This is a genomic window from Streptomyces sp. NPDC088554 (assembly GCF_044752945.1).
Classification (GTDB): domain Bacteria; phylum Actinomycetota; class Actinomycetes; order Streptomycetales; family Streptomycetaceae; genus Streptomyces.
In genome coordinates this window covers 115,343-171,377 of record NZ_JBIVMF010000010.1, presented here as the reverse complement: position 1 = coordinate 171,377, position 56,035 = coordinate 115,343, and the positions used below count along the sequence as shown (strand labels likewise).

The following is a 56,035-nucleotide window of genomic DNA, read 5'->3' as shown; positions in this document are numbered from 1 at the left end:
TCGACGGCCCTGTACGCGGCGGCTCTGGACCGTCCACTGATCGCCGCGTACGACGGCGGCGACGAACTCATCCCCGGCAGCCCGATGGACCAACTCCTGTGCGTCAGCCCGCCGTTGAACGGTCCCGGCGGTCTCGAAGCCGCGCTGTCCGCACACCGCCCCGGAGCCGCCCGCGCCGTCGCGGCGTCCGTCTTCGCGGAGCAGGGGCAGGGGCTGTGGCGGCTGAGGGAGGAGTTGTACGAGCTGCTGGGCATCGCCCCACCGACCACGCCCGCCGAGGCCCGGCTGCTGCCGGCCCCGCCTCCTCCCGCCCGTACACCTGCCGCCTTCGCGGTACGTGTCCACAGCGACGACACCGGGGTGCGGGTCGACCGCTATCCGGCGCACACCGACATGCCCGCACACTTCCTCGCCGCCGAACACGGCACGGCGGGCGAGCGCCATGTACAGAGCGCCGGGCTCCTCTACCGGTGGGCGGCGCGGACCGCGCCCACCGCGCACCGTGTGTCCTGGACGGCGGGCGGGTGGACCGCCCGCACGCTGGACGACTATCCGGGCTGTGGCACCGCCGCAGCCGTACTGTCCCACTCCCTCTGTGTGGTACGCACCCGGTCCGGCGCCCTTCTGACGGTCCGTATCGCCCCCTGCGAGGAGAGCGACGGCCGGATCGTGCGCGCCGATCCGGCCGCCGTGCTGTGCGCCGTCCACTCCTGGCTGAAGACATGTCCCGCACTGCCGACGGCCGTCACCTGTGCCATCGGCGGCCGGTCCTTCACCGCCCGCCTCGCCCCCACCACCGTGGACGAGGCCGCGCTCGAATTCTAGGCGCCCGCATTTCGGGCATCGGAATGGCGCGGGAGCCCTCCGTTGTCCCGGCGGACGGTCTCCGCCGTCACACGGTACTCGCGCGCCCCGGCCAAGTCCCCGTCTTCCTCAGCCAGATCGGCGAACGCGTCAAGGATCCGTACCCGGTCGTGGTCCGCCTCGCGCGCACGGGCGCTCTCCAGCGCGGCGGCGTACAGCTCACGCGCCTCGGCCCGGCGGCCGAGCCCGCGCAGCACTCCTCCGAGGGCGAATCCCACGCGTGCGGCCAGGCGTTCGCGCCCGTCACCCGCGGCCGAGCCGTGCGCGTGGCTCAGCAGCGCCTCGGCCCGCTCCAGCTCGCCGACCGCGGCCAGCGCCTCCCCGAGCCGGTAGGTCAGAAGCGTGACGCCATAGTTGTTGCCGATCTCCCGGTGGACCGTGAGGGACGCCTCGAACTCCACTGCGGCGGCCGCCCAGTCACCGCGTGCCGCGCCCAGCATGCCCCCGAACTCGACGGTGGACGCGGCGAGTTTGCGCTCGCTCTCCGATCCTCCGAGTCCGTTCAGGGCGTCGCGCGCCTGTCGCAACTCCCGTCCCGCCTCGTCGAATTCGCCCCGCTCCCACAGGGGGCGCGCCACCATGCAGCGCATACGCACCAGGGCGGGGACGTGCCCGGCCCGCTGCGCGGCGGCGATTCCCGTACGGAAACCGTCGACCGCGTCCGCGAACTGCGGGTGGTCGAGAAAGTGCGTCCACAACGGTTCGTTCAGGGCCCAGCTCTCGGTGTCCATACCGTTGGCGTAGGCGATGCGCACACACGCGTACAGCGCGTGCCGCTCGGCCTCCAGCCAGCGGTACGCCCCGGCCTTGTCCCGGAGCGGCACATCGGGGGCGCCCGGCACTGGCGGAACACACTCCGCCAGTGTCAGCCGCCGACCTGCCGCGAGAAGATCGGCCCGTTGCGCCTGTCGCAGGAACCACCGGATGATCCTGCGGCGCCCGTCGGTGCTCTCCGCCTCGCCACCGTCCCGCGACGCACACCGACGGGCGTGGGCGCGCGACAGATCGGGGAGCCGCTTGCGCCCGTCCCCACTGTCCAGCACGTCCCTGACATCGAGCAGGCCGGCCGTCTCCAGCTCCCCCAGGGCCGTGTCAGCCGCGTCCCGACCCCGGCCGAGGAGCGCCGCGGCGGCCTCGGAGGTGAAGGACGGCCCCGGCATCGCGGCCAGCAGCCGGTAGAGCAGGGCCGCGTCGGGGCCGAGTCCCCGGTACGCCACGTCCCACAGCCGCTCGACCACCGGCAGCCCCTTCTCGTGCAGGTCGGAGGCGAGTTCGGCGACCAGCCGCGCCAGGGAACGGCGTCGATGCCTGCGGATCCACTGCCCGGCCACCCGCAGGGCTGCGGGCAGCCCCGAGCACAGGCGGACCACCGCGGCGACCGCGTCGGGTTCCTCGGCCAGCCGGGGATCGTGCTCGCTGACAAGGAGCCGCAGCAGTTCGACGGCCTCCCGGTCGTCGAGCGGGGGCAGCGCCAGATCGACCGCCGCCCCGTCCTCCAGGTCGTACAGCGGCCCTTGGCTGGCGACGATCACCAGGCTGTCGCCGGAGGCCGGCAGCAGCGGGATCACCTCGGATCCATACCGCGCGTTGTCGATGATGACGATCAGCCGCTTGCCGCCCGTCAGCGACCAGTACTGCCGGGTACGGTCCCGGAGGGACTGCTCCTGCCACCGCGGCTCCACCTCGAGCGCGCGCAGCACATCCCCCAGCGCGTCCGCGGTCTCCGCCGCTCCATCACGGCGCAGCTCGTCGAGGTCGACATAGGCGACGGCGTCCGGGTAACGCTCCCGCAGCGCGCGGGCCATCCGGAACGCCAGCTCCGTCTTTCCTCTCCCGCCGAGCCCGCTCAGCGCCAGACAGAGCGGCCGGGAGTGCCCGTCCCATCCGGCGACGGCGCGGAAGGCGGTCAGCTGCTCGCCTTCCCTGCCCACGAAATGCGGTGTCTCCGGCGGAATCTGATAGGCCATGGGTGGTGACTCCGATGCTTCACACCAGTCCGGACGATTCTTTCGGCGGGAGCTTCCGGCCACTCGCCCGGCTGTCGCGCGCCCTGTTCGTGAACAGCCCAAACTCTAAAGGAAAACTCGCTGTTGGGCAGGCGGTCCGCCAACGTGTCGGCGCGCTGGCCGTGTTCGGGGGATGGCGGGTCGCGGCCCCGGCCGTTCCCGATCGCTCCGGAGGGGGCTCCACCGACCTACGCGGGGCTCGGGTGTGGGGCGCGGGTTTCGCGGCCTCCGGCCCTGCCAGCGCTTCCGGCTCCTCCAGTACTTCCGGCTCCTCCAGTACTTCCGGCTCTTCCAGCGCTTCCGGCTCCTCCAGCGCTTCCGGCTCTTGGAGTGCCTCCAGTGCTTCCGGCCCTTCCGGGGGGGCCGAAAGTGATCGTTCTCGTGGCGGGTCTAGCGTGGTGACTCGTGACAGTGACCATACTTTCGTCCGGTTTGCCGCCGCTGACAGCGGTCCGGCTGCTCGACAGCTGGCAGCCCGACCCGTACGCGCTCGCCCTGGTGGCCCTGCTGGGCGGCCTCTATGCCTGGGGGGTCGCCCGGCTGGCGCGGCGCGGTGAGCACTGGCCGGTGGTGCGGACGGCGGCGTTCGCGCTGCTCGGCCTGGGTGCGATCGTGGTCGCGACGATGTCCGGGCTGGCGGTCTACGACCGGGTGCTGTTCTGGCCCGCGGCCGTACAGAACACCGTCCTCGACCTCATCGCCCCGCTCGGTCTCGCGCTCGGCGATCCGCTGACGCTCGCGCTGCGGGCGCTGCCGCCGGACGGCCGCGCGGCACGTCGACTGCGCGCGGCCCTGTCCGCCCGGGTTCTGCGGCTGCTGACGTTCCCGCTGGTCAGTACGGTCCTGGTGCTCGGTTCCGAGCTGGCCGTCTACTTCACACCGTATTTCGAGAGCGCCCTGCTCCATGACGGGCTGCACGAGCTGATGTATCTGCAACTGCTGCTCACGGGAAGCCTGTTCATGCTTCCGATGCTCACCCGTCAGGATCTGCTGCCCTCCTGGTGCGGTCATCCGGTACGGGCGCTGCTGGTGTTCCTGGACGGTCTGGTGGACGCGGTTCCCGGGCTGGTCGTGATGGTGAGCGGCACCCTGGTCGCGGGCGGCTGGTATGCCGCCCGGCAGCCGTCGTGGGGCCCCTCCGCCCATCAGGACCAGATGATCGGCGGCGGGCTGATGCTGACGATCGCGGAGCTGGTCGGGCTGCCGTTCCTCATCGCGGTGTTCGCGGAGTGGGTACGGGCCGAGCGGGTCCGTACGGCGGCGCTGGACGCCACCCTGGACCGGGCGTCCACCGGGGAGCCGGCCGGAGCGCCGACCGGAGCCGCCCCGGACCGCCCCTGGTGGGAGACGGATCAGGGCTCGGTCGGCGACCGCTTCCGGCGTGGCCTGTACTGAGCCACCGACCGCCGGCCAGCCGTGCTCACTGGAACGTCGGGCTCGTCGAGAACCGGCTCAGCGGCATCGGCTGCCCGGCCGTGGGCGGAACAGCAGGCGGAGCAGCAGCCCGGCGGGGCCGGTGCCACCTCCGCACTCGGTGCTATCCCGTCACCGCCGCCGGGTCCATCCACACGACCTCCCACAGATGGTGGTCGGGGTCCTGGAAGGAGCGCCCGTACATGAACTCGTACTCCTGGGGCTCGCCCGAGGGCGAGCCTCCGGCCGCGAGCGCGGCGTCCACGAGGGTGTCGACCTTCTCCCGGCTCTCGGCACTGAGACACAGGATGACCTCGGTGACCGCCGAGGCGTCGGCGACCTCCTTCCGCGTGAAGTCCTTGAAGCGCGGCTCGGTCAGGAGCATCGCGAAGATGGTGTCGCTGATCACGAGACAGGCGCCGTTCTCGTCGGAGAACTGCGGGTTGAAGGAGTATCCGAGGCTCGTGAAGAAGGTCTTCGAGACCTCCAGGTCCTTCACCGGCAGGTTCACGAAAATCATGGTCGGCATATGCGCTCTCTCCTCGCCGTACGGAGCGGTCCGGCCGTCCCGCCGGATCGCGTGCCCTGTGCGCGTTCTCACGCGCCTGTCGAAGAAGAAGACCCGGGGCCGGGCCGGAACTCATCGCTGAGCGACAGAAAAATCCAGACGGTACGACGATACGACCGCACCGGTCCCGCGGCCTGTCCTACGCCACCGTCACCAGCCCGGTACGATCCCGCGCCGCGGTGTACGGGGGCGCCGCTCCTCGTGTACGGCTCGCGGAGCACCCGGCAACCTCGCGGGGGACCCGGCAACCTTTCCGGGGTGGGCGACCACTCCTCCGGCGACAGCGAGCACCGCCGGAGACGGGAGACCGTGTGCACATCACAGGCAGGTTCACAGGTACGGTACTGAGCGCGGTACTGGCGGCGGTGGCGCTCGCAGCGCCCGGTGAGGCGTCGGCCGCCGGACCGACCATCGTCGTCGCCGTCAACGGCGACGACACCGGACCCGGCACCCTGGAACGCCCGCTCAGAACCATCCAGAAGGCAGTGGACGAAGCGCTGCCCGGTGATGTCATCGCCGTACGCGGCGGGACGTACACCCTCACCGACAACATCACCATCACCACCTCGGGCGAGGCCGCCCGCCCGATCGCCCTCGGCGCGTACGGGAGCGAACGGGTCGTCGTCGACGGTGAGCGACTGCCCGCGAGCCACACCCCGGTCGGCGGCAGCATCCCGCGCGCCGAGCGCGGCACCATCCACCAGGAGGCGTCCCACTGGCGGGTGTCCGGGCTGGAACTCGTCAACGGCCCGTACGGCTACTACTGCGACGGCTGCGACAGTAATGTCTTCTCCCGGCTGGTCACCCATGACAACTACGAGTCCGGCTTCCAGCTCCAGGGCAGCTCCAGCGGCAACCAGATCCTCGATCTCGACAGCTACAACAACCGTGATCCGCGCAAGAACGGCGAGAGCGCGGACGGCCTCGCCATCAAGGAGGGCAGCGGGACGGGCAATGTGGTGCGCGGCGCCCGGCTGTGGAACAACGTCGACGACGGCTTCGACGCCTGGAAGTTCACCTCCCCCGTCCTGATCGAGAAGTCCGTCGCGTACGGCAACGGTGTCAACCGCTGGAACTTCCCCGACTTCGCGGGCGACGGCAACGGCTTCAAGCTGGGCGGTGGCAGCCCCGCCCCGGCCGTGGCCCACACACTGCGCGATGTCCTCACGTTCCGGAACGTGGCGGCGGGCATCACCGACAACGGCAATCCGGGCGCCCTCACGGTGACGCGCGGAACGACCTTCCGTAACCAGAAAACCGGCTTCGACGCCGACGCCACGGGCTCCCGCTCCACCCTCGCCTCGAACCTGTCCATCGCGGACGGCCGGGCCGCCGCGCTGGGCGCCGCCACCGTATCGCAGGGCAACTCCTGGGATATTGGGGGCAGTTGGAGCGAGTCTTCCGTGCTGAGCACGGACACGGGAGCCATCACGGCCCCGCGCGCGGCCGACGGCTCGCTCCCGGCCGCCCCGACCCTCCTCGTACCGAAGGACGGTACGGCGATCGGGGCGCGACTGTAGTACGGACGGGCCTGTCGCCGAGCACACCGGCGGCCGGACCCACAAGAGGGACCGCTCGGGCATCGCGGTGTGTTTTGTGGCCAGGGGGAGGGGAAAGGACGCAGCGGCCGGGTGGCCCGCGGAATGCTGGGCGGGTCACCGGCCCGACCGGGGCCGGTCCCGCATCAGGAGTGTCCTGTGAAGAAGTTCTTCCTCCGCGGTGTCACCGCCCTCACCGCGGCCGCCTCGCTCGCCCTGCTCCCGCTGGCCGCCGCACCGGCTCAGGCGGCCGTGTCCGCCGGCCATGCCGGGATGACCTGGACCGTACGGACGACGGGTGGCGGCGGCACCATCCATGTGGGGTCCGACGCGCTGACCAACGCCTACGCGGGTGACACCCCGGCGACCGCGTTACTGCCGCTGCTCTGTCTGAGAGTCACCGGCTCCCCCGTACCGAGCGGTATCACCCCGGAGTTCCTGGCGGGCTGGTCGCGCGGGACGGTGGCGGCGACACCGCCCGTCCAGGGCGCGGCGCTGACCAGCCGCACCGTGGCCGACAATCTGTGCGCGCAGTACTACGGGGCGCAGTGGCGGATGGCCGAACACCATGACGGGCGCTACGGCGCCAACCTCGAATCCGCCGGCGGCTGGTCGTTCTGGGCCCATGGGTACGTACCGGCCGGGACCCGGTTCTGGACCGCGATCAACGATCAGCAGGCCAATCCCTGGAACTGAGCCGTCCGGACCGTCCCCGTACCCGCCCGCCCGGCCGTGCGGGCGGGCGGGCGGGTCTCACACCATGACCGGCAGGCCCTCCAGCCCCCGGATCACGAAGTTCGGCTTGCGGACGGGTTCCCCGGCGGGGGCCAGCCCAGGAGCCAGGTCCAGCAGCGCGGTCAGGGACGCGGTCAGTTCGATACGTGCCAGTGGGGCGCCGATGCAGTAGTGGATGCCCGCACCGAAGGAGATGTGCGGGTTGTCGCGGCGGGCCAGGTCCAGCTCGCCCGGGGCGGCGAAGACCGCCGGGTCGTGGTTGGCCGAGCCGAAGAGCAGGGCGACCTCGGCGCCGCGCGGCAGGGTGGTGCCGCCGATCTCCACCGGGTCGAGGACCCAGCGTTCGAAGAGCTGGAGCGGTGTGTCGTAGCGCATCAGCTCCTCGACGGCCGTGGGCAACAGGCTCCGGTCGGAACGCAGTTCGGCGAGCCGGGCGGGGTGCCGGAACAGCGCGTGCCAACCATTGACCGTGGAGTTGACCGTCGCCTCATGTCCGGCGTTCAGCAGCAGCGCGCAGGTCGCCACCATCTCGGCCTCGGTCAGCTTCTCGCCGTCGTCGTGGGCGGCGATCAGCGCGGAGACCAGGTCCTCCCCGGGCTTCTCCCGTCGTACGGCGATGAGTTCGCGCAGATACGCGGAGAACTCCAGGGAAGCGGTGACCGCGCGGCGGGCCACCTCCTCCCCCGGGTTCAGTTCGTACATCGCGCAGATCGCCGCCGACCACGGGCGCAGCAGCGGCCGGTCCCGCTCGGGAACACCCAGCATCTCGGCGATGACGGCAACCGGCAGCGGCTCGGCCACGGCCGTCAGGAGATCGCCACCGCCCTCCTCCACGAGCCGTCCCACCAGTTCGGCGGCGAGCTGTCGTACGTACGGGACGAGCCGCTCGACCGTGCGCGGGGTGAACGCCTTGGAGACCAGCCGCCGGATGCGAGTGTGGTCCGGTGGCTCCAGCTCCAGCATCCCGTGGTCGTTGAGTTCATGGAAGGGCTCGTGGCCGGCCGGTGGCTCGGCCCTGCCGAACTCCTCGTGGGTGAACCGGTGTCCGTAGGAGCGGCCGAGCCGCCGGTCCCGCAGCAGCGCCGCCACATCGGCGTGGTGCGGTACGAGCCACTGGTCGCTCGGCTCGTAGTAGTGCGTACGGCCACGGGCCCGTAGTTCGGCGTAGGCCGGGTAGGGGTCGGCGAGGAAATCGGGCGAGGCGGGATCGAAGGGAGGCATCCCAGGACGGTATCCGGCGGGGCCCGCCGTCGGACCGGAGGGGCGGCGGAGAACGGAGAACGGAAAGCGGGAAGCGGGAAGCGGAGAGCGGAAGCGGAAAGGGCTGTGGGTCTCTCGTGGCCCGGCTCCGGCGGGCCCGGGTGGAAGGGCCATCCGCACGGGTCATCCGCACAGGGCATCCGTACGGGGCATCCATCAGGTCGTCCGCACGGTCATTCGCCGGGGCGCCCGCCCGGGTCATTCGCCGGGCGTCCGCCCGGGGTGGCAGCCACATCCGTCGCAACCCTTGACGCGCCTTCGACAACGATGCGTTGATGTGGCCAGGCCCTGGACGCGAGCCGCTTCGGGCCGTTGATTGGGAGCGCTCCCATCTCCCGCCGGGCCTCCGCACGCACGAGAAGGGACCCCGAATATGCGGAACAGCAAAGCGTTATGGGCATTTCTGGCGATTCTCACCCTCACTCTGGCCACCCTGGTCGCGCAGCCGGGACGTACCGCGGCCGCCGCGGCCGACCCCGTACGGATCATGCCGCTGGGTGACTCGATCACCGGTTCGCCGGGGTGCTGGCGGTCGGTGCTCTGGAACCAGCTCCAGAACTCCGGCCACACCGCGATCGACTTCGTCGGCACACTGGGCCCCCAGGGCTGCGCACTGCCGCACGACGGTGACAACGAAGGGCACGGCGGCTTCCTCGCCACCAATGTCGCCGCGCAGAACCAGTTGCCGGGCTGGCTCAGCGCCACGCGACCCGACATCGTTGTCATGCACTTCGGGACCAACGATGTGTGGAGCAGCATCAGCCCGGACCGGATCCTCGCCGCGTACGACACGCTCGTGGGCCAGATGCGGGCGAGCAACCCCGACATGAAGATCCTCGTCGCCCAGATCATCCCCATGAACCCGAGCAGCTGCGCCGAGTGCGCCCAGCGTGTGGTGGCGTTCAACAGCCGGATACCCGCGTGGGCGGCCGGCATCAGTACGGCGCGCTCCCCGGTGACAGCCGTCGACCAGTGGACCGGGTTCAACACGGCGTCCGACACCAATGACGGGGTCCACCCCAACAGCTCCGGCGACGACAAGATCGCCGCCCGCTGGTACCCCGCGCTGGCCGCGCTGCTGTCGGCAGACCCGCCCGCACCGACGCCGACCCCCAGCCCGACCCCCACTCCCAGCCCGACGCCGTCCTCACCCGGCACCGCCGGATGCGCCGCCTCGATCCGGACCGTGTCGTCCTGGCAGGGCGGCTACCAGGCGCAGGTCACCGTCGTCAACAACGGCTCGACGCCGCTGAAAGGCTGGTCCGTACGGCTGACCGTGCCGTCCGGCGAGTCGATCACCCAGGTGTGGAACGGCACGCTCACCCCGGGCACCGGCGGCGGGACCGTCACCAACGCGTCGTGGAACGGCGCGCTGGCCGCCGGGGCATCCGCGGACTTCGGCCTGACCGCCTCCCGGTCCGGCACGGCGACGCCCGCGACCCAGGTCGCCTCCTGCACCGCCTCCTGAGCCGCCTCGTCCCCCGCCGACTCCCCTTCCCCACAGGAGACTTGCCATGAGCGCACAACACCGCGCCCCCGTGCCGGGGCCGAGGCCCGCGACCCGCCGGACCACCCTCCTCGGCCTGCTGTTCTCCCTGCTCTCCCTGCTCGCCCTCGGGCTGTCCGCCCCCGCGGCGCACGCGGCCGAAGCCGATGCCGATGCCCGAGCCGTCACCGGGCTGCGCGTCAGCAACGGGCGCCTCTTCGAGGCGAACGGCAACGAGTTCGTCATGCGCGGCGTGAACCACGCCCACACCTGGTTCCCCGGCCAGACCACCTCACTCAGGAACATCAAGGCGCTCGGCGCCAACACCGTACGGGTGGTGCTCGCCAGCGGCGACCGGTGGGCCAAGAACGACACCGCCGATGTGGCGGCCGTCGTCGCACAGTGCAAGCAGAACAAGCTGATCTGCGTGCTGGAGGTGCACGACACCACGGGCTACGGCGAGCAGAGCGGCGCGGTCTCGCTCTCCCGCGCCGCCGACTACTGGCTGAGCGTGCAGAGCGCGCTGACCGGCCAGGAGAACTACGTCATCGTCAACATCGGCAACGAGCCGCACGGCAACACCGGTTTCGCCGCCTGGACCGCCGACACCAAGGCGGCCATCGTGAAGCTGCGGAACGCCGGATTCAACCACACCCTGATGGTCGACGCGCCCAACTGGGGCCAGGACTGGTCCTTCACCATGCGGGACAACGCCGCGTCGGTCTTCGCCTCCGACCCCGACCGCAACACCATGTTCTCGATCCACATGTACGGCGTCTTCGACACGGCGGCCAAGGTCAGCGCCTATCTCAACACCTTCGTCTCCGCCGGACTGCCCATCCTGGTCGGTGAGTTCGGCGATATGCACTCGGACGGCAACCCGGACGAGGACGCCATCATGGCCACCGCGCACTCCCTGCGCCTGGGCTATCTCGGCTGGTCGTGGAGTGGCAACGGTGGCGGTGTGGAGTACCTCGACATGGCCACCGGCTTCGACCCGAACGCGCTGACGAGCTGGGGGCAGCGCATCTTCAACGGGGCGAACGGCATCGCCGGCACCGCCAAGGAGGCGACCGTCTACGGCGGTTCGCCCGGTGGGGACACCACACCCCCCTCGGCCCCCGGCACCCCTGTCGCGTCGGCCATCACCGCCTCCTCGGTCGCCCTGTCCTGGGCCGCCTCCACCGACTCGGTGGGGGTGACCGCGTACGACGTCGTCCGGGTCGGTGGGACCACGGAGACGGCCGCGGCGACCTCCGCCACCACCTCGGCGACCGTCACCGGACTGGCCGCAGCCACCGCGTACACCTTCGCCGTCTACGCGCGGGACGCGGCGGGCAACAGGTCGGCCCGGTCCGCGGCCGTCTCCGTCACCACCGCGTCGGGCGGCGGCGCACCGGCCGCGTGCTCGGTCTCGTACGCCATCGCGAGCCAGTGGAGCGGCGGCTTCCAGGGCGAGATCGTGATCCGCAACACGGGCAGTTCCCCCGTGAACGGCTGGACGCTCGGCTGGGCCTTCCCCAACGGCCAGCAGATCACCAACCTGTGGGGCGGCACCGTGTCGCAGAGCGGTTCCTCGGTCAGTGTCGCCGCCGCTGCCTGGACGGCGGTGATCGCGGCCGGTGGCAGCACGACGGTCGGCTTCACCGCCTCCTCGACGGGCACCAACGGCAAACCGTCGGCCTTCACCCTCAACTCCTCCGCCTGCGCCCTCGTTTGACCCTGCTTTCCCGGCACACCGCGCGCGCCGTCCGGCGCTCCTTCCGGGCGGTCCGCGCGCGGTGGTTCCCGGCACACGGCAACCTTTTCCCCGGCCGCGCCCACTGTGAAGTGACGTTCCCCCCTCGCTAAGGACGTTCCCCGTGCCGGACTCCGCCGCTCCCCCACCGTCCCGCTCCCGCACCGCACACCGCAGGCCCCGGCCGAAGCGGCGTACGGCTCTGCTCCCGGTCGCCGCCGTGGCGGCCGTCGGGCTCGGCGCGCTGCCGCCGGCGGGCGCGAGCGCCGCCGTGGCCGCCACCCGTACCGTCGCCGCGGACGGCTCCGCCCAGTACCGCACGGTGCAGTCGGCGATCGACGCGTCGGCGGCCGGTGACACCGTGTCGATCGCCAAGGGCACCTACAAGGAGGTCATCAACGTCCCCACCGGCAAGAAGGGTCTGACCATCAAGGGTGCCACCGGCAACGCCGAGGACGTCGTCATCACGTACGACAACGCCGCGGGCACCAAAAAGCCGGACGGGTCCACCTACGGCACCGCGGGCAGCGCCACCGCGACCTTCTCCGCCCCCGACCTCACGGTCACCGGGGTGACCGTCCAGAACACCTGGCTGCGCTCCGAGCACCCCGACATCACCGCCACCCAGGCGGTCGCCGTCAACGCCCAGGGCGACCGGCAGGTGTTCCGCAACGACCGGTTCATCGCCCACCAGGACACGGTCCTCAACTGGGCGCCGTCCGCGACCGGTCAGTATCGCCAGTACTTCCGGGCGTCCTTCATCAGCGGTGATGTCGACTTCCTCTTCGGCAACGCCACCGCCGTCTACGACCGGGTCAACATCACCCTGCGCGACCGGGGCGCGGCGGCCGGGGGCAACAACGGCTATCTGGCGGCGCCCAACACCCACTCCGCGAAGAAGTACGGGTTCCTCATCACCGGTTCCACCATCAGCAGTTCGGCCCAGGCCAACACCTTCTCGCTGGGCCGCCCCTGGCACCCGACCGACGACGCGGTCGGCCAGCTGGTGATCCGTGACACCGCCCTGCCCGCGGCGGTACGGGTCGCCGCCCCCTGGACCGACTTCGGCACCTTTCCCTGGAAGTCGGCGCGCTTCCACGAGTACGCGAACACCGGTCCCGGCGCCACCGTGAACGCCAACCGCCCACAGCTCACGGTCGCCCAGGCGGCCGACTACACGGCCGCCCGGTATCTGGCCGGTACGGACGGCTGGAACCCAGTGGGCTGACCGCTTCCCGGGGCGGGGTGCGTCCGCCCCGGGAAACAACAGGCGGCCAGTGGGTGCCGGTTGGGGAAAAGATCTCGCCAGATCGCCCCACCGACCTTGCGCGGCGCGTGATTTCACCGTAGATGATGATTGTTACCCGCGCGTACGCGTAACTCCCCCGCCCTCAGAGAGGCCCCCATGCGCATTCCGCTGCGAAAACTGGCCGGTTTCCTGGCCGCCGGCGCGATGGCCCTCACTGGCCTCGCCACCGCCGGTGTCTCCCCCGCGTCGGCCGCCCCGGCCGCCGGCTCCGGTACGTTCAACGTCCTCACGTACAACATCGCCGGGCTTCCGCTCGGTCTCGGCCAGAGCGATCCGGCGACCAACACCCCGCTCATCGGGCAGCGGCTGGCCCCGTACTCCCTGATCAATGTGCAGGAGGACTTCAACTACCACGCGGCGCTGTACGCCAACGACACGCACACGTACCGCACCCCCACCAGCGGCGGCGCCGCGTTCGGCGACGGTATGAACACCCTCTCCGACCATCCCTTCGAGGACTTCGAGCGGGTCAAGTGGAGCGACTGCACGGGTACGGACTGTCTGACCCCGAAGGGCTTCACACTCGCCCGGGTCCGGCTCGCCGAGGGCGTCTTCGTGGACCTGTACAACGTCCACACCAACGCGGATGTCACCACCGCCGCGCTCGCCGCCCGCCGGGCCAACGTCAAGCAGCTCTCGTCGTTCATCCAGGCCCGCAGCGGCTCCAACGCGGTGATCGTCATGGGTGACACCAACACCCGCTACACCCGCGCCGAGGACAACATCCGCACACTGAACTCGGAGAACGGCCTCACCGACGCCTGGGTCCAGCTGATCCGCGGCGGCTCGGAGCCCGCAGCCGGGAGCGAGGCGCTGGTCTGCGACTCCGCCGCGCCCGCCAACAGCTGTGAGGTCGTCGACAAGGTCCTCTACCGCGGCGGACCGCTGGTGAACCTCACCGCCACGCGGTACACCAACGAGTGGCGGACGTTCCTGGACTCCAGCGGCAAGCACCTCTCCGACCACTACCCGCACGCCGTCGACTTCCGCTGGTCGCTGCCTGCCGACCGGCGCGCCTCCGACCTCTTCGGCGGCCCGCACGGCGACTCCTTCAACGACGCCGGCGCGCTCCCGGCCACCGTCTCACCCCGTACCCTCACTCTGCGCGGCGGCACCCGTCTGGACTCTGTCGCCCTCACCCTCGACGGCGGTACGGTGCTGGGGCACGGCGGCGGTGGTGGCACCGCCGCCTCGCTCACCCTGGCCTCCGGCGAGCATCTGACCTCGGTCAAGCTCACCCAGGGGCAGAAGGACGGCCGGACCCGGATCTTCTCCGCCGCGTTCACCACGGACGCGGGCCGCACGCTCGCCTCCGGGACCGCCACCTCGGACTCGGTGACCTACACCGCGCCCTCGGGCTGGCGGATCGTCGGCTTCACGGGCCGCGCGGGCTCCGAGATCGACAAGCTGGGCGTCATCTACGCCCCGAAGTAGCCCCGCCGTTCCGTCAGTTCTCGCTCTCGCTCTTCCCGTGGTTCCCGCCGGACGGTCCGGATCCCCCCGGGGTCCGGACCGCCGCGCGGGTCAGACGCCGAGGGCGGGCAGGAGCACGGAGTCGAAGTAGTGGCCCAGGAACGCCTGGTCGACCGGCCGGTCCTCGACCAGCGGACGCGCGATGAGCGCGCCGATCACCATGTGCGGGACATAGGACAGCGCGGGCGAGTCCGCGCGGATCTCGCCCCGGTCCACGGCGCGCCGCAGCAGGGCGTCGAGTCCGGTCAGCTCGGGGTCGATGAACAGCTCCCGCAGCGCCTGGAGCAGGTCCGGGTGGCTGTGCACGGCGTGGAACAGCCCCCGCAGCAGCGCGGAATCGTCCGCCATCCGGCTGTCGTCGAGGCGCGTCACCAGCGTCTGGAAGTCCCCGCGCAGCGAGCCGGTGTCCAGCTCGCCGACGCTCACCGGCTTGCTGCGCCGCAGCGCCGTCGCGACCAGCTGGGGCTTGCCCTTCCACTGGCGGTAGAGCGTGGCCTTGCTGGAGCGGGTACGGGAGGCGATGGCGTCCATCGTCAGGGCGTCGTAACCGACCTCGCGCAGCAGATCGAGCACGGCGCGGTACAGCTCGGTCTCCCGCTCGGGCGTGATCCTGCTGCGTGGACCGAGCGAACCGTGCTCCGGCGTCCCGGGAGCCGCCGTGACCGTACGCTCCGCCGCGGCTGCCATCCTCGACTTCCCTCCCGTGCACCAGACTTGCGAAGCCTCACGGTAACCGGAAAACCACAGGGACGAAACCAATCCGGACAGGGGGAACGCGCTCACCACAACGTCCGATTTTGACCGGAACGGGTCAATTTGAATTTGAACAACCAGCGCTATGCTGACCCCATGGACGAGGTGCGATGGCTCAATGAGCAAGAGATGGCGGCATGGACCAGCTTCCTCGCCGCGAGCAGCCTGCTGGGACGCCGCCTCGACCAGCAGCTCAAGGACGAGGCCGGGCTCTCACACCCGCAGTACGAGATCCTCACCCGGCTCTCCGCCGCCCCCGGCGGCGAACTGCGGATGAGCGAGCTGGCGGACGCGCTGCTCACCTCCAAGAGCGGGCTCACCTATCAGGTGACCCAGCTGGAGAAGAGCGGGCTGGTACGGCGCCGTTCCTACGCCGGGGATGTACGCGGCGTCCTCGCCGTACTCACCGAGGAGGGCCGGGCCAAGCTCCGCGCGACGGCCCCGGGCCATGTGACGCTCGTACGCGAACTGCTCATCGATGTCCTCGCCCCCGGGCAGCTCGCCACGCTCACCGAGGCGCTCGGCACGGTCGCCGACAGGCTGCGCGGGTCCGCGGTCCCCTGAGACGCGTCAGGCGCCGCGCGCGGCGGCGCCGTCCAGAGCGGCGGTGAGCCCGTCCAGCGAGGCGCGCAGCGAGGCGACCCCGGCAGCGTCGAGACCGGTGGAGGCCAGCACCGCCGGGGGCAGCTCACAGGCGCGCCCCTTGAGGGCCGCGCCCCGGTCGGTCAGCCGTACGCTCACCGAGCGCTCGTCCCGGCGGCTGCGCTCGCGCACCACCAGACCGGCCGCCTCCATCCGCTTGAGCAGCGGCGAGAGCGTCCCGGAGTCGAGCCGGAGCGCGAGGCCCAGCTCCTTCACAGTCAGCGAGCCGTGCTCCCAGAGCGCGAGCATCGCCAGATACTGCGGGTACGTCAGCCCCAGCCCGGCCAGCAGCGGGCGGTAGAGCGCGTCGAAGGCGCGCGAGGCCGCGTGCAGCGCGAAGCACACCTGCCGGTCGAGGCGCAGCATCTCCTCCGGAGCCACCGACTGCGCTGCGGGCTGCCGGGCGGAGCACGGGGCCCCGGTGTCCGGCGCGGTATCCAGTGGGTGATCCATATCTCCAGCTTACTACGCGCACCATTTGATTGCGCACAATTTAATTGCGCTACAGTGTTCTCCGTGGCACCGGCCGGCGCCCCCCTGCCGGCCGGTGTCCTCCCACCACGTATTCCCGCCGAGGAGATCCGATGAGCACCATCCACTACACCGCCATCGCCACCGCGAACGGCCGTGACGGCCGCGCCGTCAGCTCGGACGGTCTGCTGGACGTCCCGCTGGCGCCGCCGCGCGAGATGGGCGGCAGCGGCAAGGGCACCAACCCCGAGCAGCTCTTCGCCGCCGGTTACGCCGCCTGCTTCGCCAGCGCCCTGGCCGCGGTCGCCCGTGAGGGCCGCCACGACACCAAGGACGTCTCCGTGACGGGCGAGGTGGGCATCGGCGGCGACCTGGCGAGCGGCTTCGGCCTCTCCGTCGTGCTCCGGATCGAGCTGCCCGAGCACCTCGAAGGCCCGCTGGGCAAGGAGCTGGTCGACCGCGCCCACCAGGTCTGCCCCTACTCCAACGCCACGCGCGGCAACATCCCCGTCGAGCTGGTCATCGAATAACCCCCGGCTCCGGCCCCAGGTGCGCACCGGGCATGCTCGACGCCCGGTGCGCACTGCTGTCCGCGGGACGTACCCGGACCTCACGGACGTACACCGACCTCACCGCACGGACCGGCCACAAGGACTGTTTTCGGGTGACCGCCCGGCCGGTCGGGGCGCGCCGGAGGAAAAAGATCAGGACAGAGATCCGCCCCACCCAACCGACCGAGGACAGGGCCAAGAGCGACGATCCGGGCGGCGAACGGACGCCCGCGGACACGGTCGCGTCTCCACGCGCCCCGGCCGTGAAGACACCGCGAAAGAGCCCTCCGCCGGGGGTCAGTCGTGCCAGGGTTTCCCGGTGACCTGATGGTTGGCGTGGCTGATCGCCTCCACCACCGGTCGGCGCAGATGCCCGTCGGCCAGCGCGTAGACGACATGACGGCCGTCCTGCGCGCGCACCAGCTCCGCCAGCCGCAGCTTGGCCAGGTGCTGGCTCACCGCGGGCCGTGCCGCGCGCACGCCGCCGCCGCCGGAGCGGTCACATCGGACTCGCCCCGGGTCAGCGGCCACGCCAGATGCAGCCGTGTCGGATCGGCGAACAGCGAGAAGACCGAGGCCGCCGCGGTCAGCTCGCGGACGCCGGGGATGTGCTGGTGCGCGTCGCTGGCGGTGGGGGCTTCCTCGCGTCCGGGCATGCCCCGTCGTAGGCACGCGGCCGGGGCGCGCACCGGCCGCCCGACCAGTGCGCCGGGTGGCCGAAATCAGCGGTTCCGGCGGTCGCCTTGGGAACTCCTTTACCCTTCCGCACAGTTCTGCTGTCGGCCGTACCCGCGGCCGTCCCGCCCCCGCGCGGGACCTCTAGGTTCTCCAGGAGGACGCAGTGGCTCAGATCGACCTCGACAAGGTGCTCGACAAGGCGTGGGCGGACAAGGAACTGCCCGCCGTCATGGCCGCACCCGTCTCGGCACTCAAGGGTGTCTCGGACCGTCAGGGGGACCTTCTTCAGGAGGCGTTCGGCATCAAGACGGTGGAAGATCTGGCCAACTTGAAGTTTGCCCGCTGGGCCCAGGCGCTCGCCACGCTCGACGCCACCTCCAAGTAGTTCCTCCCCGTTCGGGGACCCCGCCGTTCCCGGCCCCGCGCGTCATGCGGGGCCGGGGGCGCGTCCCGGCATACGTACCGATGTACGGATACAAGTGAAAGAAGGAACGCCACCGTGGTGTTCAAGAAGCTGCTCGGAGCCTTCGGGGTCGGTGGCCCCTCGGTCGACACCGTGCTGCACACCTCCGCCGCCGCCCCCGCCCTTCCCGGCGGTACGGTCACGGGCCAGGTCAGGCTCAAGGGCGGCAGTACCGATGTGACCGTCGACCACATCACCCTCGATCTGGTGGCCCGTGTCGAGGCCGAGGGCCAGGACGGGGAGCACGAGGGCGTGGTGGTCTTCGACCGTGTCACCGTGGGCGGCGGGTTCCGTCTCGCCGAGGGCGAGGAGCGCGCCCTCGACTTCAGCACCGTCCTGCCCTGGGAGACCCCGGTCACCCATCTGCGCGGCCAGTCCCTCGGCGTCGTCCTCGGCGTCAGGACCGAACTGGCGCTGGCGGGCGCCAAGGACGCGGGCGATCTCGACCAGCTCCATATCGAGCCCCTGCCGGTCCAGGACGCGATCCTGGAGGCGTTCGGGCAGCTCGGCTACGGCTTCAAGTCGGCCGATCTCGAACTGGGCCGGATCGCCGGCAGCGGCCAGCGGCTGCCGTTCTACCAGGAGATCGAGCTGACCCCGCCCGCCCAGTACGCCCATGCCGTCAACGAGATCGAAGTGACCTTCCTGGCCGACGCCGGAGGCATGGAGGTCGTCCTGGAGGCGGACAAACGCGGTGGTCTGTTCTCCGCCGGCCATGACACGCTCACCCGCTTCACCGTCTCCCACCACCAGACCTCGGGCACCGACTGGAACGCCGAAGTCGGCTCCTGGGTGGAGCGGTTGCTCGGTGGCCGGGGCGGATCGTACACCGCCCACGCCGATCCCTACGCGGCGAAGCACGAGTACCACGACGGGGCCGGTCACGACGACGGTCACCGGCGCTCCGGCCCCAGCACGGGCGCGGTGGTCGCCGGGGTCGCCGCGGGTGTGGCCGTCGGGGTCGTGGGCGGCATGGTCGCCGCCGAGGTCATCGACGAGATCGGTGACGCCTTCGAGGACGAGGAGGACGGCTCGGACGAAGGCTGAGCCGTCCGCTCCGGTGCGGCGGGCGGGCCTGTCCGCCCGCCGGGGCGACAGGTACGATGCGGCCGGTGAACGATTCTCCCGCCGACCTCGTACGCGAGTTCCATCTGGCCTTCGGTCTCGATGCCCGCACCCGCCCGACCGGGATCCCACCGGAGCTGGCCGCCCATCGCCAGGCCCTGCTGGACGAGGAGGTGGCCGAGGTCGCCGAAGCCGCCGCGGAGGGCGCCCTCGACCACATCGCACACGAACTCGCCGATGTCGTCTACGTCGCGTACGGCACGGCGCTCGTCCACGGGATCGATCTCGACGCGGTGATCGCCGAGATCCACCGGGCCAATATGACCAAGCTCGGCCCGGACCGCCGCCCGGTGCTGCGGGAGGACGGCAAGGTCCTCAAGGGTGACCACTACCGGGCCCCCGACGTATCCGCCGTCCTGGCCCGTCAGGGCTGGTCGCGGCCGTAGCGTCCGGCTCGGGCGCAACTCCGCCGTAGGGCCACGGCAATACACGGGAAACAGATTCAACAGAAAGTTGAGCGTTGCCGGTTCGCGCGCCGGCGCGTACCCCACCCCACCCCGGAGGCACCCGTGTCCCAGGCCCCTGCCCAGAGCGGGCCCGAACCGTCGTCGGTATCCGGTCCCGCCCCCGGGCCGCACCCCGTCGACCAGTTGCTGCCGCCCGCCCGGCTGGGGCTGCTCGGGATCCAGCATGTGCTGGTCATGTACACCGGCTGTGTCACCGTGCCGCTCGTCTTCGGCGGCGCGGCCGGTCTCGACACCTCCACCATCGGTCTGCTGATCAACGCCGATCTGCTGGTCGCCGGTCTGATCACCCTGCTCCAGGCACTCGGTATCGGCCGGTTCCTCGGGGTACGGCTGCCGGTCGTCGCCGGGGCGACCTTCGCCGCCGTGACCCCGATGATCCTGATAGCGGGCGAGTACGGACTGCCCGCCGTGTACGGGTCGATGATCGCGGCCGGGATCTTCGGGCTGCTGGTCGCCGTGCCCTTCGCCCGCGCCGTACGGTTCTTCCCGCCCCTGGTCAGCGGCACGGTCATCACCGTCATCGGGCTCTCCCTGATCGGGGTCGCCGCCGGGCTGATCACGGGCCCCGACCCCACGGCCAAGGACTACGCGGCCCCCGGCCATCTCGCCCTGGCCGGGGGCATCGTGCTGCTGATCGTGGCCGTCGGCCGCTTCGCCCGCGGGCTGCTCGCCCAGCTCGGCGTGGGGCTCGGGCTGGCCGTCGGCACCCTGGTCGCCGTTCCCCTCGGGCTGACCGACTTCTCCTCGGTCGGCAGGGCGGACTGGTTCGGCGTCAGCTCGCCGTTCCACTTCGGCACCCCCGAGTTCCCCGTGGCCGCCGTGCTCTCCATGTGCGTCGTCATGCTGGTGATCTTCACCGAGTCCACCGCCGACATGCTGGCCGTCGGCAGGATGACCGGCCGCCCCCTCACCCCGCGCGATCTGGCCAGGGGGCTGGCCGCCGACGGGATGTCGGGGGTGCTCGGCGGCATCATGAACGGCTTCCCGGACACGGTCTTCGCCCAGAACGTCGGGCTGGTCGGGATGACCAAGGTCCGCAGCCGCTACGTCGCCGCCGTCGCCGGAGGGATCCTGATCCTGCTGGGGCTGGTCCCCAAGCTCGGCGAGATCGTCGCGTCCCTCCCGGGGCCGGTCATCGGCGGCGCGGGGCTGGTCATGTTCGCGACGGTCACCGCCGTGGGCATCGACATCCTGCGTACGGTGGAGTTCGAGGGCACCGGCAACCTGCTGATCGTCGCCGTCTCCCTCGGCGTCGGCATGCTTCCCGTCGCGGCCCCGACGATCTACCACGCCTTCCCCGCCTGGTTCCAGATCATCGCGGGCAGCGCCATCACCAGCGCGGCCCTCTCCGCGTTCCTGCTCAACCTCCTCTTCCACCACACCGGAAGCCGTGGAAGGACACCCGCGTCCGAGGAGATATCCCAGGCCGTGACCGGTGGCTGACCCGGGCACGGTCCACACTCAGCTCTCCCGTTCCGCCCCGGTCCGCCCCCAGCTGCGCCGCTTCGGCAGCGGCCTGGCGTAGCCGCCCGTACGGCTGGTGGACAGCCCCAGCGCGACCAGGGCGTCGGCGAGTTCGACGGCCGCGCCGACGCCGTCGACGACGGGCACGTCGAGGAGTTCGCGGGCGCCCTCGCGGCCGTGCTCCCCGAACCCGGTCATGACCACGGCGTCGTACGGCTGCCGGTGGCCGCGCAGGGTGTCGGGGACGGCCGCCGCGGAGAGATAGGCCGAGCCAGCCCTCCGCGGACTCGGGGCCCCGTCGGGGGTGAGACCGGTGACCGTGGTGCCGGGGGCCGCCGCGCTCCGGGCGCCGCGCAGGATCGCGTCGGTCATCGTCCGGGTGGTGTTGCAGTTGGTGACGACGATCCGCACGCGGTTCGGACCCCCGCCCGCTCGGCGGCCAGGGCCTCGTCGCGCTCGGCCCGGCACAGCACCGCGTAGAGGCCGGCGGCCAGCGCCGTACCGATGAACCACGCGTACGGCGTGATGGCGCCGAAGTACGGTACGAGCGCGGCCGACGCGGCCACTCCGGCCGCCGGCAGGAACGCCTGCAGCGCCTTGGGGTTGAAGCCCTTGCGGTAGTGGTAGCGGGAGCCCGCGCTCGCGTCGAAGAGCTCTTCGGCGCCTGCCTCTTCCGTTCGGACAGCGCCGCCGCGAGGATCCGGCCGGGGCGGCGGGCCGGCCGGATCCGTACAGCCAACTGCGGCCCGGGGGCTCCGGGGCCGGCCTCAGCTCAGGGTCTTGAGCTGGTCCGCGTGGAAGGGGATCAGCTCAGCGGTACGGCCCTCCAGGACCTTCGCCACCCAGGCCGGGTCGCCCAGCAGCGCGCGGCCGACCGCGACCAGGTCGAATTCGTCGCGCTCCAGCCTGTCCAGCAGCCGGTCGATGTCCTGGACACCGCCGCCCTTGCCCACGAAGGCCCCGAGGAACTCGCTGTCGAGCCCGATCGAGCCGACCGTGATGGTGGGCCTGCCGGAGATCTTCTTGACCCAGCCCGCCAGGTTGAGGTCCGAGCCCTCGAACTCCGGCAGCCAGTAGCGGCGCGTCGAGCAGTGGAAGGCGTCCACGCCCGCCTCGGTCAGCGGGGCGAGCAGTTCGGCCAGCTCCTGCGGGGTGCCGGCGAGCCGGGCGTCGTAGCTGCCCTGCTTCCACTGGGACATCCGGAAGATGACCGGGAAGTCCGGGGACACCGCCTGCCGACAGGCGGCCACGATCTCGGCCGCGAAGCGGGTACGGGCGACCAGGCTGCCGCCGTACGCGTCCTCACGGTGGTTGGTGCCCGACCAGAGGAACTGGTCGAGCAGATAACCGTGGGCGCCGTGCAGCTCTATCCCGTCGAAGCCGAGCCGCTCGGCCGCCGCCGCGCCCTCGGCGAAGCCCGTGATCACCGCGTCCAGGTCCGCCTGCGTCATCGTGTGCCCGGCCTGCGTACCGTCCAGGGCGAGCCCCGAGGGGCCGACCCGGGGCGCGTCCGGGAAGGGCAGGGCGCCCTCCTCGCGGGTCATGCCGACATGCCAGAGCTGCGGAACGATCCGGCCGCCCTCCTCGTGGACGCGCGCGACCACGTGCGCCCAGCCGCCGAGCGCGTCCTCACCGTGGAAGCGGGGGACCTCGCCGCTCGTCCCGGCGGAGGGGTGATCGATGTACGTACCCTCGGTGATGATCAGTCCCACACCGCCCGCGGCCCGGCGCGCGTAGTACTCCGCCACCTCGGATCCGGGCACACCGCCGGGCGAGAACTGTCGTGTCATCGGGGCCATCGCGATCCGGTTGCGCAGGTCGAGACCGCCGAGGGAGAACGGCCGGTCGAGCACCTGCGCGGCGCGGGTGAGGATATCGCTGGAAGACAAAATTACGCACCTTCGGTAGACAGGAGCGGCACCCTTGCGCGGTGCCACCGGTACTCCCAACACGACCGTGTACCTCCGGATTCCCCGGCCCGGCGAAGATGTACGTGGGCAGGAACAGCCCGCTCAGCCGGAGAAAGACAGCCAAAGGGGAACCGCATGACCCGCACCACCGCGCGGACCGTCCATCTGCGCGCGGCAGGAGTGAGCTTCGTCGTCGAGCTCCTCGATCCGCTCCCCCGCGTCCTGCACTGGGGCGAGGACCTCGGCGAGCTGACCGACGAGGACCTGGCCGCGCTGGCCCTGACGGCCGAGGGCGCCGTGCTCAACAACGCCCTGGACGAGCCGCGGCGGTTCACCGTCTGGCCGACGGAGGCCGACGGCTGGTCGGGCACCCCCGCCCAGCAGGGGCACCGGGGCGGCGCGGCCACCACCCCCCGCCCCCGGCTGGCCGGTGTGGCGGAGCGGCCCGGGGAGCTGGAGCTGCGGCTCACCGACCGGGTCGGCGGCCTCGACATCACCCTGACCTACCGGCTGGAGCCGTCCGGGGTGCTCGGTGTGACGACACGTCTCACCCGCCCGCACACCGCGGGGGAGCCCGACACCGTCCCGTACGACCTCGCGGGTGTGACCACCCTGCTGCCGCTGCCCGGACGGGCGGGCGAAGTGCTCGACTTCACCGGCAAGTGGTGCCGCGAGCGGTCGCCCCAGCGCGGCCCGCTGGGCTTCGGCGGTCATGTACGGGAGGTACGGCGCGGCCGGCCGGGCCAGGACTCCCCGTATCTGCTCACCGTGGGCGTGCCCGGCTTCGGGTTCCGCACCGGCGAGGTGTGGGGGCTGCATGTGGCGTGGAGCGGCAATCAGCGCTGGCTGGCGGAGCGGCTCCCGGAGGGCGCGGGGGTGCACGGCGCGGTCCTCGGCGGCGGTGAGCTGCTCGCGCCCGGGGAGATCCGGCTCGCCCCCGGCGACGACTACACGGCGCCGGTCTGCCACTTCGTCTGGTCGGACGCGGGCCTGGACGGGCTCGCCGACCGGTTCCACACCCTGCTCAGGGCGCGCCCTTCGCATCCGGCGAGCCCCCGGCCGCTGACCCTGAACACCTGGGAGGCGGTCTACTTCGACCACCGGCAGGACCGGCTGCTGGAGCTGGCCGATCTGGCGGCGGCCACCGGGGTGGAGCGACTCGTCCTCGACGACGGCTGGTTCTCCGGCCGCCGTGACGACACCGCCGGGCTCGGCGACTGGACCGTGGACGAGACCGTGTGGCCGGACGGTCTGGGGCCGCTCGCCGACCGGGTGCACGGCCACGGCATGCAGTTCGGGCTGTGGGTCGAGCCGGAGATGGTGAACCTCGACTCCCGACTGGCCCGGGAGCACCCCGAGTGGATCCTCGGCCCCGGTCACCCGGGGCTGGGTCCGAGCGCCCGCCACCAGTACGTCCTGAACATCGCCCACGACGGCGCCCGGGACTATCTGCTGGCCTCGCTGGACGAGCTGGTCACGCGCTACGCCATCGACTATCTGAAGTGGGACCACAACCGCGATCTGCACGAGGCCGTGCACCGGGGCGCGGACGGCCGGGACCGGCCGGGGGTGCGCGCCCAGACCGCCGCCCTGTACCGGCTGCTCGACACGCTCAGGCAGCGCCATCCCGGGCTGGAGATCGAGAGCTGCTCCAGTGGCGGGGGCAGGGTCGACCTCGGCGTACTGGCCCGTACGGACCGGGTGTGGGCGTCCGACTGCAACGACCCCGTCGAACGCCAGGCCATCCAGCGCTGGACCGGTCAGCTGCTGCCGCCCGAGCTGGTCGGGACGCATGTGGGCGCCCCGCACAGCCACACCACCGCGCGGACCGCCGACCCCTCCTTCAGCCGGATCACCGCGCTGTTCGGCCACGCGGGCATCGAGGACGATCTGACCGCGCGCACCCCCGAGGAGCTGGCCGGGCTCAGGAGCTGGGCGCGGCTGTACAAGGAGCTGCGGCCGCTGCTGCACGGCGGCCGGGTGGTCCGCGCCGACCTGGAGGGCGAGGCCGGCGTGCTGCACGGGGTCGTCGCCCGGGACGCGGGCGCCGCGCTCTACTGCTGGGCCAGGCTCGCCACGTCCCCGGAGGGGCAGTCGGGCCGCGTCCGGCTTCCCGGGCTGGATCCGCGCAGCCGCCACCGCGTCCGGATCCGGACGGAGGCGGGGCTCCCGTCCCTGCACCAGGTCGCGGGTCCCGCGTGGTTCACGGCCGCGCTGGAGGGCTGGGTGGAGCTGCCGGGGACCGTGCTCACGGGTGCGGGGATCCCGATGCCGACGCTCAACCCGGGCCAGGCGCTGCTGATCGAGGCCGAGGCCCTCGACCGGAGCTGACGATCCATCACCCAGCGTGACCCGAGAGGGTACTTGCGTGCAATCGCACGCGCGTCCGGCGCGGTCAGGGTAGCGTCCCGTTGCGGGCGGTCCGCGATGTCACGGGCCGTCCATCAGCGTTCGGAACAGACAGTTGAAGGAGGCCGGGTGACCCCCTCATCCGATCAGCGGCAGCCGGCCCGGCGTGCGGTGATCGAGCCGACCCATGTCATCCGCAAGCGGCGGCCCAAGCCCCTGTCCGACTTCAGTGAGCTCTTCCGGCCCGAGGAACCGGCGCCCGAGGAGCAGGAGGACGGCAGGGGCGAGGGCTGGGAGCGGGTGCCCGTCGCGGAGCGGACCGCCACGACGGCGCCCCAGGCCAAGGCCAGGACCAGGGCCGCCGATCCCGCCACCGAGGAGTTTCCGCCCTTCCCCCGGCAGCCGCCGGACGGGCGTCGGCCGGGCCCCGGCCGCTCCGCGCGCTACGGCCGCCGGGGGTGGAGCGGCCGGGCCGCCGTCGTCACGGTGGCCGGGGCGGCGGTGGCCGGCTTCGGTATCGCGCTGGCCCTCACCTGGGGCGGTACGGACGAGCCGTCCCGGGCCGCCGTGGTCCCCCCGCCGGCCCCGGCCGCCCCGTCCAGCCCTCCCGTCAGCGCACCGCCGACCACCGCGCCGCCCACCACCGCCCCGCCCGTCGCCCCGCCGCCGACCCCCGTCGCCCCCGACGTACTGCGGCAGGGAGACACCGGACCGCAGGTGAGCGACCTCCAGGAACGGTTGCTGCGCATCCCCGACGTGTACACGGGCGGCACCGTCACCGGCGCCTATGACGCCACCCTCACCGAGGCGGTCGGCCGCTTCCAGCTCTGGTACGGCATCCGCGGTGACGAGACCGGTGTGTACGGCGATGACACCCGCCGCGACCTGGAGTCCCGTACCGGCTGACACTCCCGCGCCGTCACTTCTCGTCGGCGGCGTCGGCGTCGGCGTCGGCGTCGGCTGCGGGCAGCATCCCGCTGGCACGGGCGATGGCTTCCAACTCCGCCTCGTCGCTGTTGCGCCGGGCCGCCTTGGCGTTCAGCTCCTCGCGCATCGTCCGCAACCGCTCGGGGTCGGCGGCCACCTCGGGCGGCACCAGGGTCAGGGCGCCCCTGGCGTGTTCGCCGTCGCCCAGATCGGCGACGACATGGTCGGCCCGGTCCTCGTGGCCGGGCTCCATGGCGCCGATCAGACCCATGATGGTGAGCATCTCCCGCTGTACGTCGGGGGTGAACAGCTCCCGTTCCTCGTCGTCCATCTGGAGGCGCACCGTGCCGCCGCCGTGTTCGGCCCACATACGGACGACCTCCATGAGGAGTCTGTACTGCGGTGCGGGCATCCGCGCCTTGAGCGTCTCGATATAGAGGCCGAGCCGCAGCCTCGGTACGTCCTGGTCATCGCTGTCTTCGTTCACGGGGCCTCCCGGGGCCGTGGGGACGACAGGCCGGGGACGCCCGGACGCCCACCGCGTCCGGGCCTGGCGGCCTTCGGGCGATCCGTACCCATCATGACCACCGTGTCACCCGCCCACCAGGGCCCGTGAGTTGCCGTTCCGGCAAAAATCTTGTACGGCCACCGAGACCGACAGGCTGCTGGTGGAGGCGCCGCGCGCGCTGCCCGCCCCGGCCGGGCCCTGACTCAGCCCAGCACCCGGGCCAGCGCGTCGAGCGCCGTCTCCAGCTCCTCGCGGGTGATGGTCAGCGGCGGGGCGAGCCGGATGGTCGAGCCGTGGGTGTCCTTGACCAGGACGCCTTCCCCGGCCAGGCGTTCGCCGATCTCCCGGCCGGTGCCGAGCGCCGGATCGATGTCGACACCGGCCCACAGTCCCCGGCTCCGGTGGCCCGTCACACCCCGGCCCACCAGCGCGGTCAGCCCGTCGGCGAGCACCTCGCCCAACTCCCGGGCGCGCCGCTGGTATTCACCGGTGTTCAGCAGGTCGACCACGGCGGAGCCGACGGCCGCGGAGAGCGGGTTGCCGCCGAAGGTGGAGCCGTGCTCGCCGGGGCGCAGAACGCCCAGGATCTCGCGGCTCGCCAGCACCGCGGAGACGGGGACGATACCGCCGCCGAGCGCCTTGCCGAGGAGGAGCATGTCGGGAAGCACGTTCTCGTAGGCGACGGCGAGGGTGGTGCCGGTGCGGCCGAGCCCCGACTGGATCTCGTCGGCGATGAAGAGGGTGCGGGTGCGCCGGGTCAGCTCGCGGACGCCCGCGAGATAGCCGTCGGAGGGGATCAGCACCCCGGCCTCGCCCTGGATCGGCTCGATGAGCACGGCGGCGGTGTTCTCGTCGATCGCCTCCTCCAGGGCGGCGAGGTCGTCGTACGGCACGAGGCGGAAGCCCGGGGTGAACGGGCCGAAGCCGGTACGGGCCACCGGGTCGTCGGAGAAGCTGACGATGGTCGTCGTCCGGCCGTGGAAGTTGCCCGCCGCCACGATGATGGTGGCCCGGCCGGGGGCGACGCCCTTGGTCTCGTACGCCCATTTGCGGGCAACCTTGACCGCGCTCTCCACGGCCTCGGCGCCGGTGTTCATCGGCAGGGTCATCTCCAGGCCGACCAGCGCGGACAGCCCTTCGGCGAAGCCGGCGAGCCGGTCGTTGTGGAAGGCGCGCGAGGTGAGGGTGACCGCGTCGAGCTGGCGCTTGGCGGCCTCGACGAGGGCGGGGTGGCGGTGGCCGAAGTTGAGCGCCGAGTAGCCGGCGAGCATGTCGAGGTAGCGGCGCCCCTCGACATCCTCGACCCAACTGCCCTCGGCGCGCGCGACGACCACGGGCAGCGGATGGTAGTTGTGCGCGAGGACGCGCTCGTCCGCGCGGATCAGTTCCGCGGAGGTACGGGCGGGGGCGACGGCCGCGGTGGTGTACGTCATGGGCTACGGACCTCCTGGGTGCAGCACTTGATTCCGCCGCCCGCCTTGTGGAACTCGGACAGGTCGACGGGTACGGGGACATAGCCGCGCCGGGCGAGCCGGTCGATGAGACCGGTGGACCGGGGCGCGATGATCACATGGCGGCCGTCGGAGACGGAGTTGAGCCCGAAGGCCATGGCGTCGTCACGGGTGGCGGTCACGGCGTCGGGGAAGAGCCGGGCCAGGACCTGTCGGCTGCCGGGCGAGAACGCGCCGGGGTAGTACGCGATGTTCTCGTCGTCCAGGGCGAACAGCGCGGTGTCCAGGTGGTAGAAGTACGGGTCGACGAGCCGGAGGCTGACGGTCGGCACCCCGAAGAACTCCTGTGCCTCCTGGTGCGCCGGAACCGTCGTACGGAAACCGGTGCCCGCCAGCAGGAGTCCGGCCACCGGGACGAGATCCCCCTCGCCCTCGCAGACCTGCTCGGGTTCGTATGTCTCGAACCCCTCGGCCTTGAACCAGGTCGCGTACGCGCCCGCCTCGGGCCGCCGCTGCGCGGCGTGGAAACGGGAGCGCAGGACCTTGCCGCCCAGGACGAGCGCGGCGTTGGCGGCGAACACCATGTCGGGCAGGCCCGCGACGGGTGCCACGCTCTCCACGGTGTGGCCGAGCGCGCGGTAGGTGCGGATCAGCGTCTCCCACTGGGCGCCGGCCCGTGCGGTGTCGACCGGTATGCCCTCGCTCATCCAGGGGTTGATCGCGTAGCTGACGTCGAAGTGGGCGGGCGCGCAGGTGAGGTAGCGCCTGGGCCGGGAGACGCGTACGGGCTCCACTCGGCCTCCTCTCGTGGGCGATGCCTCAACGATAGGAAGCGGAACGGAGCGTGATCAAGGATCAGGAATTGCGTGTACGCGCAAGAGTGTTGCGTCGCGGGGCAGGTCAGCGGCGATTCGTTTCATCCGGGCCGACGGGCAGCGCCGGGCGGCGGCCGGGCGGCACGGCGGGGCTGCCCGCCTCCGGGCTGCCGGGGAGCAGATGGGTCAGGGCGATAAAGCTGTTGGTCCTGGTGACGAAGGGCTCGGCCCTGATCCGCTCCAGGACTTCTTCGAAGTGCTGGATGTCAACGGCCCTGATGTGCAGCAGGGCGTCGGCCCCGCCGGTCACGGTGACGGCGGCCACCACCTCCGGGTGGTTCCGCGCGACTTCGGCGAGGCGCCGGGGCGGGGCCGCCGCGTCACAGAAGACCTCGACATACGCCTCGGTGCGCCAGCCGAGGGCGGCCGGCCGGACGATCGTGGTGAAGCCGGTGATCACCTCGGCCTCCCGCATGCGGTCCACCCGGCGTTTGACCGCGGGCGCCGAGAGCCCGATCGCCTGGCCGATCTCGGTGAAGCTGGTTCGGGCGTTCGCGACGAGCGCGGCAAGGATCTGCCGGTCGAGAGTGTCGAGCACCGGCTGCTGATACGGCATGGAAGCCTCCCTGATCACCCGCGATGGGGTGATCGTAATGCCGTCCTCCGCGCGCGTACGACGGACGCCCGCCGCCGTCCCCACCGGCCGGAGCGGAGGTGGGGACGGCAGCGGGCGCATCGGATGCCCGTCAGGGCTCGGCTGTCAGTGCGCGCAGGGGCGCACGTACGACAGGTTCTGGACGTACCGGGCGGCGACATAGCCGTGCGGCGCGTCCGCGAGCCGGTACCAGACGGTGTTGCCGTCCACGTTCTGGCCGGTGACCTTGCAGGACAGGGTGACGATCGCGCCCGGCTGGAGCAGGCCCAGGGACCGGGAGTCGGAGGTCGCCCTCTCGCGGATGTTGAGCGCGACCCGTGAGACGACCTTGCCCTTGGGCAGCGCCACGGGCAGTTGGGCCGTGGCCGGGACCGGGTCGGGACCCGTCGCGGTGGCGGGTGTCGCGGCCAGCGCGCCGGGAGCGGCGAGCAGGACCACGGTGAGCGCGGCGGCCGCGCGGGAGGCGATGTGACGCATGCGCATGGTTTCCTCATTTCCCCGTTTTGGGTGGTACCTCCTTATGACATGCCGGAGAAGACACCCGCCAGAGAGAAACGGATTCCTCACCCGGATGAGGCATATTCCGGAGCAGGTGAGTCCGTTCGGCTCTTTCCGCGGTGGCGCAGCAGAATGGCGAGGGCCGCCGGGATCCGGGGCCGCACGCCACCGCCGAGCAGCCTGGGTCCGCGCGCCTGGGCCTCGTGGAGCAGATGGGCGTAGACATCCAACTGGGCGGCGACCATGGGCGCGTAGAGCGCCGGGACCCCGGCCACGGCGGGTCGCGCGGCGGCGAGGTCGGTCCAGCACTTGGCGGCGGTACGGGCCAGCAGCGCCCGGACCCGCGCCGTGGCACGCCCCTGGCGCAGGTCCTCCGGCCGTACGCCCGCCTCCCGCAGGTCGGAGCGCGGCAGGTAGAGCCGCCCGGACGCCAGGTCCTCGGCCAGGTCGGTCAGAAAGTCGATCCGCTGGACGGGCGCGGCCACCAGCCGGACGCTCTTCCGCAACCGCTCGTCGGACTCGTCGGGGCCCGCGAGGACCGCGCCGATCAGCAGCAGTCCGGGCAGCGTGTACTCCTCCACGTACGCACCGAAGTCCGCCTCCCGTTCGAAGCCGTTGAAGTGCAGGTCGGCGGGGGCCGCGCGCAGGAAGTCGTCCACACGGCCGAGCAGTCGCGGATGCGTGCGGGCGGCGTGCCACAGCGGGCCGAGCGTCCCGGCGGGCGCCCGGGAGGAGACCAGCACGCGCCGGACCCTCTTCTCGTACGCGGCGAACCGGGCGGCCCGCAGTGCGACGGGGGCCCGGCCGTCCTGGTCCAGCAGTTCGTCGCAGGTGTGCATGAACGACACCGCGGCCACCACATGCACCGCTGTCGCGGGCGGCAGCAGTAACCGCAGGGCCGCGTACTGGGCGGGAGCGTACCGGGCCAGTGCGCGCGCCTGCCGGGTGAACTCCTCGCGCAGGAGCGGATCGCGCACCCCCGCCCCGGTCAGCCCGCGCCGCCATCCCCTCATCATCCTGATCTCCCTCGCTCGGCACGGGAGTTGGCCGCGCGCCCGCGTTCCGACGATCTCCGCGAACCACAACCACCCCCCAACTACCTGATGTTACTATCGCGGTACGGAGAGTATCCGACGTGTCCGGTCGCGGACGCACCGGCCGTCGAAGGTGAGCCCGTGGTCGTCCCTTCTGTACCCGCTGCCCCTGTACCCGCTGATCCCCGAGGGCTGTGCCCGGACGGCGGTCCCCCGCCGATCCCCGAGGGCCGGCTGCCCGGCCATGTCGCCGTGGTGCTCGACGGCAACGGCCGCTGGGCGACCGGGCGCGGGCTGCCCCGTACCGAAGGGCACCGGGCGGGGGTGGGGGCCGTGCTGGACACCGTCGACGGCGCCCTCCAGCTCGGGCTGCGCCATCTCTCGCTCTTCGCCTTCTCCACCGAGAACTGGCGCAGGAATCCGCCGGAGGTCGCCGAAGTCATGCGGCTGATCGGCGTGTTCGTGACGGAGCACGGGGAGTGGCTGGACCGGCAGGGGGTCCGGGTCAGCTGGTCGGGCGGGCGGGGCCGGATGGCCACGGCGCTGCTCGGCCGGCTCGACGCGATCGAGGCGCGGACCTCGGGCAACTCCCGGCTGGAGATGACCGTCTGGCTCAACTACGGCGGCCGCGACGAGCTGTGGCAGGCGGCCCGGCGGCTGGCGGCGGACAGCGCGGCCGGACGGATCGATCCGGACCTGATCGACGCGCGGACCTTCGCCGGGTATCTGTACCGGCCGGATCTGCCCGATGTCGACCTGTTCATCCGTACCTCCGGCGAGCAGCGGCTGAGCAACTTCCTGCTCTGGCAGAGCGCCTACGCCGAACTGCTGTTCACCGAGACCCTGTGGCCCGACTTCGACCGCCACGACCTGTGGGCGGCGGCGGTGGCGTACAGCAGACGCGACCGGCGGTTCGGCGGTCACTGAAGCGCGCGTTCCACCGGGTCGCCCCTCCCGCACCGGTAAGCCTTACCCGTACCAGAAACGGACTGCATTCATGAGCGACACTCCCCTCGTCCCGGCCGGTCCGCTGCCGGGGCCCGGCTCGATCGCCTGGCGGTATGTCGGACGGTGGCGGCTGCTGACCGTCCTGGGCCGGGCCCTGCTGCTGGAGACGGCCCATCCGGTGGTGAGCGCGGGTGTCGTCGAGTTCTCCACCTACCGCCCCCATCCGTGGCGGCGGGCCCAGCAGACCCTGCTCAGCCTCCAGCGGATCGTCTATCTCGATGTCCGGGGCCGGGAGAAGGAGGCCGCCAGGCTCACCCGGCTGCACCGCCACATCAAGGGCGTGGACCGTACGGGCTGCCCCTTCGACGCGCTCGATCCGGAGGCGATGGCCTGGGTCCATCTCACCCTGTTCGAGGCGGTGGTGACGATGTGCCGGGCGGGCGGCGATCCGCTCGGTGCCCGCCACGAGGAGCTGCTGTACGAGGAGTGGCGGGCCTGCGGCCGGGTGATCGGGCTGGACGACGACGTGCTGCCCGCGACCGTCGCCGACTTCTGGGAGTACTTCGACCGGGTCACCCGGGAGCGGCTCGACGCGACCGAGGGCGTGCGCGCCCTGATCGCCTCCCTGTCCGCCGACTTCCCGCCGCCGCAGCGGCTGGACTTCCTGCCCGCCCCCGTCTGGCGGGCGCTGCGCACCGCCGGGGCCCGCGCGTATCTGGAGATCACGGCGGCGCTGCTCACGCCGGAGCTTCAGGACCGGCTGGGGCTGCGACCGGGCGCGGCCGGGGCGGCGCTCGCCTCGGCGGTCTGCCGGGGCGCCACACTGCTGGACCGGCTCGCGCCGCTGCGGCTGCGCTACATGCCGGTGGCCGCCGCCGCGATCGACACCGAGCGGCAGCTCGCGCGCAGTCTGCGGCGCAGGGCCTCCCGTCCCGTACCGGACAGTCCCGAGCTGTTCGACCGGATCCTGGACCAGACCGGCGACGGGTTCGTCAGCTGGGCCGATCTCGCGGCGGTGGCACGGGTGGTGGCCGGCCGGCTGGAGCTGGACGAGGTGGCGGAGACCGCTCTCTACGACGCCTTCCACACCTGGTGGCAGGAGCTGCGGGCGACCGCCGACACCAACGGCGACGGCCTGATCGACCGGGCGGAGTACGCGCGCGCGGCCCACGCGGGCGAGGCGTTGCGGGCCGCGATGGACACCGTGGCCGCGGCGGTCGACCGGGACGGCGACGGTTTCGTCGAGCAGGCCGAGTACGCCCGTCTCCTCGGCGGTGGAGCCTCCCCGCCGGAGCTGCTGGCGGGTTTCCGGCAGCTGGACGCCGACGGGGACGGCCGGGTCACGGTGGCGGAGTTCGCCGTCCGGCTCGGCGCGTTCTTCGCGGGCCGCGAGGGCTCCCCGGTGGGGCGGCATCTGCTGGGCCGGGCCTGAGTCCCGGCCGGGCGGTCAGCCTCCGCCCACGTCCACGGCGAGGTCGTTGTCGACGGTGTAGTACGGGCGGACACTGACACCGTCGCGTGTGACGGCCGGGTAGACGAAGACCTCCTTGCGGTCGGCCAGGTCGTCGAGGAGCCGGCCGACCCTGATCCGGGGCGCGTCGGCCGTCGGGCGGATGAAGATGTCCCAGATCTCGCGTGCGGTGCCGTGCCCGGCGAGCAGGCCGGCGTAGTCCGCGGTGAAGGAGAAGCCGCGCCGTCCCTCCGGGGTCAGCGCGCTCTCCCGTACGGGGCCGCCCTTGCCCCGGCGTACCAGCAGCACCGTCGCCCCCTTCCCGGGCGAGGCGCCGAAGAGCCGTCCCCGGACCGTCAGCGCGCGGCCGTCGAGCCGGACCGTGTCGACCTCGGCGTGAGTGGCGCGCAGCCAGGTCCGGACCGCGAGATAGCCGTCCTTGGTGGCGTACGGGATACGGACGGCGAGCGGTGCGGGCCGGTCGGCTGCGGGGTCGGGGGCCGCGGTCAGCGCGCGCAGGTCGCGACGGCCGGGAAGCAGCCGGCGGCGCGGTGCGCCGGGCGCGTCCATGACGTAGGTGTCCCACCGGCCCTCGGCGAGCACCGGTTCCACGTCCAGTACGGTCCGCCAGGTGCCCGGGGCGCCGTCCCCGTCCGGTTCCAGGTCGAGGAGGTGTCCGCCCTCCTCGGAGGCGCCTTTCCCGGGGCGCTGCCGCAGAAAGAGCTGGGGCCGGGTGGCGGAGGGAAGGTCCAGCCGTACGGAGAGCCGGCCCGCCGGGTCGACGGCGCAGTCGGCCCGGGGGGGCTCGGTCGGTTCGGGGTTCATCGGCGTACCTTCCGTACGGTTCTCAGCAGGGCGCCGGCCGCCGTCAGGGCGATGTCCCTGGCGGCGTGGCCCCGGCTCACCAGAGGGTGGTCCACGGGCTCGGGTCCCCGGGCGTCCGGCCCGGCGGTCTTGGCCGCCAGGGCGTCCGCGAAGAGCCGCTCGGCCTGTTCCACCACGGGGCCGGGGGCGAAGCGCCGGGAGTTCGCCAGGGCCGCGCGGCCCATGCGGCGGCGCGTCTCGTCGTCCCGTACCAGCTCCAGCAGGGTGGCGGCCAGGGCGTCCCGGTCGCCGACGGGGACCAGCCTGCCGTCCTCCCCGTCCTTGATGATCTCGGCGGGGCCGTGCGGGCAGTCGGTGCTGACGACGGGGAGCCCGCAGCGCATCGCCTCGACGATGGTCATGCCGAAGGGTTCGAAGTCGGAGGTGACCGCGCCGATCGAGCCCTTGACCCATTCGGCCTCCATGGGGATCGCCGCCCCCATCAGGAAGACATGGTCGTAGAGGCCGAGTTCCTCGATGAGCGCGCGCAGCCGGTCGCGCTCCTCGCCCGTGCCGTACACCCGCAGCCGCCAGTCGGGGTGGGCGGCGGCGACCGTCGCGAAGGCCCGGATGAGCAGGTCGTACCGCTTGACGTGGACCAGCCGTCCGGCGGCGACCACGAGGCGTCCGGTGCCGTCGGCGGGTGGCAGGACGGGGTCGGGGACGCTGTTGGGCAGCGCCTCCACCCGGACCCCCGGGAGCCGTGTCTTGCGCCGGTAGGCGGCCGCGTCGGCCTCCGTGACGGTGGTCAGCACGTCCAGCTCGGGGTAGACACGGCGCAGTACGGTGCGCAGGCGCGGGGAGTGGTGGTCCAGGGTCAGGTGTTCCTGCCCGACGCGTACGATCCGGCGCGGGGCCTGGAGCGCCAGATGGACGTTGAGGCCCGGCCGGGTGCCCACCACCACGTCGGCGTCCGTCGTGCGCAGGAAGTCGCCGATGCGCCGGTCGGTCAGCTCGCTGTACTGCGGATAGCGGCGCTCCGCGGCGGGGAAGACCCGGGACGGGAGCAGCTGCGCCGGGTCGTCCTTCTCGTGCCGCAGGTCCACCAGGGGCCGCAGCCGTACCCGGGGGTCCGGGGTGAGGGCCGGTCTCTCCCGGTGCCGGAAGGTGGAGACGATCTCCACCTCGTGGCGCTCGGCGAGCGAGCGGGCCAGGTTGAAGGTGGTGGTGATCGTCCCCCCGATCCCGTACGCATTGTGGATAAGGAAGGAAATCTTCATGGAGGGGTAGACCCCTTCGGTGTGTCGCGCGTTCCCCGCGTTACCCCTTCGTAAGACAACCTTACGAACCTGGGCGGTGGCGCGCAGCGCGGGGCGGCGGCGTCAGGGCACCCGCACGGTCCCCGCCGCCGGGTCGCGCAGCCCCTCCGCCGCGTCCGAGACCCGTCGGAGCAGGTCGAAGAGGACCGTCTGCTCCTCGTCGGAGAGCGGCCCCAGGAACACCTGGTTCATCCGGGCCGTGCGGACCGTGAGCCTGCGATGGGTGCGGGCGCCGTCCTCGGTCAGGCGCAGCAGGAAGCGCCGCCCGTCCTGCGGATCGCGGGTCTTGCCGAGCAGACCGCGGCGGTCGAGCCGGCTGATGACCTCGGCGATGGTGGAGCGGTCCAGGCCGACCCGCTCACCGACGGTGCGCTGATCGAGGCCCGGTTCGGCCACGAGCGCGTTGAGCACGGCGAACTGCGGCGAGGTGATCTCCTCCGAGACCATGGCGTTCCACAGGAGGTGGTGCGCCTGCTGGAGCCGCCGGGCCAGATGCCCCGGGTGCGTGGTCAGGTCCACCGCCGGCATAGGTGCTCCTCGCTTCCGGGGATACCGGATTTTTTAGTATGTGTACGGAGCGATACTCGTGTATCCCCCTCCTCAGTGTCGAGGGGAGGGATCTTATCCTCCCTTGTTTTCCAAGCACCTTGACGAGCGGGCGGCCGAGTGGCAGCGTGGGCGAAACCTCGCCGAAATAGTCAGTGCCCTGATTAATTGAAGGCACGGAACTTCACTGATGGGTGCGGGGCGCCCGGAAGAGATGGGGACTCCACACATGGACAAAGTTGTCGGATCGGCTGCCGAGGCGGTGGCCGACGCCCGGGACGGAGCGTCGTTCGCCGTGGGCGGCTTCGGACTGAGCGGCGTGCCGAACGAACTGATCAGAGCGCTGCACGCGGCGGGGGTCTCCGGTCTCGCCGTGGTGTCCAACAACTGCGGCGCGCTGGACTCCGGGCTGGCGGTCCTGCTGGCGGCGGGCCGCATCTCCCGGGTGACCGGCTCGTACATCGGGGCGAACAAGGAGTTCGCCCGGCAGTATCTGGCCGGTGAGATCGAGGTCGAGCTGATCCCCCAGGGCACGCTGGCCGAGCGGCTGCGGGCCGGCGGCTGCGGGATACCGGCCTTCTACACCCCGGCCGGGGTCGGCACCCAGGTCGCGGACGGCGGACTGCCCTGGCGCTACGACGGGCGGGGCGGGGTCGCGCTCGCCTCCCCGCCCAAGGAGGTCCGCGCGTTCGACGGCACCCCGTACGTACTGGAGCGCGGTATCCGTACCGACTTCGCACTGGTACGGGCGGCCAAGGGCGACCGGCACGGGAATCTGGTCTTCAACAAGTCCAGCCGGAACTTCAACCCGCTCGCCGCCATGGCGGGCCGGGTCACCATCGCCGAGGTCGAGGAGCTGGTGGAGCCGGGCGCGATCGATCCGGACGAGGTGCATCTGCCCGGCATCTTCGTCCAGCGTGTCCTCGCCCTCACCCCCGAGCAGGCGGCCGACAAGCGGATCGAGCGGCGCACGGTCTCCGCCCCCGGAACGGCCGACGGCACTACGCAGGGGAAGGTGTCCGTCTGATGGCCTGGACCAGGGAGGAAATGGCCGCCCGCGCGGCCCGCGAACTCACCGACGGCAGCTATGTCAACCTCGGCATCGGACTGCCGACGCTGATCCCCAACTACCTCCCCGCCGGGGTCGAGGTGGTGCTGGAGTCGGAGAACGGCATCCTCGGGGTCGGTCCCTACCCCACCGAGGACCGGGTCGACCCGGATCTGATCAACGCGGGCAAGGAGACCGTCACGGTCCTGCCCGGCGCCTCCTACTTCGACTCCGCGCTCTCCTTCGGGATGATCCGCGGCGGCCACATCGACACCGCCGTGCTCGGCGCCATGCAGGTCTCCGCCCGTGGCGACCTGGCCAACTGGGCGGTTCCGGGCAAAATGATCACTGGGATCGGCGGGGCGATGGACCTGGTGCACGGCGCCCGTACCGTCATCGCCGTCATGACCCACACCGCCAAGGACGGCGCTCCCAAGATCCTCGACGAGTGCACCCTGCCGCTGACCGGCCGGGCGTGTGTGAACCGGATCATCACCGACCTCGGCGTCCTCGACGTCACCGACGGCGGACTGGTCCTGGTGGAGTGCGCCCCGGGCGTGTCCGCCGCCGACATCGAGAACAGGACCGCCGCGAAGGTCCACCACCCCGAGGGAGTCCGCTGATGCCGCAGCTGCGCGAGGTCTATGTCGTCGACGCCGTCCGCACCCCCATCGGCAAGTACACCGGCGCGCTGGCGGGGGTACGCCCCGACGATCTGGGCGCCCACGCGATCCGGGAGCTCCTCGCCCGTACGCCCGCGTTGGATCCCGCGCTGATCGGCGACGTGTACTTCGGCAACGCCAACGGCGCGGGCGAGGAGAACCGCAACGTCGGCAGGATGGCGGGGCTGCTCGCCGGGCTGCCCGTCACCGTCCCCGGGGTCACTGTCAACCGGCTGTGCGCCTCCGGCCTCGAAGCGGTCGTCCAGGCCGCGCGCGCCATCGCGGTCGGGGACCTGTCCGTCGCGGTGGCGGGCGGCGTCGAGTCGATGACCCGCGCCCCCTACGTCCTGCCGAAGAACGACCGGCCCTTCCCCGCCGGGCACACCGAGTTGTACTCCACCACGCTCGGCTGGCGCATGGTCAACCCGAGAATGAACCCGCAGTGGACCGTCCCGCTCGGGGAGAGCGCCGAACTCATCGCGGAGAAGCACGGCATCACCCGCGAGCAACAGGACGCCTACGCGCTCGCCAGCCACCGGAAGGCGTCGCGGGCCTGGCAGGACGGCCTGTTCGACGCGGAGGTGGTGCCCGTTCCCGTACCGCGGCGCAAGGGCGATCCCGTACTGTTCGACCGGGACGAGTCGGTACGCGCCGACACCTCCGCCGAGGCCCTGGCCCGGCTGAAGCCGTCCTTCCGGGAGACCGGCGGCACCGTCACCGCGGGCAACGCCTCGCCGCTCAACGACGGCGCGGCGGCGCTGCTGCTCGTCGACGAGGAGGGGCTGCGGGCGACCGGCCGCGAGCCGCTCGCCCGGATCTCCGCCACCGGTGTCTCCGCGACCGAACCGCACTACTTCGGGCTCGCCCCGGTCGAGGCCGTCCGCCGCGCGCTGGCCAGGGCGGGCCGTACCTTCGCCGATCTCACCACCCTCGAACTCAACGAGGCGTTCGCCGCCCAGGTCCTCGGCTGTGCCGCCGAATGGCCCGAGCTGGACCCGGCGGTCCTCAATCCGCGCGGTGGCGCCATCGCCCTCGGCCATCCGCTCGGCGCCTCGGGCGCCCGGCTCGCCGGGGCCGTCGCCCACCAGCTCGCCCGGCAGGGCTCGGGCACCGGAGTGGCCACCCTCTGCATCGGCGTCGGCCAGGGGCTCGCCCTCGTCCTCGAACGCTGACCCGTATCCGCGTACTCACGTATCCCGCGTACTCCCGGAGCGTCCCATGACATCCCCTGTGACCAGCACTCCCCTGCCCGACGGGCTGAGCCAGCGCGACATCGACGCCGAAGTCGCCAAGGCGCGGGCCGCGTCGGCCGGCGGGAACCATCCGCCGCGCGACTACCCGCCGTACCGCAGCAGCCATCTCCGCCACCCCAAACAGCCCCTGATACCCCTGCGGGACCCCGAGGCGGTGGAGCTGTCGGGGCCCGCGTTCGGGGTCACCGACATCACCGCGCTGGACCGCGATCTGACCCGCCAGCACCTGGGCGAGCCGCTCGGGGAGCGGATCACGGTCTCGGGACACGTCCTGGACCGCGCCGGACGGCCGGTGCGCGGGCAGCTCGTCGAGCTGTGGCAGGCCAACGCCTCCGGGCGCTACGCCCACCAGCTCGATCAGCACCCGGCTCCGCTGGATCCGAACTTCACCGGGTTCGGGCGGTGTCTGACGGACGACGAGGGCGGCTACTCCTTCACGACCGTCAAGCCCGGCGCCTACCCGTGGCGCAACCATGTCAACGCCTGGCGTCCGGCCCATATCCACTTCTCGCTGTTCGGTACGGCGTTCACCCAGCGGCTGGTCACCCAGATGTACTTCCCGGGCGACCCGATCTTCCCGTACGACCCGGTCCTCCAGTCGGTGACCGACGAGTCCGCGCGGCAGCGCCTGGTCGCCGCGTACGACCACGACCTGTCCGTCCCCGAGTGGTCCCTCGGCTACCGCTGGGACATCGTTCTCGACGGCCCGTCCGCCACTCTCTTCGAGGAAGGCCACGACCTCTGATGTCCTTCGCCCCCACCCCCTCCCAGACCGTCGGCCCGTTCTACGGGTACGCGCTGCCCTTCCCCGGCGGCGGCGAGGTCGCCCCGACGGGCCACCCCGACACCCTCACCGTGCACGGTCATGTGTACGACGGCGCCGGGAACCCGGTCCCCGACGCGATCGTCGAGACCTGGCAGCCCGCCCCCGACGGATCCCGTACGGGACGGCCCGGCTCACTGCGGCACGACCCGGTGACCGGCCGGGTCATCGGCCGCAACGGCGTCGACTTCACCGGCTTCGGGCGGATACCCACCGACGCGGACGGACACTGGGCGATCCGTACCCTGCCGCCCGGCGGGGTGCCGTACCTGTCGGTCGCGGTCTTCGCCCGGGGGCTGCTCCACCACCTGTACACGCGCGCCTATCTGACGGATTCGGGCGACGCGCTGCTGGAGTCGCTGGACGCGGACCGCCGTGCCACCCTGATCGCCCGTGCCGAGCCGGGCACACCGCACACGTACCGTTTCGACATCCGCCTTCAGGGCGAAGGAGAAACGGTCTTTCTGGAGTTCCTGTGAGCGACCCCGGACAGTTGCCCGACGACGGTGACGTCCTCGACAGCGGGCTGCTCGCTCCCGGGCGGGCGGGCACCCCGGCCGAAGCCGCGACCGGCGACAGCGCCTTCCTGCGGGCGATGCTGGACGCGGAAGCCGCGCTGACCCGGGCCCAGGCGGGCCTGGGGCTGGCGCCCGCCCGGGCGGCGCGGGCCGTCACCGAGGCGGCGGGGACGGGCCGGTTCGACGCCCGTGACCTCGCGCTGCGGGCGCGGGCCGGGGGCAATCCGGTGATCCCGCTGGTGGCCGACCTCACCGCGGCCGTGCCACCGGAGGCCGCGCCCTATGTCCACCGGGGCGCGACCAGCCAGGACATCCTGGACACGGCGGCCATGCTGGTCGCCGCGCGGACGCTCGCGTCCGTCCTGGCCGACCTGGACCGGGCCGAGCGGGCGCTGGCGCGGCTGGCCGCCGACCACCGCGACACGCCGATGCCCGGCCGGACGCTGACCCAGCACGCCGTCCCGACCACCTTCGGGCTGAAGGCGGCGGGCTGGCGGAGCCTGGTGCTGGACGCCCGCGACCGGCTGCGGGCGGTGCGCGCCACCCTCCCGGCCCAGCTGGGCGGCGCCGCGGGCACCCTGGCGGCCTTCGGGAGCTCCCCGGACGGGCCCCCGGCCGGGGAGGACACCGGGCTGCTGCTGACCGCGGCCTTCGCCCGGGAACTCGGCCTGGCGGAACCGGCGCTGCCCTGGCACACCCTGCGCACCCCGCTCGCCGATCTCGCGGCGGCGCTCGCCTTCACCGCGGGCGCGCTGGGCAAACCGGCCGTGGACGTCCTCGTCCTGTCCCGTACCGAGATCGGCGAGCTGTCCGAGGGCGCGGGCGGCGGCTCCTCCGCGATGCCGCACAAGGCCAATCCCGTACGCGCCACGCTGATCGCCGCGGCGGCCCGCCGCGCGCCCGGCCTCGCGGCCACGCTCCACGGGTCGATGGCCGCCGAGGACGAACGCCCCGCCGGGGCCTGGCACGCCGAGTGGGAGCCGCTGCGCGATCTGCTCCGGCTGGCGGGCGGCGCGGCGCACGACGCGGCGGAACTCTTCGAGGGGCTGCGGGTCCATCCGGAGGTGATGTACGCGCATCTGGGCCTCACCCAGGGGCTGATCGTCTCCGAACGGCTGGCCGCCGTGCTCTCGCCGCTGCTGGGCCGCGCCCGTGCGCAGGCGCTGCTGACCGAGGCGGCGCGGCGGACCCGTACCGAGAACAGACCGCTGGGGCACCTGCTGGCGGAGCTGCTCGCGGCGGAGCCCGCTCCCGGGGATCCCGAGGCCGCCGGCGCGGCGGAGCTGGATCTCGCGGAACTCACCGACCCCGCCCACTACACCGGCTCCGCCGCGGCCCTCACCGACCGCGCCCTGGAGCGACGTTGAGCCCCGAGAAGCCCGTGGGGCAGGACCGGACAGGAAGCCGACCCATGAACGTGAAGCCGCCGTACCACCGCGTCGAGGGCCCCGAGAGCGCGCCCCCGCTCATCCTCGGCCCCTCCCTGGGCACCTCCACCGCCCTGTGGGACCGGGTCGCGCCCGAACTGTCGGTCACCCACCGGGTCGTGCGCTGGGATCTGCCCGGTCACGGCGGGTCGCCCGCCGATCTGATCGCCCCCGGCGCGACGGTCGCCGATCTGGCGGAGCTGGTCCTGACGCTCGCCGACACGCTGGGTCTGGAGCGGTTCGCGTACGCCGGGGTCTCGCTCGGCGGCGCGGTCGGGCTGCATCTGGCCGCGCACCACCCGGAGCGGCTCCGGAGCCTGGCCGTGGTCTGTTCCTCGGCGCACTTCGGCGGCCCCGGGCCGTGGGAGGAGCGGGCCGCTCTGGTACGGCGGGAGGGGCTGGCCTCGCTGGCCGAGAACGCGCCGGGACGGTGGTTCACCCCCGGGTTCACCGTGCCGGAGCTGGTCGAGGGGCTCCGGAACACCGATCCGGCCGGGTACGCGGCGTGCTGCGACGCGCTGGCGGCGTACGACATCCGCGCGCTGCTGCCGGACGTGGCCGTGCCCACCCTGGTCGTCGCGGGCCGCGAGGATCCGGCGACCCCGCCCGCGCACGCCCGGGAGATCGCCGACGCGGTGCCCGGCGCCACGCTCGTCGAGCTGGCGGGCGCCTCGCACCTGGCGCCCGCCGAGCGCCCCGAGGCCGTGACCGGCGCGCTGCGCGCCCACTTCCGCGGGGACCCGGCCGCCGGGATGCGGGTGCGCCGTGAGGTGCTCGGCGATACGCATGTGGACAGGGCGCAGTCCAGGACGACCCCCTTCACCGCCCCGTTCCAGGACTTCATCTCCCGTTACGCGTGGGGCGAGATCTGGACCGATCCGACCCTCACCCGCCGTGAGCGCAGCATGGTCACGCTCACGGCGCTGATCGCCCACGGCCACTACGACGAGCTGGCGATGCATGTACGGGCGGCCCGCCGCAATGGTCTGACGCCCGAGGAGATCGGCGCGGTGCTGCTCCAGAACGCGGTCTACTGCGGTGTCCCGGCGGCGAATTCGGCGTTCGCGGTGGCGCAGCGGGTACTGGCCGAGGAGGCGGCTCCCGGCGCCCCCGAACAGCCCTGACCAGGGCGGGGGAGAAGCGTCCGCACGGCCATTGACATGATCCAGGACAGGCTGGAAACTCACGCCATCCTGGACGTGAGTTCACTTGGCGAACGGCTGCTGTGCCCGTCAACGCGGCTGCCGCTCTGCCCTGTTGCCGGTATCTACCGTCTGCGTGCTGACCGGCATCCCCCGGGACGCGGACCTCCACCACCAGGAGGCGTTCGGCCCGCTGTCGTCATCACCCCGTTCGCCGACGACGCGCCGTCGCGCCGGCCAACGACGCCGGGCACGGGCTGTCGGCCGGGATCATCACCGAGAACGGGACCCGGGGGCTGCGGGTGGCCCGGGGGATCCGTCCGGGCATCGTCCACATCAACGGCCAGTCCGTGGCCGACGAACCGCAGGCGCCCTTCGCCGGCTGCCGCGCCAGCGGCTACGGCCGGTTCGGCGGCCAGTGGGGGCTGGATGCCTTTTCCGAGACCCGCTGGGTCGCTCTCGCGACCCAGCACGCGCGCTTCCCCTTCCAGGGTCTGTCCGACAAATAGCGTCCGGCTCGCGGCGTCCGGCACACACTCCCCCGGCTGCCTCCCCCGGACTCCGTCCGGGGGTACCCCCACCGCCTGGCGATCGCACGCACCGGACGCCGCGAGCCCCGCGCCAAGGAGCGGACGGCGCTATGTGCCAGACAGGCCCCGGTTCGTCCCCGGACGGGGCACGGGTCAGCCGATGGGCGGGCCCACGTAGTTCTCCGCGAGTTCGGCGGAGGCGTGCGGGGAGGTCGCGATCCGGTCCAGCTGGGAGATCTGCAGCCGGGTCTCGAAGTCCGACTGGTCCGGATCGGTGTGCAGGGTGCTGGTCATGAAGTACGAGAAGTGCTCGGCGCGCCACACCCTGCGCAGACAGCTGTCCGAGTACGCGTCCAGCAGCCGGGCCGAGCCGTGCGCGTACCGCTCGGTGAGGGCGGCGGCCAGTACGGTGACATCGGCGACCGCCAGATTGAGCCCCTTGGCGCCGGTGGGCGGGACGATATGGGCGGCGTCGCCCGCGAGGAAGACCGCGCCGTAGCGCATCGGTTCGGTGACCGAGCTGCGCATGGGGAGGACCGCCTTCTGGGTGATCGGGCCGCGCCGGAGCTTCCAGTCGCCCTCGACGGCGAACCTGGCGTCCAGCTCGTCCCAGATCCGCTCGTCGCTCCAGTCGGCCGGGTCGGTGCCGTTCGGTACCTGGAGGTAGAGGCGGGAGACGGTCGCGGAACGCATGGAGTGCAGGGCGAAGCCACGCGGTGAGTGCGCGTAGATCAGCTCGTCGCAGGAGGGCGGCGCCTCGGCCAGCACGCCCAGCCAGGAGTACGGGTAGACCCGTTCGTACGTCGTGCGCACCGACTCCGGGACCGACCGGCCGGTGACCCCGTGGAAGCCGTCGCAGCCCACCACGTAGTCGCAGGTGAGGGTCTGTTCGCCGCCGTCGAGTCCATAGCGGACGACGGGCCGTTCGGTGTCCGCCCCCTCGACGGCGAGGACCTGCGCGCCGAAGGCGACCGGAATGCCGTCGGCCAGGTTGAGCGCGATCAGGTCCTTGACCACCTCGGTCTGCGCGTACACCCGGACGCGGCGGCCACCGGTCAGCCCGGGAAAGTCGATCCGGTGCGTACGGCGGTCCCAGCGCAGCTCGATCCCGTCGTGCGCCATCCCCTCCCGGTCCAGCCGGCCGGCCGCGCCGCAGGAGCGCAGCACGTCGACGGTGGCCTGCTCCAGGATCCCGGCGCGCTGGCGCTGTTCCACGTACGTCCGGTCACGGCTCTCCAGGACGACGCAGTCGATCCCGGCCCCGCGCAGCAGCCGGGCCAGCAGCAGACCGGCCGGACCACCGCCGACGATGCCCACGCGGGTGGAGGAGGGGATCCGCATGCCGATGCTCCTTGCCATGGATGTACCGCGGACGCGCCGGGAAAGCGCCATCCGCGCTGTTCGCTTAATGAACTATCCTTCACATTCTCTGGGAGAGTGTGATCCCGGACCTCGGCCCCTGTCAACGGGCGGTCAACGGGCAGGCCGCCGACCAGCGGCCCTGTCGGCCCCTGCCGGTACCGTTCACCTGGCACGACAGAACTCAGGAGGCCCCATGCCGCGCACCGCGACATCCGCCCAGGACGCCGTACTGTCCGGGGAGTCCTCCGGCACCCTGGAACGGGGACTGACCGTCGTGCGCCGGCTCGCGGAGGCCCCGGAGTGCCGACTGCGCCCCGGCGACCTCGCCCGTACGACGGGGCTGGCCCGCGCCACCGTCGACCGGATCGTCACCACCCTGGTACGCCTCGGCTATCTGCGCGCCGAGAGCCACGACGTACTGCTCGCCCCCCGGCTGCTCGAACTGGGCAATGCCTACCTGGCCTCCAACGGGCTGCCCGACGCGGTGGACGCCCTCGCCCTGCGGCTGGCCGACCGGCTCGACGAGTCGGTGTCGGTCTGTGTACCCGACCGGGACGGGGCCCGCTTCGTCACCCAGATCCCGCGCCGCCGCGCCCTGGCGATCTCCTTCCGTACCGGCGATCTGCTGCCCGCCGAACGCTGCGCGCCCGGCGCGCTGTTCGCCGCCGACTGGGGCGAGGCGGGCTGGGAGCTGTGGCGCGCGCGGCTGCGGAGCGACAGCGACGGTACGGGCTTCCCCGCCCTCCCGGCGCGGCGGCCGGCCCGCGCCCCCGGGCAGGAGGCGGACTTCGAGAGCCGGGTCGGCCGGGCACGCTCCGCCGGCTGGGCCCTCGACGACCAGCTCATCGAGCCGGGGCTGCTGGCCGTGTCGGTGCCGGTGCGCGGCCGGGACGGCAGCGCGGTCTGTTCGGTGAGCGTGATCAGCCACACCAGCAGACACACCACCGCCAGTCTCGCCGCGCGGGCGCTGCCGGGGCTGCGGGTGTGCGCGGCGGACATGGAGGAGGCCATCGCCGCGCCGGTGACCGGCCCGGCGGCGCCCGTCGTACCGTCCGCCGCGCCGTCCACGGCGGCGTATCTGCGGGCCACCAAGGACGAACTGGGCCCCGACTTCCTCCAGTCGCTCGCCCGCGGTCTCGCCGTGCTGGCCTCGCTGCGCGCGCCCGGCGGGCTGACCCTCTCCGCCACCGCCGAGGCCACGGGGCTGGCCAGGGCGACCGCCCGGCGCGCCCTGCTCTCCCTGCGGCAGCAGGGCTATGTGGCCGTGTCACCGGACGGGCAGCGCTTCACCCCGCTGCCGCGCGTCCTCGAACTGGGGTACGCGGCGCAGTCCCGGCTCACCTTCGACCAGATCGTGATGCCGCATCTGATCGGACTCGTCCGGCGCGTCCATGACTCCGCCACGGTCGCGGTGCTCGACGGCGACGAGATCCGGTACGCCGCCCGGGTCGCCGCCAGCCGGATCATGGGGGTCGACCTCGGCGCCGGGACCCGGCTGCCCGCCCACGCCACCGCGCTGGGCCGGGTGCTGCTCGCCGGGGAGCCGGCCGCCCGGCTCTCCCAGGACGGGCCACGGCCGTACACCTCGCGCACCCTCACCTCGGCGGCGGCGCCCACGGCCACGGTCGAGGCGGTGCGGCGGGACGGATACGCCCTGGTGGAGCAGGAGTTGGAGGAGGGGCTGCGGTCGGTCGCGGTGCCGGTGCGCGACCGTACGGGCCGGGTCGTCGCCGCGGTGAGCGTGGCCGCGCACGCGGCGCAGCGCAGCGGCGAGGCGCTGCGTGAGGAGGTGCTGCCCGAGCTGACGCGGGCGGCAGCCGATATCGAGGCGGACCTCGCGGCGGTCACCGAGCGGCAGCCGCTGCCACCGCCGCTGTCCTGACCCGTACGGGTGCGCGTGGGCCGCGCGCGCCGTACGGGCGGTCGGGTGAATCAGCAGGTCAGGCGATCGGCCGGTCGATCGGCCATCGGGGGCGGTCAGGCCGGGAAGAAGTGCTCCGTCGTGGACCGGTAGGTGCGGCCGGGCCGCAGGACGGTCGAGGGGAACGACGGCTGGTTCGGGGAGTCCGGGAAGTGCTGGGTCTCCAGGCACAGCCCGTCGCCCTGCCGGTAGATCCGGCCCGAGGTGCCGACCAGCGTGCCGGTCAGGAAGTTGCCCGAGTAGAACTGCACGCCCGGTTCGGTCGTGGCGATCTTCAGGGTGCGGCCGGAAACGGGGTCGCGCAGGGTGATGGCGTGCCGGGGCGAGGAGGTGGAGCCCTTGTCGAGCACCCAGTTGTGGTCGAAACCCTGGCCGCGCAGGAGTTGGGGGTGGCCCGCGCGAATGTCGCGGCCCACGGTCTTGCCCGACCGGAAGTCGAAGGGGGTCGCCGCGACCCTCGCCAGCTCCCCGGTCGGGATCAGGGTGGGGTCGACGGGGGTGTAGCGGGAGGCGTCGAGGGTCAGCTCGTGGCCGTACACATCGCCGCTTCCCTCGCCCGCGAGGTTGTAGTAGGTGTGGTTGGTGAGGTTGACGACGGTGGCCCGGTCGGTGGTGGCGTGGTAGTCGATGCGCCAGCTGCCGCGCGGGGTGAGGGTGTAGGTCACCTTGACCGTGAGGGTGCCGGGATAGCCCATCTCAGCGTCCGGGCTGAGGTACGACAGGACGAGGCCCACCCCGGAGGAACCGCTGAAGGGCTCCACGTCCCAGACCCTCTTGTCGTAGCCCAGGGTGCCGCCGTGCAGAGTGTTCTGCCCATCGTTCAGCGGGAGTTGGTAGGTGCGGCCGTCCAGGGTGAAGCGGCCCCCCGCGATGCGGTTCCCGTACCGGCCGATCAGCGCGCCGAAGAAGGTGGTGGCCTTCAGGTAGTCGTCGAGGTTGTCGAAGCCCAGGGAGACATTGGCGTACCGGCCCCGGCGGTCCGGTATCTCCAGGGACTGGACGATGCCGCCGTAGCTGAGCACACGCAGCCGGGTGCCGCCGTTCTCCAGTGTCCAGCGGTGGACCTCGGTGCCGTCGGGGAGCCGGCCGAACAACTCCCGTACAGGGTGCCGTCCGCCCCCGGTGGCACCGGACGCGGCGGAGGCGGCCTGGGCCCCTCCCGCCATCGCGGCCGTCAGCCCGACGGCGGCGGCGCCCGCCAGGACGGTACGTCTGGTGGTGGGGCCCGTGCTCAGTGGTTCGGTGGCCATGCGTGCGGCTCCTGCCGGTTCGAAGAGTGATCGGAGTGGCGGCGCGATCGGCGCGATCGGCATATTCGGCGTGTTCATGTGACGGCGTGTCGGTGTGTGTCGCTGTGTCAGGAGGGGGATCCGGGCCGGACGCGTTGCGTCCGGCCCGGTCGCCTCACCTGGTCCTGACCCGCAGGAACGTGATCGAGTTCGGCGGGAAGGTGTGGGTGAAGACGCTGTCCACCCCTTCCAGGACCGAGCTCTTCGGCACGATCGGCTGGTCGGCCGCCGTGTTCACGGCGTCCGGGTCGCCGCTGAGCGTGGTCAGCCGGGCGGTCGGCTCGACCTTCGTCCCGCCGAGGTCGATCGCGGTGCGGGCGGCGGAGTCCTGCGCGTTGACGACCTTGACGATCAGGTCGCGGCCGTCACGGGTGACGACCTGGCGGAACGGCTCGGCGACCTTGTCGTCGGTGAAGCTGCCCCACTTCTTGCCGTCGAGCAGCAGGGTGACCTGACGGCCGCGGACCTCGACGCGTACGTCGTACGTCCGGCCGGTCTCGATCTTCGTACCGTCGGAGATCAGGGTCTGCTTGCCGCCGGCGACCGACTTCTCCAGTCCTGACTGGGTGTTGTTCCAGCCGCCGAGGTTCCACCAGTAGTAGTTTCCGGTGTCCTTCACACCGAAGGCGACCAGGAACCCTTCCTTCCCGGAGAGTTTGGTGGCCCTGGTGGTCAGGTCGTAGTCGCGCCAGGCCGGGTCGCCCGCCGTGACGAGTGTGTTCTCGGCGGTGGCGTCGGACTGTACGTACCGGCCGCCCTGGACCGTCCAGTCACCGGTGCCCGCCGCCCTGGTCCAGCGGCTGTCGCCGTTGGCGAAGTCGTCGGAGAACAGGGGCGTCCCGTCCGCGCCGGTGACCTTCACCTCGTCGTACGCGGCGCTCGTCGCCCAGGTCGACAGGCCGATCGCGCCGCCGATCGGGCCGGAGAGCGCGGGGGTGGCCGTCGCCGTGCTGGGAACGACCCGGTCGCCGACGTTGTTCATGAACAGCTTCTGCGCCTCGTAGCTCGTCGAGCCCCATGACCGGGTGGAGTCGAACCAGATCATGTCGGGCCGCCACTGCGTGCTGGCGGTGTCGGCGAGCAGCGGGGCGTACGAGGCGAGCTTGACCACATCCGCGTTGCGTTCGAGACCGGTCATGAACGCAGCCTCGGCCAGGGCGTTGCGGAAGCGGTTGTCCAGGGAGGCGTACTCACCGAGGAACACCTTGGGGCCCGAGCGGTCGTAGGAGTCGTAGCGCGCGTTGTTCTCCAGGAACCACTGCGGGCTGCGGTAGTAGTGCTCGTCGACCATGGCGACCTTGGCGTCGCGGTTGAGCTGCCAGGCCCGGTCGAAGGTCGCACCGGAGGAGTCGGGGCCCGAGTTGGAGATGACCATGACGTCCGGGTAGCGTGCCTCGATGGCCTTCCTGAACTCGACGAAGCGCTCGAAGAACGCGTCGGGGAGGTTCTCCTCGTTGCCCACTTCGAGATGGGTGAGGCCGAAGGGCTCGGGGTGGCCCATCTCCGCCCGCTTCTTGCCCCAGACCGAACTGGTGGGGCCGTTGGCGAACTCGATCAGATCCAGTGTGTCCTGGATATGGCGGCGGAGCAGGGCGGGGTCGTCCGTCGCCTTGTTCTGTCCGCATCCGGTGACGAGCGCGGGGACGACGGGCAGGGCCATCGCGCCGATGTCCTCGGCATACTGGAAGTACTCGTAGTAGCCGAGCCCGTAACTCTGGTTGTAGCCCCAGAAGTTGGCGTTGGTGGCACGTTCCTCGACCGGGCCGATGGTGTCCTTCCACTGGTACGAGCGCTTGCGCTGCCAGCCGGACGCCTCGTCGTAGCCCTGGTGGCTGCCGGTGTTGACCAGACAGCCGCCGGGGAAGCGCAGGAAGCCGGGGCGCAGGGCGGCGACCTTCTCGGCCAGGTCCTTGCGCAGCCCGTTGGGGCGCCCCTTGTAGGTGTCCCGGGGGAAGAGGGAGATCATGTCGAGCCCGACCGTGCCGTCGCCGCCCGCCGTGACGGCGAGCCGCCCGGTGGTGCTGGTCCCGGTGGCGGTGACGCTGCCGGTGTACTTGGCCCAGGTGTCGCCGCGCGCGGTGACACGGAGCGGGGCGGCCAGCGGGGTGCCGTCGGCGGACCGGAGCGCGAGGGTGAGGGGGGTCCCCACCGTCCGGTCGGTGCGGGCCCAGACCGAGACGTCGTACCGCTTGCCCTCGGCGACCGGGATCCCGGCGGTGTAACCGGAGTTGACCACCCCGGTCCCGGCGTCCGTACCGTCGGGGCGCACGCGCAGATAGGTGCGGTTGCGGGCGTTCAGACGGCCCGCGTCGTCGACGGTGGCCACCTGGCCGCCGCCGGTGCGGGTCCACGCGGTCATCGGTGTGTAGGAGGCGTTGTCGGCGGTGCTGTACTCGAACGACCGGTTCTGGACGAGCTCGGCGTACAGACCGCCGTCCGCGGCGCGGTTGATGTCCTCGTAGAAGACGCCGTACATGGTGTTGTCGATCTTCGGACCCTGACTCCCCGGGTCGACGTCGATCGCGTAGTCGATGGTGTTCTCGGCGGCGTCCCGGCCGTCGGCGGTGTCCGGTGCCGCGTTGGCGGGCGCCTGGATCGTGCCGGCGCCCACCAGCAGTGCCGCGGCGGTCAGAGCCAGTCTCCAGCGTGTGCGGGGCATGAGTACGTATGGCTCCTCGTTCGATATTTCGGACGTTGGTCAGAACCTCGAACGGAAAGATAAGGAGCGGTGACAGGGGCGTCAATGGTTCGCACAGCACGGACGTGAAGAGGCGGCTCCGCCGGGGCGCGTGGGACACGCATGGCAGGGCCGCCCCAACCGAGCGTTTCCGTACGTCGGATGGCCGACGGGACGGTCACGGACGAAGTGGGCGGCGCCGGATGCGCGGCCTCCCACGGGGTACGGAACAGCGGCGTGCCGTGGTCGGGATGGTGGGCGGTGCGGCACCGATTGCAAGCCGGACGGGGAACGACAAGAGGAGTGGAATGCCGGTGCACTCGCGGTGGATTCCGGAGATCTCATTGACTGCGCTGTCGCCACGGGCGTAACTTCCCGGCCTGTTGGAAACAGACTGGCAACGTTTGCAGTCACCCGTTCCACGAGCCCGTTCCCGGAGACGGGACGGGACGGAGCACGCCGAGCCCAGCCGAGTCACGTCCGCCGAGCCCGAAGGGAGAGGATGGTGCAGAGGTCAGCCGCGACCGACCGCGGCCGTCGACCCCCGTACGACCAGATGGGTCGGCAGGACCCGTTGCAGGGGCCGCGCGCCCTCGACGGCGGGCGTGCCCAGCATGCGGAACAGCAGATCGACGGCGGCCCTGGCCCCGTGCGCCTTGGGGACCGAAACGGTGGTGAGCGGCGGGGCGGCCATCCCGGACAGGGCTATGTCGTCGCAGCCGACCACGCTCATCTCGTCCGGCACCCGGACCCCGCGCGCGGTGAACCGGCTGATCAGGCCGAAGGCGACGATGTCGTTGAAGGCCACCACCGCGCTGGCACCGCTGGCGAGCACCACATCGGCCGCGCCGGTGATCCCACCGTCGAAGTGGGGCGCCACGCTCCCCACCCGGACGATGTCGAGCAGCCCGGTTTCGGCCACCGCCTCGATGCCGGCCGACCGTTCCCGCGCCGCCCAGGTGGAGCGCGGGCCGCCGACATAGGCGACCCTGCGGTGGCCCAGCGCGTGCAGATGGGTCAGCGCGTCGGCCATGCCCTCCATCAGGTCGGCCGTGACGCTGGCGAAGCCGGGCTCCCTGCGGTGCAGCAGGACGACCGGCTTGTCGGTGAGGTCGCCGAGGGAGGCGAGTTCCTCGCCGCTCAGATGGGGCGAGCAGAGCAGGATGCCGTCGACCTGCGGGGCGAGGGTGCGGATCGCGTCGAGTTCCAGCCCCTCGTCGCGTTCGGCGTCGCTCACGAACACGGCGTGGCCCAGCCCCCGGGCGCGGGCCTGCACCCCCTTGCAGATGTCCGCGAAGAACGGGTTCAGCAGATCCGGGACGATCAGGCCCAGATGACCCGTACGCCCGGTGATCAGACCGCGCGCCGACGCGTTGGGCTGGTAGCCGAGCCGGTCGGCGGCGGCCCGCACCCGTTCCCGTGTTACCGGACTCACTGTTCCGCCGGGCGCCAGCGCCCGGGAAACTGTGGACGGGGACACCCCCGCCGCCTTCGCGACCTCTCGAATCGTCACCTGCACGCCCTGAGATTGACACTCGGGCCCACGGGCGTCAATGAAGATCGCTTCACCTTCGCACCTCCGAGGAGCACCCCATGTCCGTTCAGCCCGACCGTCTCCGCGCCGCCGTCGTGGGAACCGGCGCGATCGTCGCCGGGAGCCATCTCCCGGCCCTGCGCGCCCATGCCGACCGCATCGAGTTGGTCGCGGCCGTCGAGGTGGATCCCGGCCGGCTCCAGGAGTTCCGTACCGCCGCCGCGGCCGAGGGCGCGGACGTCCAGGGGTACGAGGACCTCGACGCGATGCTCGGCGCCGTACGCCCCGATGTGGTCCTGATCGGCACCCCGCCGTCCCTGCACCGGAGCCAGACCGTCGCCGCGCTGAAGGCCGGGGCCTGGGTGCTGTGCGAGAAGCCGCTGTGTCTCACGCTCGCCGAGTACGACGAGATCGCCACGGCCGAGCACGCCTCGGGGGCCTATGCCTCGGTGATCTTCCAGCACCGCTACGGCTCCGGGGCCGAGCACGCCCGCGCGCTGATCAACGGCGGTGAGCTGGGCGCTCCGCTGGTCGCGCACTGCCAGACCACCTGGCACCGGGACAGCGCCTACTACGCGGTGCCGTGGCGCGGGCGATGGGCGACCGAGGGCGGCGGGCCCACCATGGGGCACGGCATCCACCAGTACGACCTGATGCTGCATCTGCTCGGCGACTGGACCGAGATCCGCGCCATGGCGTCCCGGCTGGTCCACGACATCGAGAGCGAGGACGTGTCGACGGCCCTGGTGCGGTTCGCGAACGGCACGCTGGCCACGGTCGTCAACAGCGCCCTGTCCCCGGACGAGGTGAGCCGGATCCGGATCGACTGCGCCGACGCGACGGTCGAGCTGACCCACCTGTACGGGCACACCAACGACAGCTGGACCTACACCCCGGCCCCGCACGTGGACGCCGCGCGCGTCACCGCCTGGCGCTCCCCGGCGACGGACGTGCCCAGCTCGCACACCGCGCAACTGGGCGCCGTGCTGGACGCGATGGGCGCGGGTGTCCGCCCGCCGGGCAGCGGTCCGGACGCCCGGCGCACCCTCGAATTCGCCGCCGCGCTCTACAAGGCGGCCTTCACCGGACAGCCGGTCCAGGCGGGCGAGATCGCCCCCGGTGACCCCTACTACACCGCCATGCACGGCGGCCACCCGGACTGGAGCCCCCAGCGATGACGATTCAGGTCACCCACACCCACGGTGAGCACATCACCGTCCGCTCGGGCGGCGTCGAGCTGCTGCGGTACGTGTACCGGCCCGATCCGGACCCCTTCGAGGCACGCAAGCCGTACATCCATCCGCTGCGCACCCTCGCGGGCCGGCAGGTCACCGGCTACCGGCCGAACGACCACCGGTGGCACAAGGGCGTCCAGATGACCGCGAGCCATCTGTCGGGGCAGAACTTCTGGGGCGGCAACTCCTATGTCCACGGGCAGGGGTATCTGGCGCTGCCGGAGCGGGTCGGTTCCATGCGGCACGACGGCTTCCCTGAGCTGACGGCGGAGGAGGACCGGTTCACCCTCGCCGAGGAGCTGACCTGGCTCGAGAACGGCGGTGAGCGGTGGGCGCGCGAGGAGCGCGGGATCACCGTCCACTCGGTCGACGAGGGGTCCGGTTCCTGGGTCCTGGACTGGTCGATCCGGCTGACCAACCTCCGTGACGAGCCGCTGCGGTTCGGCTCGCCGACCACCGCGGGCCGCGAGATGGCGGGCTATACAGGGCTCCAGTGGCGCGGTCCGCGCGACTTCACCGGCGGTACGGTCTTCGGCCCCGGCGAGCCCACCGGGGACACCGAGCTGATGGGCACCCGTGGCCCGTGGCTGGCCTTCACCGCCGAGCACGACGACGTCGACGCGCACTCCACGCTGGTCTTCGCGCACGCGCCCGCGACGGACCCGGCCAGCGCGGTGGACCGCTCGCACTGGTTCGTACGGTCGAATCCGGTCCCGACCGTGGCGTTCTCCTGGGCGTTCTTCGAGGAATTCGCGCTGGAGCCCGGCGCGTCCTTCGCGTACCGCTACCGAATGGTTGTCGCGGACGGCGCGTGGAACCGCGACCGGGTCGCCACCCGGCTGAAGGGGCTGGCATGGTGAGCCTTCCGCATCCGCTGCCGGGGGCCGTCGGACTCTCGCACGTGAGCGCGTACGACTGGGCGGCGGCGGACGGGGTGTGCGGCGGGAGCCCTCATCTGCATCTGGTGTGCACCGAGGCGTACGTCGTCACGGGCGGCCGGGGCGCGGTCCAGACGCTCGGCCCCGGCGGCTACCGGGAAACGCCGCTGGAGCCGGGGACAGTGGCCTGGTTCACCCCCGGCACCGTGCACCGGATGGTGCAGGGCGACGGGCTGCGGATCACCGTACTGATGCAGAACAGCGGGCTGCCGGAGGCCGGGGACGCGGTCTTCGCCTTCCCGCCCGCGTATCTCGCCGATCCCGAGCGGTACGCGGCCGCCGCGGCGCTCCCCGCCCTCTCGGGGCCCGCGGCCGAGGAGGCGGCGCTGCGGCGGCGGGATCTCGCGGTCGAGGGGTATCTGGCGCTGCGGGAGGCGGCGTTGGCGGGCGACGGCGGCCCCTTCCTGGAGTTCCAGCGGGCCGCCGCCCTGCTCGTCCGCGCCAAGGTGCCCGGCTGGCGGGAGCTGTGGCGCGGCGGTGCGCTGGCCGCCGCCGCGCGGACCGGGGCGCAGCTGGACGCGCTGGAGTCCGGCGCCCCGGACTATCTGGCCGACGCCGCCGCGTACGACAGCGGCCCGAGCCGGACCGGCGGGTACGGCATGTGCGGCCGTCGCGACGAGTACACACTGCCCGGCACCACGCTTCCGTAGCCTCGTCCGCTCGTCTCCCTCGCTTCATCACCATGCCGATCTGCCGACCTGTCGGTAGGTCGGTCTGTCGATTGATGGAGAGGAGGGTGAATTCAGCATGCCCGGACACAGGACAGAGAAGTTCCGCGCGCTCCTGGTGGCCCTCGCGCTCGGTGCCCTGCTCACCGCGTGCGGCGGTCCGGGGAAACGGATGGCGGCGGGGTCACCCTGCACTACACCTGGTGGGGCAATCCCGACCGGGCGGCCCGTACCGACGAGGCGGTCGCGCTGTTCGGGAAGAAGCACCCCGGGATCGGCGTACAGACCTCGTTCGCCGGTTACGACGCGTACAAGTTACGACGCGTACAAGCAGAAGCTCGCCACCCAGGCGGCGGCCGTACTGTGTGCGTGGATGATGCCGCCGCTGGCCTTCCTGGCACCGGGCCCACTGGCACCGGCGCTCACCGCCGTCGACGTACGCGACCGGGATGTACGTACTGACCCCACCCCGGAAGACACACGGGACGCCGTCTGACACCGTGCCGACCGTCGAGGGAGCGGGGTGGGCCCCGGCGCATACCACATCCGGAGGATCGCGGGAATGAGCATTCGGTGAGATGGCCTGATCCACGATCCGGGGAACGTGTTCCGGCCAACGATCAGCGGGTTGCGGAGGTCCGGGCAACCCGGATCGGATTCTGGCGTTCTCACAGATTGTTCACAGGCAATCCCGTGACATACCACTCGATACCGGGATGGAGGGGAAGACCTGTGGGCTGCCCTTCCCGCTCCCCGTGCCTCCGTGGCACCCGCAGATGAGGAACCGATG

Annotated in this window: 51 protein-coding genes and 3 pseudogenes (2 of these 54 cut by a window edge); 32 read left to right on the top strand and 22 right to left on the bottom strand. The window is 72.1% G+C overall.

The window, feature by feature from the left end; translation table 11 throughout:
• Positions 1-825, top strand: the 3' portion of a protein-coding gene (locus ACIP8W_RS14395; protein ID WP_402203187.1) for a translation initiation factor 2. 798 nt of this gene lie to the left of the window's left edge; 825 of the gene's 1,623 nt are visible here — the last part of the coding sequence; its start codon lies beyond the left edge, outside the window; its stop codon occupies positions 823-825.
• Here the strand turns inward: ACIP8W_RS14395 and ACIP8W_RS14390 are convergent.
• On the bottom strand, positions 822-2,831 hold the full coding sequence (locus tag ACIP8W_RS14390) for a hypothetical protein (RefSeq protein ID WP_402152675.1): 2,010 nt from the start codon (positions 2,829-2,831) through the stop codon (positions 822-824). The two genes, ACIP8W_RS14395 and ACIP8W_RS14390, sit on opposite strands and share 4 nt — an antisense overlap.
• 444 nt (positions 2,832-3,275) lie before the next feature.
• On the opposite strand from ACIP8W_RS14390, the gene ACIP8W_RS14385 reads away from it, so the two are divergent.
• Complete coding sequence (locus ACIP8W_RS14385) at positions 3,276-4,265, top strand: cytochrome c oxidase assembly protein (RefSeq protein ID WP_402203142.1); 990 nt, start codon at positions 3,276-3,278, stop codon at positions 4,263-4,265.
• A gap of 142 nt (positions 4,266-4,407) precedes the next feature.
• Here the strand turns inward: ACIP8W_RS14385 and ACIP8W_RS14380 are convergent, their stop codons facing one another.
• Complete coding sequence (locus tag ACIP8W_RS14380; RefSeq protein ID WP_402152671.1) at positions 4,408-4,812, bottom strand: VOC family protein; 405 nt, start codon at positions 4,810-4,812, stop codon at positions 4,408-4,410.
• A 350-nt stretch (positions 4,813-5,162) separates the two neighbouring features.
• Here ACIP8W_RS14380 and ACIP8W_RS14375 point away from each other — a divergent pair, with 350 nt between their 5' ends.
• Positions 5,163-6,371, top strand: a complete 1,209-nt coding sequence (locus ACIP8W_RS14375) for a DUF1565 domain-containing protein (protein ID WP_401955607.1) — start codon at positions 5,163-5,165, stop codon at positions 6,369-6,371.
• 177 nt (positions 6,372-6,548) lie between these two features.
• The gene (locus ACIP8W_RS14370; protein WP_401955606.1) at positions 6,549-7,085 is read left to right on the top strand and encodes a hypothetical protein; all 537 of its coding nucleotides are present in this window, start codon (positions 6,549-6,551) and stop codon (positions 7,083-7,085) included.
• A 57-nt stretch (positions 7,086-7,142) separates the two neighbouring features.
• On the opposite strand, the gene ACIP8W_RS14365 is transcribed toward ACIP8W_RS14370, so the two are convergent.
• The gene (locus ACIP8W_RS14365) at positions 7,143-8,345 is read right to left on the bottom strand and encodes a cytochrome P450 (protein WP_402203139.1); all 1,203 of its coding nucleotides are present in this window, start codon (positions 8,343-8,345) and stop codon (positions 7,143-7,145) included.
• Between the two features lie 412 nt (positions 8,346-8,757).
• On the opposite strand from ACIP8W_RS14365, the gene ACIP8W_RS14360 reads away from it, so the two are divergent.
• The 4 genes from ACIP8W_RS14360 (at position 8,758) to ACIP8W_RS14345 (ending at position 14,351) form a co-directional block, all read left to right on the top strand.
• On the top strand, positions 8,758-9,852 hold the full coding sequence (locus ACIP8W_RS14360) for a cellulose binding domain-containing protein (RefSeq protein ID WP_401955604.1): 1,095 nt from the start codon (positions 8,758-8,760) through the stop codon (positions 9,850-9,852).
• A gap of 46 nt (positions 9,853-9,898) precedes the next feature.
• Entirely contained in the window at positions 9,899-11,590 is a 1,692-nt protein-coding gene (locus ACIP8W_RS14355) for a cellulase family glycosylhydrolase (RefSeq protein WP_401955603.1), read from the top strand.
• Positions 11,591-11,732: 142 nt separating this feature from the next.
• Entirely contained in the window at positions 11,733-12,836 is a 1,104-nt protein-coding gene (locus ACIP8W_RS14350) for a pectinesterase family protein (protein ID WP_402203137.1), read from the top strand.
• A 189-nt stretch (positions 12,837-13,025) separates the two neighbouring features.
• Complete coding sequence (locus tag ACIP8W_RS14345) at positions 13,026-14,351, top strand: jacalin-like lectin (protein WP_402203185.1); 1,326 nt, start codon at positions 13,026-13,028, stop codon at positions 14,349-14,351.
• A 90-nt stretch (positions 14,352-14,441) separates the two neighbouring features.
• On the opposite strand, the gene ACIP8W_RS14340 is transcribed toward ACIP8W_RS14345, so the two are convergent.
• A complete protein-coding gene (locus tag ACIP8W_RS14340) occupies positions 14,442-15,077 on the bottom strand; it encodes a TetR/AcrR family transcriptional regulator (RefSeq protein ID WP_401955601.1) in 636 nt (211 codons plus the stop codon).
• 162 nt (positions 15,078-15,239) lie between these two features.
• Here ACIP8W_RS14340 and ACIP8W_RS14335 point away from each other — a divergent pair, with 162 nt between their 5' ends.
• Entirely contained in the window at positions 15,240-15,707 is a 468-nt protein-coding gene (locus tag ACIP8W_RS14335; RefSeq protein WP_401955600.1) for a MarR family winged helix-turn-helix transcriptional regulator, read from the top strand.
• Between the two features lie 6 nt (positions 15,708-15,713).
• Here the strand turns inward: ACIP8W_RS14335 and ACIP8W_RS14330 are convergent, their stop codons facing one another.
• On the bottom strand, positions 15,714-16,238 hold the full coding sequence (locus tag ACIP8W_RS14330; protein WP_401955599.1) for a MarR family winged helix-turn-helix transcriptional regulator: 525 nt from the start codon (positions 16,236-16,238) through the stop codon (positions 15,714-15,716).
• Positions 16,239-16,369: 131 nt separating this feature from the next.
• Here ACIP8W_RS14330 and ACIP8W_RS14325 point away from each other — a divergent pair, with 131 nt between their 5' ends.
• On the top strand, positions 16,370-16,786 hold the full coding sequence (locus tag ACIP8W_RS14325) for an Ohr family peroxiredoxin (RefSeq protein ID WP_401955598.1): 417 nt from the start codon (positions 16,370-16,372) through the stop codon (positions 16,784-16,786).
• Positions 16,787-17,104: 318 nt separating this feature from the next.
• Here ACIP8W_RS14325 and ACIP8W_RS14320 read toward each other — a convergent pair.
• Positions 17,105-17,463, bottom strand: a pseudogene (locus ACIP8W_RS14320) (transcriptional regulator).
• A 185-nt stretch (positions 17,464-17,648) separates the two neighbouring features.
• Between ACIP8W_RS14320 and ACIP8W_RS14315 the strand changes: the two are divergent.
• The 4 genes from ACIP8W_RS14315 to ACIP8W_RS14300 all read left to right on the top strand — a co-directional run bounded on the left by ACIP8W_RS14315 (position 17,649) and on the right by ACIP8W_RS14300 (position 20,983).
• Positions 17,649-17,870, top strand: coding sequence for a hypothetical protein (locus ACIP8W_RS14315; RefSeq protein ID WP_401955597.1), 222 nt, complete (start codon positions 17,649-17,651; stop codon positions 17,868-17,870).
• A 114-nt stretch (positions 17,871-17,984) separates the two neighbouring features.
• Positions 17,985-18,995 (top strand): sporulation protein, encoded by a 1,011-nt coding sequence (locus ACIP8W_RS14310; protein WP_401955596.1) that lies wholly within the window; start codon positions 17,985-17,987, stop codon positions 18,993-18,995.
• Positions 18,996-19,060: 65 nt separating this feature from the next.
• The gene (locus ACIP8W_RS14305; protein ID WP_401955595.1) at positions 19,061-19,459 is read left to right on the top strand and encodes a MazG nucleotide pyrophosphohydrolase domain-containing protein; all 399 of its coding nucleotides are present in this window, start codon (positions 19,061-19,063) and stop codon (positions 19,457-19,459) included.
• Between the two features lie 123 nt (positions 19,460-19,582).
• The gene (locus ACIP8W_RS14300) at positions 19,583-20,983 is read left to right on the top strand and encodes a nucleobase:cation symporter-2 family protein (RefSeq protein WP_402203133.1); all 1,401 of its coding nucleotides are present in this window, start codon (positions 19,583-19,585) and stop codon (positions 20,981-20,983) included.
• Between the two features lie 18 nt (positions 20,984-21,001).
• On the opposite strand, the gene ACIP8W_RS14295 is transcribed toward ACIP8W_RS14300, so the two are convergent.
• The 3 genes and pseudogenes from ACIP8W_RS14295 to ACIP8W_RS14285 all read right to left on the bottom strand — a co-directional run bounded on the left by ACIP8W_RS14295 (position 21,002) and on the right by ACIP8W_RS14285 (position 22,893).
• On the bottom strand, positions 21,002-21,376 hold the full coding sequence (locus tag ACIP8W_RS14295; RefSeq protein ID WP_401955593.1) for an aspartate/glutamate racemase family protein: 375 nt from the start codon (positions 21,374-21,376) through the stop codon (positions 21,002-21,004).
• Positions 21,373-21,663: pseudogene (locus ACIP8W_RS14290) on the bottom strand (hypothetical protein); the annotation flags it as partial. The pseudogene ACIP8W_RS14290 and the gene ACIP8W_RS14295, both read right to left, overlap by 4 nt.
• A gap of 108 nt (positions 21,664-21,771) precedes the next feature.
• Positions 21,772-22,893: an NADH:flavin oxidoreductase gene (locus tag ACIP8W_RS14285; RefSeq protein WP_401955592.1), complete on the bottom strand. Its 1,122-nt coding sequence runs from the start codon at positions 22,891-22,893 to the stop codon at positions 21,772-21,774.
• Positions 22,894-23,049: 156 nt separating this feature from the next.
• Here ACIP8W_RS14285 and ACIP8W_RS14280 point away from each other — a divergent pair, with 156 nt between their 5' ends.
• Together ACIP8W_RS14280 and ACIP8W_RS14275 are read left to right on the top strand one after the other, a co-directional pair.
• On the top strand, positions 23,050-25,245 hold the full coding sequence (locus tag ACIP8W_RS14280) for an alpha-galactosidase (protein WP_402203130.1): 2,196 nt from the start codon (positions 23,050-23,052) through the stop codon (positions 25,243-25,245).
• A 147-nt stretch (positions 25,246-25,392) separates the two neighbouring features.
• Positions 25,393-26,169, top strand: a complete 777-nt coding sequence (locus tag ACIP8W_RS14275; RefSeq protein ID WP_401955590.1) for a peptidoglycan-binding protein — start codon at positions 25,393-25,395, stop codon at positions 26,167-26,169.
• A 13-nt stretch (positions 26,170-26,182) separates the two neighbouring features.
• Here the strand turns inward: ACIP8W_RS14275 and ACIP8W_RS14270 are convergent, their stop codons facing one another.
• The 6 genes from ACIP8W_RS14270 to ACIP8W_RS14245 all read right to left on the bottom strand — a co-directional run bounded on the left by ACIP8W_RS14270 (position 26,183) and on the right by ACIP8W_RS14245 (position 31,133).
• Positions 26,183-26,677, bottom strand: a complete 495-nt coding sequence (locus ACIP8W_RS14270; protein WP_402203128.1) for a hypothetical protein — start codon at positions 26,675-26,677, stop codon at positions 26,183-26,185.
• Positions 26,678-26,901: 224 nt separating this feature from the next.
• Entirely contained in the window at positions 26,902-28,131 is a 1,230-nt protein-coding gene (gene rocD, locus ACIP8W_RS14265) for an ornithine--oxo-acid transaminase (protein WP_402203126.1), read from the bottom strand.
• The gene (gene ddaH / locus ACIP8W_RS14260; RefSeq protein ID WP_401955587.1) at positions 28,128-28,943 is read right to left on the bottom strand and encodes a dimethylargininase; all 816 of its coding nucleotides are present in this window, start codon (positions 28,941-28,943) and stop codon (positions 28,128-28,130) included. Before ddaH ends, rocD begins: the two co-directional genes overlap by 4 nt.
• 106 nt (positions 28,944-29,049) lie before the next feature.
• Complete coding sequence (locus tag ACIP8W_RS14255) at positions 29,050-29,580, bottom strand: Lrp/AsnC family transcriptional regulator (protein ID WP_401955586.1); 531 nt, start codon at positions 29,578-29,580, stop codon at positions 29,050-29,052.
• A 144-nt stretch (positions 29,581-29,724) separates the two neighbouring features.
• The gene (locus ACIP8W_RS14250) at positions 29,725-30,102 is read right to left on the bottom strand and encodes an SH3 domain-containing protein (protein WP_401955585.1); all 378 of its coding nucleotides are present in this window, start codon (positions 30,100-30,102) and stop codon (positions 29,725-29,727) included.
• An 80-nt stretch (positions 30,103-30,182) separates the two neighbouring features.
• Positions 30,183-31,133, bottom strand: coding sequence for a squalene/phytoene synthase family protein (locus ACIP8W_RS14245; RefSeq protein ID WP_401955584.1), 951 nt, complete (start codon positions 31,131-31,133; stop codon positions 30,183-30,185).
• A gap of 159 nt (positions 31,134-31,292) precedes the next feature.
• Here ACIP8W_RS14245 and uppS point away from each other — a divergent pair, with 159 nt between their 5' ends.
• Together uppS and ACIP8W_RS14235 are read left to right on the top strand one after the other, a co-directional pair.
• Positions 31,293-32,078: a polyprenyl diphosphate synthase gene (uppS, locus tag ACIP8W_RS14240; RefSeq protein ID WP_401955583.1), complete on the top strand. Its 786-nt coding sequence runs from the start codon at positions 31,293-31,295 to the stop codon at positions 32,076-32,078.
• A 70-nt stretch (positions 32,079-32,148) separates the two neighbouring features.
• Positions 32,149-33,531 carry an oxygenase MpaB family protein gene (locus ACIP8W_RS14235; RefSeq protein WP_401955582.1) on the top strand — a complete coding sequence of 461 codons (1,383 nt, stop codon included), beginning with the start codon at positions 32,149-32,151 and terminating at the stop codon, positions 33,529-33,531.
• Positions 33,532-33,546: 15 nt separating this feature from the next.
• On the opposite strand, the gene ACIP8W_RS14230 is transcribed toward ACIP8W_RS14235, so the two are convergent.
• From ACIP8W_RS14230 to ACIP8W_RS14220, 3 genes are all read right to left on the bottom strand, one after another.
• A complete protein-coding gene (locus tag ACIP8W_RS14230; RefSeq protein ID WP_402203123.1) occupies positions 33,547-34,374 on the bottom strand; it encodes a hypothetical protein in 828 nt (275 codons plus the stop codon).
• Positions 34,371-35,633: a glycosyltransferase family 4 protein gene (locus ACIP8W_RS14225; RefSeq protein ID WP_402203121.1), complete on the bottom strand. Its 1,263-nt coding sequence runs from the start codon at positions 35,631-35,633 to the stop codon at positions 34,371-34,373. Before ACIP8W_RS14225 ends, ACIP8W_RS14230 begins: the two co-directional genes overlap by 4 nt.
• 102 nt (positions 35,634-35,735) lie before the next feature.
• Positions 35,736-36,200 (bottom strand): MarR family winged helix-turn-helix transcriptional regulator, encoded by a 465-nt coding sequence (locus ACIP8W_RS14220; protein WP_401955579.1) that lies wholly within the window; start codon positions 36,198-36,200, stop codon positions 35,736-35,738.
• Between the two features lie 247 nt (positions 36,201-36,447).
• On the opposite strand from ACIP8W_RS14220, the gene ACIP8W_RS14215 reads away from it, so the two are divergent.
• The 8 genes and pseudogenes from ACIP8W_RS14215 to ACIP8W_RS14180 all read left to right on the top strand — a co-directional run.
• Complete coding sequence (locus tag ACIP8W_RS14215) at positions 36,448-37,245, top strand: CoA transferase subunit A (protein ID WP_402203119.1); 798 nt, start codon at positions 36,448-36,450, stop codon at positions 37,243-37,245.
• The gene (locus tag ACIP8W_RS14210) at positions 37,245-37,889 is read left to right on the top strand and encodes a CoA transferase subunit B (protein ID WP_401955577.1); all 645 of its coding nucleotides are present in this window, start codon (positions 37,245-37,247) and stop codon (positions 37,887-37,889) included. The genes ACIP8W_RS14215 and ACIP8W_RS14210 overlap by 1 nt, the downstream gene beginning before the upstream one ends.
• A gap of 8 nt (positions 37,890-37,897) precedes the next feature.
• On the top strand, positions 37,898-39,100 hold the full coding sequence (locus ACIP8W_RS14205; RefSeq protein WP_401955656.1) for a thiolase family protein: 1,203 nt from the start codon (positions 37,898-37,900) through the stop codon (positions 39,098-39,100).
• Positions 39,101-39,146: 46 nt separating this feature from the next.
• The gene (gene pcaH, locus ACIP8W_RS14200; RefSeq protein WP_401955576.1) at positions 39,147-39,926 is read left to right on the top strand and encodes a protocatechuate 3,4-dioxygenase subunit beta; all 780 of its coding nucleotides are present in this window, start codon (positions 39,147-39,149) and stop codon (positions 39,924-39,926) included.
• On the top strand, positions 39,926-40,483 hold the full coding sequence (gene pcaG / locus ACIP8W_RS14195) for a protocatechuate 3,4-dioxygenase subunit alpha (RefSeq protein WP_402203116.1): 558 nt from the start codon (positions 39,926-39,928) through the stop codon (positions 40,481-40,483). The genes pcaH and pcaG overlap by 1 nt, the downstream gene beginning before the upstream one ends.
• Positions 40,480-41,889 carry a 3-carboxy-cis,cis-muconate cycloisomerase gene (pcaB, locus tag ACIP8W_RS14190; protein ID WP_402203114.1) on the top strand — a complete coding sequence of 470 codons (1,410 nt, stop codon included), beginning with the start codon at positions 40,480-40,482 and terminating at the stop codon, positions 41,887-41,889. Before pcaG ends, pcaB begins: the two co-directional genes overlap by 4 nt.
• 44 nt (positions 41,890-41,933) lie before the next feature.
• A complete protein-coding gene (pcaD, locus tag ACIP8W_RS14185; protein ID WP_401955573.1) occupies positions 41,934-43,073 on the top strand; it encodes a 3-oxoadipate enol-lactonase in 1,140 nt (379 codons plus the stop codon).
• A gap of 139 nt (positions 43,074-43,212) precedes the next feature.
• A pseudogene (locus ACIP8W_RS14180) lies at positions 43,213-43,600 on the top strand (aldehyde dehydrogenase family protein); the annotation flags it as partial.
• Positions 43,601-43,774: 174 nt separating this feature from the next.
• On the opposite strand, the gene ACIP8W_RS14175 reads toward ACIP8W_RS14180, so the two are convergent.
• A complete protein-coding gene (locus ACIP8W_RS14175; protein WP_402152554.1) occupies positions 43,775-44,962 on the bottom strand; it encodes a 4-hydroxybenzoate 3-monooxygenase in 1,188 nt (395 codons plus the stop codon).
• Positions 44,963-45,176: 214 nt separating this feature from the next.
• Here ACIP8W_RS14175 and ACIP8W_RS14170 point away from each other — a divergent pair, with 214 nt between their 5' ends.
• Positions 45,177-46,865 (top strand): IclR family transcriptional regulator C-terminal domain-containing protein, encoded by a 1,689-nt coding sequence (locus tag ACIP8W_RS14170; RefSeq protein WP_401955571.1) that lies wholly within the window; start codon positions 45,177-45,179, stop codon positions 46,863-46,865.
• A 95-nt stretch (positions 46,866-46,960) separates the two neighbouring features.
• On the opposite strand, the gene ACIP8W_RS14165 is transcribed toward ACIP8W_RS14170, so the two are convergent.
• The 3 genes from ACIP8W_RS14165 to ACIP8W_RS14155 form a co-directional block, all read right to left on the bottom strand.
• Positions 46,961-48,154: an aldose epimerase family protein gene (locus tag ACIP8W_RS14165; RefSeq protein WP_401955570.1), complete on the bottom strand. Its 1,194-nt coding sequence runs from the start codon at positions 48,152-48,154 to the stop codon at positions 46,961-46,963.
• Between the two features lie 154 nt (positions 48,155-48,308).
• Complete coding sequence (locus tag ACIP8W_RS14160; protein WP_401955569.1) at positions 48,309-50,852, bottom strand: alpha-L-arabinofuranosidase C-terminal domain-containing protein; 2,544 nt, start codon at positions 50,850-50,852, stop codon at positions 48,309-48,311.
• Positions 50,853-51,384: 532 nt separating this feature from the next.
• Positions 51,385-52,383: a LacI family DNA-binding transcriptional regulator gene (locus tag ACIP8W_RS14155; protein WP_402203111.1), complete on the bottom strand. Its 999-nt coding sequence runs from the start codon at positions 52,381-52,383 to the stop codon at positions 51,385-51,387.
• An 80-nt stretch (positions 52,384-52,463) separates the two neighbouring features.
• Between ACIP8W_RS14155 and ACIP8W_RS14150 the strand changes: the two genes are divergently transcribed.
• The 5 genes from ACIP8W_RS14150 to ACIP8W_RS14130 all read left to right on the top strand — a co-directional run.
• Complete coding sequence (locus tag ACIP8W_RS14150; RefSeq protein ID WP_402203109.1) at positions 52,464-53,582, top strand: Gfo/Idh/MocA family protein; 1,119 nt, start codon at positions 52,464-52,466, stop codon at positions 53,580-53,582.
• A complete protein-coding gene (locus tag ACIP8W_RS14145; protein WP_401955566.1) occupies positions 53,579-54,499 on the top strand; it encodes a PmoA family protein in 921 nt (306 codons plus the stop codon). Before ACIP8W_RS14150 ends, ACIP8W_RS14145 begins: the two co-directional genes overlap by 4 nt.
• Positions 54,493-55,227, top strand: a complete 735-nt coding sequence (locus ACIP8W_RS14140) for a cupin domain-containing protein (RefSeq protein ID WP_401955565.1) — start codon at positions 54,493-54,495, stop codon at positions 55,225-55,227. The genes ACIP8W_RS14145 and ACIP8W_RS14140 overlap by 7 nt, the downstream gene beginning before the upstream one ends.
• 391 nt (positions 55,228-55,618) lie before the next feature.
• Positions 55,619-55,741: a hypothetical protein gene (locus tag ACIP8W_RS14135; RefSeq protein WP_401955564.1), complete on the top strand. Its 123-nt coding sequence runs from the start codon at positions 55,619-55,621 to the stop codon at positions 55,739-55,741.
• A gap of 291 nt (positions 55,742-56,032) precedes the next feature.
• Positions 56,033-56,035, top strand: the start of a protein-coding gene (locus ACIP8W_RS14130) for a lysyl oxidase family protein (RefSeq protein ID WP_402203106.1). 1,677 nt of this gene lie beyond the right edge of the window; the window shows 3 of its 1,680 coding nt (coding positions 1-3); its start codon is at positions 56,033-56,035; its stop codon lies beyond the right edge, outside the window.

What these genes read in the sequence shown, in the direction of transcription:
- ACIP8W_RS14325 (WP_401955598.1), top strand. Translation starts at nt 16,370, where the DNA reads ATGAGCACCATCCACTACACCGCCATCGCCACCGCGAACGGCCGTGAC.
- ACIP8W_RS14175 (WP_402152554.1), bottom strand. Translation starts at nt 44,962, where the DNA reads ATGCGGATCCCCTCCTCCACCCGCGTGGGCATCGTCGGCGGTGGTCCG.
- ACIP8W_RS14355 (WP_401955603.1), top strand. Translation starts at nt 9,899, where the DNA reads ATGAGCGCACAACACCGCGCCCCCGTGCCGGGGCCGAGGCCCGCGACC.
- ACIP8W_RS14230 (WP_402203123.1), bottom strand. Translation starts at nt 34,374, where the DNA reads ATGAACCCCGAACCGACCGAGCCCCCCCGGGCCGACTGCGCCGTCGAC.
- ACIP8W_RS14145 (WP_401955566.1), top strand. Translation starts at nt 53,579, where the DNA reads ATGACGATTCAGGTCACCCACACCCACGGTGAGCACATCACCGTCCGC.
- rocD (WP_402203126.1), bottom strand. Translation starts at nt 28,131, where the DNA reads ATGACGTACACCACCGCGGCCGTCGCCCCCGCCCGTACCTCCGCGGAA.
- ACIP8W_RS14150 (WP_402203109.1), top strand. Translation starts at nt 52,464, where the DNA reads ATGTCCGTTCAGCCCGACCGTCTCCGCGCCGCCGTCGTGGGAACCGGC.
- ACIP8W_RS14365 (WP_402203139.1), bottom strand. Translation starts at nt 8,345, where the DNA reads ATGCCTCCCTTCGATCCCGCCTCGCCCGATTTCCTCGCCGACCCCTAC.
- ACIP8W_RS14340 (WP_401955601.1), bottom strand. Translation starts at nt 15,077, where the DNA reads ATGGCAGCCGCGGCGGAGCGTACGGTCACGGCGGCTCCCGGGACGCCG.
- ACIP8W_RS14140 (WP_401955565.1), top strand. Translation starts at nt 54,493, where the DNA reads ATGGTGAGCCTTCCGCATCCGCTGCCGGGGGCCGTCGGACTCTCGCAC.
- pcaG (WP_402203116.1), top strand. Translation starts at nt 39,926, where the DNA reads ATGTCCTTCGCCCCCACCCCCTCCCAGACCGTCGGCCCGTTCTACGGG.
- ACIP8W_RS14245 (WP_401955584.1), bottom strand. Translation starts at nt 31,133, where the DNA reads ATGATGAGGGGATGGCGGCGCGGGCTGACCGGGGCGGGGGTGCGCGAT.
- pcaH (WP_401955576.1), top strand. Translation starts at nt 39,147, where the DNA reads ATGACATCCCCTGTGACCAGCACTCCCCTGCCCGACGGGCTGAGCCAG.
- ACIP8W_RS14215 (WP_402203119.1), top strand. Translation starts at nt 36,448, where the DNA reads ATGGACAAAGTTGTCGGATCGGCTGCCGAGGCGGTGGCCGACGCCCGG.
- ACIP8W_RS14160 (WP_401955569.1), bottom strand. Translation starts at nt 50,852, where the DNA reads ATGCCCCGCACACGCTGGAGACTGGCTCTGACCGCCGCGGCACTGCTG.
- ACIP8W_RS14135 (WP_401955564.1), top strand. Translation starts at nt 55,619, where the DNA reads ATGATGCCGCCGCTGGCCTTCCTGGCACCGGGCCCACTGGCACCGGCG.
- ACIP8W_RS14295 (WP_401955593.1), bottom strand. Translation starts at nt 21,376, where the DNA reads ATGACCGACGCGATCCTGCGCGGCGCCCGGAGCGCGGCGGCCCCCGGC.
- ACIP8W_RS14235 (WP_401955582.1), top strand. Translation starts at nt 32,149, where the DNA reads ATGAGCGACACTCCCCTCGTCCCGGCCGGTCCGCTGCCGGGGCCCGGC.
- ACIP8W_RS14390 (WP_402152675.1), bottom strand. Translation starts at nt 2,831, where the DNA reads ATGGCCTATCAGATTCCGCCGGAGACACCGCATTTCGTGGGCAGGGAA.
- ACIP8W_RS14380 (WP_402152671.1), bottom strand. Translation starts at nt 4,812, where the DNA reads ATGCCGACCATGATTTTCGTGAACCTGCCGGTGAAGGACCTGGAGGTC.
- pcaD (WP_401955573.1), top strand. Translation starts at nt 41,934, where the DNA reads ATGAACGTGAAGCCGCCGTACCACCGCGTCGAGGGCCCCGAGAGCGCG.
- ACIP8W_RS14250 (WP_401955585.1), bottom strand. Translation starts at nt 30,102, where the DNA reads ATGCGCATGCGTCACATCGCCTCCCGCGCGGCCGCCGCGCTCACCGTG.
- ACIP8W_RS14170 (WP_401955571.1), top strand. Translation starts at nt 45,177, where the DNA reads ATGCCGCGCACCGCGACATCCGCCCAGGACGCCGTACTGTCCGGGGAG.
- ACIP8W_RS14360 (WP_401955604.1), top strand. Translation starts at nt 8,758, where the DNA reads ATGCGGAACAGCAAAGCGTTATGGGCATTTCTGGCGATTCTCACCCTC.
- ACIP8W_RS14225 (WP_402203121.1), bottom strand. Translation starts at nt 35,633, where the DNA reads ATGAAGATTTCCTTCCTTATCCACAATGCGTACGGGATCGGGGGGACG.
- ACIP8W_RS14210 (WP_401955577.1), top strand. Translation starts at nt 37,245, where the DNA reads ATGGCCTGGACCAGGGAGGAAATGGCCGCCCGCGCGGCCCGCGAACTC.
- ACIP8W_RS14255 (WP_401955586.1), bottom strand. Translation starts at nt 29,580, where the DNA reads ATGCCGTATCAGCAGCCGGTGCTCGACACTCTCGACCGGCAGATCCTT.
- ACIP8W_RS14165 (WP_401955570.1), bottom strand. Translation starts at nt 48,154, where the DNA reads ATGGCCACCGAACCACTGAGCACGGGCCCCACCACCAGACGTACCGTC.
- ACIP8W_RS14220 (WP_401955579.1), bottom strand. Translation starts at nt 36,200, where the DNA reads ATGCCGGCGGTGGACCTGACCACGCACCCGGGGCATCTGGCCCGGCGG.
- ACIP8W_RS14335 (WP_401955600.1), top strand. Translation starts at nt 15,240, where the DNA reads ATGGACGAGGTGCGATGGCTCAATGAGCAAGAGATGGCGGCATGGACC.
- ACIP8W_RS14330 (WP_401955599.1), bottom strand. Translation starts at nt 16,238, where the DNA reads ATGGATCACCCACTGGATACCGCGCCGGACACCGGGGCCCCGTGCTCC.
- ACIP8W_RS14280 (WP_402203130.1), top strand. Translation starts at nt 23,050, where the DNA reads ATGACCCGCACCACCGCGCGGACCGTCCATCTGCGCGCGGCAGGAGTG.